Source organism: Laceyella sacchari (assembly GCF_024927925.1).
In the GTDB taxonomy this organism is placed as follows: Bacteria; Bacillota; Bacilli; order Thermoactinomycetales; family Thermoactinomycetaceae; genus Laceyella; species Laceyella sacchari.
Genome location: NZ_CP103866.1, coordinates 292,637 through 350,000, shown reverse-complemented (window position 1 = coordinate 350,000; position 57,364 = coordinate 292,637). Strand labels below are relative to the sequence as shown.

Here is a 57,364-nt window from a genome sequence, read left to right as displayed (position 1 = left end):
GTCTCGCAGGTGTTAGCTCAGCGTTTCCATCTGGTCCCCATGAAGCCTTGTCATTATTTGTGACTTTTCCCCCTCCATTTTTTCGCCGCTAAGTTTTTAAAAGGAATCACTTTAGGATCATGCCATCCAAATGATTCTCTCCATCGATCAAACACTCAAACATACGCTTGGAAATGTCACTACGTCCCAACGAACAGTCGCTACACCGTGGATGAAGAGTGACCATGTAAAATCAGGTTGCAGCATCAGGCTCCATGGTACTGTCTATAAATACGATCAGCGGAGACGAGCGGCAACAGACAGACAAATGCGACTGTCTAGAAATACAAAATTCTCTAGGGTGTGTCCGGCAAATTAAGTTATGTGCCGAAGAAGCGGCGGAAAAACCTTTCCTCGTAGTTGCCGATGCTACAAGTAAAACGAATGAGAAAATAGTTTTGGAGCCACAGGCCTATTCATCAGGCCCCCCTATAGTCTGTCAGATCGACCAAGTTGTAGAAAAAACGACGGCAATCTGCTTCCTGATGAGTACCACGTCATGAGTGAAAAAAACGGAAAGGAGGTTTTGGAACCGCCGATCATTTATCAGACATGGTCTAACGACATGTCAGCCGTAATGGTGCTGTTAAACAAGCTCCTCTATTCATCATACAAGAAGTGGACATCAGAACATTTCTGGGCTCACCTCAATGTGGCTGAAATCTTTTCTGCTTCCTCGTCCCAAGCAAGAGTGAATTTGTTCCTGAACGACACTGCCCCTTGGCACTGGCAATGCCACATGATGAAGCCACTTACCAATACAAAGCAAAAACCCCACTTCACTCTGAAGTGGGGTTTGGTAGCCTGGCAACGACCTACTCTCCCAGGGCTTAAGCCCAAGTACCATCGGCGCTGGAGGGCTTAACTTCCGTGTTCGGTATGGGAACGGGTGGATCCCCTCCGCCATCATCACCAGACGTTATGTTGTTGTTCAAGATGTGAACCACACCCTGAAAATTAGATTGGAATAAAGCGCGTTGCAAGATGAAGAGATGAAGTAGGATAAGCCCTCGACCGATTCGTATCCGTCAGCTAAACGCATTGCTGCGCTTACACCCCGGACCGATCAACCTCGTCATCTACAAGGGGTCTTACTTCCACAGGGGAATGGGAAATCTCATCTTGAGGGGGGCTTCGCGCTTAGATGCTTTCAGCGCTTATCCCGTCCGCACTTGGCTACCCAGCGGTGCTCCTGGCGGAACAACTGGTACACCAGAGGTGCGTCCATCCCGGTCCTCTCGTACTAAGGACAGCTCCTCTCAAATTTCCTACGCCCACGACAGATAGGGACCGAACTGTCTCACGACGTTCTGAACCCAGCTCGCGTACCGCTTTAATGGGCGAACAGCCCAACCCTTGGGACCTACTACAGCCCCAGGATGCGATGAGCCGACATCGAGGTGCCAAACCTCCCCGTCGATGTGGACTCTTGGGGGAGATAAGCCTGTTATCCCCGGGGTAGCTTTTATCCGTTGAGCGATGGCCCTTCCACTCGGAACCACCGGATCACTAAGTCCGACTTTCGTCCCTGCTCGACTTGTAGGTCTCGCAGTCAAGCTCCCTTCTGCCTTTGCACTCTGGAGCGCGATTTCCGACCGCGCTGAGGGAACCTTAGAGCGCCTCCGTTACTTTTTAGGAGGCGACCGCCCCAGTCAAACTGCCCACCTGACACGGTCCTCCCGCCGGGTGACGGCGGCGAGTTAGAACCCCGATACGACCAGAGTGGTATCCCACCGGCGTCTCCACCGAAGCTGGCGCTCCGGCTTCTCAGACTCCCACCTATCCTGTACAAGTCGTACCTAGATTCAATATCAGGCTACAGTAAAGCTCCACGGGGTCTTTCCGTCTTGTCGCGGGTAGCCAGCATCTTCACTGGCAGTACAATTTCACCGGGTCTCTCGTTGAGACAGCGTCCAGATCGTTACGCCTTTCGTGCGGGTCGGAACTTACCCGACAAGGAATTTCGCTACCTTAGGACCGTTATAGTTACGGCCGCCGTTTACTGGGGCTTCGGTTCAGAGCTTCGCTTGCGCTAACCCTTCCCCTTAACCTTCCAGCACCGGGCAGGCGTCAGCCCCTATACATCGCCTTGCGGCTTAGCAGAGACCTGTGTTTTTGCTAAACAGTCGCCTGGACCTCTTCACTGCGGCCCCCTCGGGCTTTCACCCTACCGGGGCACCCCTTCTCCCGAAGTTACGGGGTCATTTTGCCGAGTTCCTTAACGAGAGTTTTCCCGAGCACCTTAGGATTCTCTCCTCGCCTACCTGTGTCGGTTTGCGGTACGGGCACCTATTTTCTCCTAGAGGCTTTTCTTGGCAGTGTGAGATCAGGAACTTCGGTACTGATAATTTCCCTCGCCGTCACAGCCCAGCCTGTAGAAAGGACGGATTTGCCTATCCTTTCGGCCTCACTGCTTGGACGCGCACTTCCAGTCGCGCGATTCCCTACCCTCCTGCGTCCCCCCATCGTACAAACGAAAATAGGTGGTACAGGAATATCAACCTGTTGTCCATCGCCTACGCCTTTCGGCCTCAGCTTAGGTCCCGACTAACCCTGAGCGGACGAACCTTCCTCAGGAAACCTTAGGCTTACGGTGGAGGGGATTCTCACCCCTCTTTTCGCTACTCATACCGGCATTCTCACTTCCAAGCGCTCCACCACTTCTCACGAAGCAGCTTCGCTGCTGCTTGGAACGCTCCCCTACCATGCCACCGCATTCACTCCAGCTTCCACACATCGTTTCGCTATGGCATTTAGCCGAAAAGATGTTTTCGGCAAATGTCCTTCGCCGACGATCATGAAAGACAGAGTGAATGTGGCGGCATCCACAGCTTCGGTGAATCGTTTAGCCCCGTTACATTTTCGGCGCAGAGTCACTTGACCAGTGAGCTATTACGCACTCTTTGAATGGTGGCTGCTTCTAAGCCAACATCCTGGTTGTCTGGGCAACTCCACATCCTTTGCCACTTAACGATTACTTGGGGACCTTAGCTGGTGGTCTGGGCTGTTTCCCTCTTGACTACGGATCTTAGCACTCGCAGTCTGACTCCCGGACATGAGTCGATGGCATTCGGAGTTTAACTGAGTTCGGTAACCCTGTGGGGGCCCCTAGCCCAATCAGTGCTCTACCTCCATGACTCTTGATCCGAGGCTAGCCCTAAAGCTATTTCGGGGAGAACCAGCTATCTCCGGGTTCGATTGGCATTTCACCCCTACCCACACCTCATCCTATGGTTTTTCAACACCAACAGGTTCGGACCTCCATTCCGTGTTACCGGAACTTCATCCTGGACATGGGTAGATCACCCGGTTTCGGGTCAACGACTACGTACTCAAGCGCCCTATTCAGACTCGCTTTCGCTACGGCTCCAGCTTTTCACCTTAACCTTGCACGCAACCGTTACTCGCCGGTTCATTCTACAAAAGGCACGCCGTCATCCCTCAAGGGGACTCCGACTGGTTGTAAGCACACGGTTTCAGGTTCTCTTTCACTCCCCTCCCGGGGTGCTTTTCACCTTTCCCTCACGGTACTGGTTCACTATCGGTCGCTAGGGAGTATTTAGCCTTGGGAGGTGGTCCTCCCAGCTTCCCACGGGGTTTCACGTGTCCCGCGGTACTCAGGATTCGTCTCGGAGGGGAACGAATTTCGGTTACAGGGCTGTTACCTTATATTGCCGGCCTTTCCAGGACCAGTTCACCTATTCGCTCCCTTTGTGACTCCGTGTGAGACGTCCTACAACCCCGATGGCACAAGGCCATCGGTTTGGGCTGTTCCCGTTTCGCTCGCCGCTACTCAGGGAATCGCGTTTGCTTTCTCTTCCTCAGGGTACTTAGATGTTTCAGTTCCCCTGGTCTGCCTCCGACCACCCTATGGATTCAGGTGGCGGTACCAGCTCTTCAAGCTGGTGGGTTGCCCCATTCGGAAATCTCCGGATCAAAGCTTACTTACAGCTCCCCGAAGCTTATCGGAGTTCGTCCCGTCCTTCATCGGCTCCTAGCGCCAAGGCATCCACCGTGTGCCCTTAGTAGCTTAACCTACCAGGTTTATTCGGCATATCTATGCCGCTCGGTATCTCCTCGGTGATTTGCAACATCGACGATCAAAGAAGGATCTCCTTCTTAACCTCGTTGCTTTATTCCATATCTAATTTTCAAGGTGCGTTTTCTCTTTGTTATCACCGCATCGCGGCGACAAGTAATAATGTACCACGGCTCAAAAATAAATGCAACCCTTTTTTATAAAAAAATCTCCCTCATCATGTGATAAGGGAGACCGGCCGTCTGCACGCTGCACCATCGCGGCCATTCGCATTACTTGGTACCTTAGTCGGAAACCACTTCCGTGACATAGCGAATTTCTTGCTCCAGCTCCTGCTCCCGACGCATACGAGTCTGCTCATCCCATGCGCAGTGATCAGCCATCAAGTCAACCACTCCCGCTTGCCAGCGCTTAACCCAGGCGATGTCGAACAGCATCGCACCCGTGCGGCGCAACAGATAGTCCACAGGCGTTTGAACCATTTCATGTTGCAACCCATACATGAGGGAAGCATACAATTCAAGCGGAATGCCATATCGCTTTGCTGCCGCTTTGCCGTCAGCCGTTGACCATTGGTAGACATGATCCACATTGGAGCCGTACAACCGGGTCAACCATCCTGCTTGCTGCTCAGAAAAGCCCAGCTCCACACCTTGTTTGGTTTTTTCTTTTACAAATGCTTCAAAGCCGGCAGATCCGCCCACGTCCCCTCCGGAAATCGGAATGCGATCCGTGTGGCACGCAGCAAATGTTTTCCCTGTTTCCTGTTGCAGTTCTTTCGCAACCAGGTTAACCACCTTCTCAGCCATTTTGCGGTATCCGGTGAGTTTACCTCCCGCAATGGTGATTAAACCGGATTTGGAATGGAAGATTTCATCTTTACGAGAGATCTCTGACGGGGATTTCCCTTCTTCATGAATCAGCGGACGAACGCCGGCCCAAAATGTCTCCACATCGGCTTGGGTTAATTTAACTTCTGGAAACATGCTGTTAACAGCAGAAATGAGATAATCCCGGTCTGTTTCTGTCACGCGGGGATGGACGAGATCATCCCGATAGTCTGTGTCTGTCGTCCCGATATAGGTTTTGCCGTCGCGTGGAATGGCAAACACCATCCGCCCATCCTCCGTATCGAAGTAAATCGCTTGCCGCAATGGGAAACGGCCACCATCCACCACAATGTGAACCCCTTTGGTCCAGTGTAGCGTTTTTCCGTGTTTGGACCCATCCATCTCCCTCAACTCATCTACCCAAGGGCCGGTGGCATTGACGATCTTTTTGGCACGGAGGGTATATTCTTCCCCTGAGATCTGATCCCGCACTTTGACTCCGTTCACTTTGCCGTTTTCATACAGGAGCTCGGTCACTTTCACATAGTTGAACACTTCGGCGCCGTATTCGACAGCCTTTTTCATCACTTCCAGCGTCAATCGGGCGTCATCCGTACGATACTCTACATAATAACCCGAACCTTTCAATCCTTCTTTCCGCAACAACGGCTCTTTGCGCAAGGTCTCCTCTTTGTTCAACATCTGGCGCCGCTCACTTTTCTTTACGCCAGCCAACCGGTCATACACAGCCAAGCCGACGGAGCTGGCCAATTTGCCGTATGTGCCACCCTTGATGATCGGCAGCATCATCCATTCGGGAGTGGTGACATGCGGTCCGTTCTCATACACAATAGCCCGTTCTTTTCCCACTTCGGCCACCAATTGCACTTCCAGTTGCTTCAGGTAGCGCAGACCCCCGTGCACCAGCTTGGTTGACCGGCTGGATGTACCAGCGCCGAAATCCTGCATCTCTACCAATACCGTGTTGATACCGCGCGATTGCGCGTCAAGGGCGATGCCCGCACCGGTAATTCCCCCACCAATCACCAGCAATTCCACTTCATCTTTGATCGCGCTCAACCGCTCTTGTCTGCCGTTCATGATAGATCCTCCTTTGTGATAAATAAAAAACCACATAATCCCTTATGCTGTTTAGCGCATAAGGGTATGTGGTTTGTCTCCATATCTCCATAACCTATTAACTTGTGCTCATTCACGTGGTTACGGCTTGAAAGCCCGTGTGGCTTCAACCGCTTGTACCCATCCATTGTATAACTTTTTCCGCTCTTTGTCATCCATTTGGCTAACAAAGATTTCATCCCGGTGCCAGTGACGGGCGATTTCGTTTTTGTCTGCCCAATATCCGACAGCCAATCCTGCCAAATAGGCAGCACCCAGCGCAGTTGTTTCCAACACGGTGGGCCGCTCAACCGGCACGCCTAAAATATCACTTTGAAACTGCATTAAGAAACGGTTGGCGGTAGCTCCCCCATCCACACGCAGCTTTTTCAGTTGGATTTCGGAATCTTGTTCCATTACCGACAGCACATCTTTGGTTTGGTACGCCAACGACTCCAGCGTCGCCCGAGTGAAGTGGGCATCAGTCGTACCGCGGGTCAATCCGAACACAGCCCCACGGGCATCCTGATCCCAATAAGGCGTTCCCAATCCGACGAACGCAGGAACAACATATACTCCGTCAGTGGAATCCACTTGAGTAGCCAGTGTTTCAGATTCGGCAGCAGTCTTAATCATTTTCAATCCGTCGCGCAACCACTGCACCGCGGAACCGGCGATGAAAATGCTTCCTTCAAGCGCATACTCCACTTTTCCATCCAAGCCCCAAGCAATGGTTGTAAGCAAACCATGTTTGGACGGTACTGCTTTCTCCCCTGTGTTCATCAACATAAAGCAACCCGTGCCATAAGTGTTTTTGGCCATGCCCTGTTCAAAGCACGCCTGGCCAAACAACGCCGCTTGCTGGTCACCCGCAATTCCCGCGATCGGAATCTCAGCATTATCCAACACACCCTTGGCCGTCTTGGCAACCACCCCAGAAGACGGACAAACCTCTGGTAACATGGATGCTGGAACGGTCAAAATGTCGAGCAATTCTTCATCCCATTTCAGCTCATAGATGTTGTACATCAACGTCCGCGAAGCATTGGTGTAATCTGTGACATGCACTTGACCACCCGTCAACTTCCAGATCAGCCAGGTATCGATGGTGCCAAACAACAAGTCGCCACGTTCCGCTTTTTCTCTCGCACCTTCCACATGATCCAAAATCCATTTCACTTTGGTCCCGGAAAAATACGCATCGATCAGCAAACCCGTCTTACTACGAAATAGGTCATTCCATCCTTGAGCAACCAATTCATCGCAAATGGCCGAAGTTTGTCTGGATTGCCATACAATCGCGGAGTGAACGGGCTTACCTGTATGCCGATCCCATACCACCGTTGTTTCGCGTTGGTTGGTAATGCCGAGCGCAGCGATTTGACTGGCTGTAATGCCTGCTTCTCTGATCGCTTGATTCATAACACGATGCACAGATTCCCAAATTTCTTCCGCATCATGTTCCACCCAGCCTGGCTGCGGAAAGTATTGTGTGAATTCCTGTTGGGCAATGGTTACGATGTGACCCTTATGGTCAAATAGAATCGCCCGGGAGCTTGTCGTCCCTTGGTCAATCGCCAGTATATATTGGTTAGACATATCCTCTCACCCTTTCGCTGGTATCAATACACATATCCGTAAAGCAACGCGGCCAATACCGCTCCGACAACCGGACCGACAACCGGAATCCAAGCATAACCCCATTGGGACGATCCCTTGCCCGGAATCGGCAAAATGGCGTGAGCCAACCGTGGCCCTAAGTCTCTGGCAGGATTGATGGCATAACCGGTCGTTCCCCCGAGCGACATGCCGATCGCCACAATCAAAAAGCCCACAATCAAGGTTTTCAACCCGTCTGCAAATACCACACCTTCTCCGCCCATGGCGAGCAACGCAAATACTAACACAAATGTACCGATGATTTCACTCAACAAATTTGAAGGCGTGTGCTTAATAGCAGGTGCTGTTGCGAAGACGGCCAACTTATCATCTTGACTCTCCGTTTTGGACCAGTGGGGATAATAGTGCAACCACACCAACACCGCTCCCAAAAAGGCCCCTAACATTTGGGCGACAATCATACTACCCACTTCTGCCCATGCCAGCTTCCCGGCTACGGCAAAAGCGATGGTCAAGGCTGGATTCAAATACGCCCCGCTGATATGACCAACCATGTACGCAGCTATCATAACGGCCAAACCCCAGCCCAGCGTAATGACAACCCAGCCAGCTTGGTAGGCTTTAGACCGCTGCAACACGACGCCGGCCACAACTCCGTTCCCCAACAAAATTAACATCATCGTTCCCAGCAACTCAGCGGTAAAGTGAGACATCCTATTCCTCCTTTGATCCAATGAGTACCAAAAAAGAGTCACCAAGCTTCCCCCTCGTTCCATCGAACCAGGGGCCTCAGTGACTCTCATCGACTCATGTCAGCTATGAACTTAATCTCAAGTATATTTGGAAGCGCTATCAACATCATTGTAAATAATTATCACATAAATTTCAATACTTTCATTTGATATGCCACAATTTTTTATTTGACGACGTGATGGCAACCGCTCCTGCTTCTAACGCCGACTCAAGCTCCTGTTTGGTGCGGATCAAGCCTCCAGCCAAAATCGGGATCTTGGTGATCGCCGCCACTTCTTTAATTACATGGGGAATGATTCCAGGGAGCACTTCGATGTAATCCGGTTGAGACAATTGCAACAATCGGTAACTGGTTTCCAAGGCATGGGTATCCAGCAGAAATACGCGTTGAATGGCAATAATTTTTCGTTTTTTGGCAACTTGCACCACCGGCGTACGGGTAGAAATCAGCCCCGCTGGCTTAACCATTTGACAAAGAAACTCAGCCGCATATTCGTCATTTTTGAGCCCTTGGATCAAATCGACGTGCAAAATGACTTTCTTCTGATGTTGATGGGCTAATCTCATCAAGGGAGGCAATTGGGCAAGGTGACAATCCAACATCACAATATACTCGTACGAACTTTCCAACAGCTTTTCAAAGTCCTTCACACTTTTGGCAGCTGGCAAAAGCCTTTGCTTTTGAAAATGCGTCTTCATCCCATTCTTCCTTTCCATCATTAAAGCGTTATCCGATTCACCCATGATACCACAAACAGATGGAAAAATTAAAAGCCCCTTCACACTTTGGTGAAGGGGCCCCCGTTGTTCCCTGAAAACTAAAGAGTGAGTGTCACGTGACCTGAGAAAATGATCGATGTTGCTCTAGAAAGAGCTCCTTAGAAAGGAGGTGATCCATCCCCACCTTCCGGTAGGGATACCTTGTTACGACTTCACCCCAATCATCTGCCCCACCTTCGGCGGCTGGTTCCATAAAGGTTACCTCACCGACTTCGGGTGTTGCAAACTCTCGTGGTGTGACGGGCGGTGTGTACAAGGCCCGGGAACGTATTCACCGCGGCATGCTGATCCGCGATTACTAGCGATTCCGGCTTCACGCAGGCGAGTTGCAGCCTGCGATCCGAACTGAGACCGGTTTTGTGGGATTAGCTCCCCCTCGCGGGTTGGCGACCCATTGTACCGGCCATTGTAGCACGTGTGTAGCCCAGGACATAAGGGGCATGATGATTTGACGTCATCCCCACCTTCCTCCGGCTTTCACCGGCTGTCTCGCTAGAGTGCCCAACTGAATGCTGGCAACTAGCGATAAGGGTTGCGCTCGTTGCGGGACTGAACCCAACATCTCACGACACGAGCTGACGACAACCATGCACCACCTGTCACCGCTGCCCCGAAGGGAAGCTCCATCTCTGGAGCGGTCAGCGGGATGTCAAGCCCTGGTAAGGTTCTTCGCGTTGCTTCGAATTAAACCACATGCTCCACCGCTTGTGCGGGCCCCCGTCAATTCCTTTGAGTTTCAGCCTTGCGGCCGTACTCCCCAGGCGGAGTGCTTAATGGGTTACCTTCGGCACCGAGGGTAGGACCCCCCGACACCTAGCACTCATCGTTTACGGCGTGGACTACCAGGGTATCTAATCCTGTTTGCTCCCCACGCTTTCGCGCCTCAGCGTCAGAAACAGGCCAGAGAGCCGCCTTCGCCACTGGTGTTCCTCCCGATCTCTACGCATTCCACCGCTACACCGGGAATTCCGCTCTCCTCTCCTGCACTCAAGTCATCCAGTTTCAGGTGCCGCTCTGCGGTTGAGCCGCAGCCTTTCACACCTGACTTAAATGACCGCCTGCGCGCGCTTTACGCCCAATAATTCCGGATAACGCTCGCCCCCTACGTATTACCGCGGCTGCTGGCACGTAGTTAGCCGGGGCTTTCTCCTGAAGTACCGTCAGAACTTCTTCCTTCAGAACAGAGTTTTACAACCCGAAGGCCGTCATCACTCACGCGGCATTGCTCCGTCAGGCTTTCGCCCATTGCGGAAAATTCCCTACTGCTGCCTCCCGTAGGAGTCTGGGCCGTGTCTCAGTCCCAGTGTGGCCGATCACCCTCTCAGGTCGGCTACGCATCGTCGCCTTGGTGGGCCGTTACCCCACCAACTAGCTAATGCGCCGCGGGCCCATCCGTAAGTGGCCGAAGCCTTTTACTCTTTCTCCATGCGGAGAAAGAGATTATCTGGTATTAGCACCGGTTTCCCGGAGTTATCCCAGTCTTACGGGCAGGTTGCCCACGTGTTACTCACCCGTTCGCCGCTAGGGTCCGGAGACCCTCGCACGACTTGCATGTATTAGGCATGCCGCCAGCGTTCATCCTGAGCCAGGATCAAACTCTCCGTTAAAGGTTTCACACCAACGTGTGAAACTGAGGTTTGAGTCTATGCTCAATGAATTGACAGGTCACGTTGTCACTCTTTAGTTTTCAAGGAACACTCATTTTTAGCGCCGCTCTTGTAGCGACGTTTTATATCCTATCATGCTTCCTTCCACCTGTCAACAACTTTTTTAGTCAATTTAGGTAAAAAGAACATGGAATGATGTTGCGACAAGCAACGAAACTAAATATAACAAGATTTCTATTCCTTGTCAACGCCTTTTTCTTCTGTTGGCTTTTTCTCTGCCGATGCCTTCATCTTTACTCTCCTCATTCTTAAGCAGACATTCCCACCATCCCTTCGATGCTGCGGCCGAACACGCGCATCCATGCGTTTCTCGTCCGTTGGTTTAGCGTCGGCTGCTTTTCACTGCTGTCGAGATCGAGGTACGGGTATTTCCCCAACTCCCGTAACACCGCGCCAAGGGCTCGATCTCCCCATCGTTCTGCCAATGATTTGTAAGCGAGATATGCACTGAGATAATACTGTTCTGCTTGATCCGATGGCAATTTTTCCAGCTTTGCCCGTTCTAGCTCGGCCAAACTCATGCGCCGCTTTAAACGATTCGTTTCATGGCCAACCATCAACCGAGGCAACAAATGGGCTTCATAATACATCGCGGCTCCTTCTTGCAACCAATACGCCGCATTGTCATTAGACAATTCGCTCACCATCTGATGCGTCAGCTCATGTACCAATCCAGCAGCCAATAACCGGAGTTCCCCCCAGCCGCCGATAAATTTGATCGCTTGATTGGCTTCATGCCAACCACCAGCCCATTCCGGCAACGACGGTTTGACAAATTGGCGGAACACCTCCGGGCGGTGATACAATTTCACCTCAATTCCTTTGGTCGTCCAGCCCATACGCCGATGCAACCCTTCATAGGCTTGTTGTAACGTGTTCATTGCTAATGTCGCTTCCCGCTCGAGAGCAGGGTCGCTATAATACACGCTGATTCGCTCATGTTTCAACACAGAAAAAGCCAGATCAGCATCCTTCCAACCATCCGTCCTTTTTTTCAATGACAGCGGGTAGTTAAAAGATACAGCCTTCTTGCCCATCCGATAGGATTGCTTTACTTGGACAACGGCGGTTCCCCGGCCGACGGCTTTCACTTGGAGAAGCTGCAACCGAAATGATCCCGGTTCGATCACACGCACCGCATCTTGAAACCACCGCTTCTGTTCATGAAGATATGTTTGATTTTCCTCATCCAATGTGGCTCGGTACATAAGCCAATTTTTTTCTTTAAGTGCCTGCTCCTTTTGTGCGAACAATTGCCGAAACTCTCCGATCTCCTTTGCCATCCCCAAGACAGATCGTTCAGCTGCTTCTGCCCCCTGCGCGCACCAACCAACAAGCAGCGCGATTCCTACGCAGAATCCTGTCCATAACACCTTGCTTCTCATTCCAGCCCACCTCCATCTTTATCTATAAGATGGCAATTCTACGCTGGTTTTAACCCCGCTTTCGCACACTGGCCGAATTAACATGGCAGCTCCTTCTATGTAAAGTGGACAATCCACAAAGATGACGGATAGATGACGTCCACACCCAACTCATTCGCAGAAAAAGCCCTGCGTTTCGTCACATTGACGTACACAGGGCTTGATGCGTCTTTCGCACCTTCCGGTCGGAGCTCATTCAGACACTCCCCAAAAACATGAATCGCAAGATGAAAATAACCCCCAACACATACACGACGGGGTGGACATGCTTACCTTCTCCTGCCACGACCTTGCACAATGGATACAGGATAAAGCCAGCGGCAATGCCAGTCGCGATGCTGAAACTGAGTGGCATCATAATCAAAGTGATAAAGGCTGGAATCGCTTCAGACAAAGAGTCCCACTCGATCTTGCTCAAGTTGCCGGCCATCAGCACACCCACGATAATCAACGCAGGCGACGTGATTGCAGCCACCGAAGCGAGTGTCTGTACGATCGGGAAGAAAAACAGCGCCGCCGCAAAACAAAGCGCGGTGGTGACTGAGGTCATGCCCGTCCGTCCTCCCGAAGCCACTCCCGCTGATGACTCAATGTACGAAGTAACGGTTGACGTACCAAACAACGCCCCCAACACCGTCGCAATCGAGTCGGTGATCAAGGCCCGTCCGGCTCGCGGCAGTTTGTTGTCTTTCATCAGCCCGGCCTGGCTGGCTACTCCCACCAGCGTGCCGGCATTGTCAAAGAGATCCACAAACAAAAAAGCAAACACGATCGTGACAAAGCCCAATTCCAACGCACCCATGACATCTAATTTCAAGAAAGTAGGTGCCATGCTGGGCGGCATTGCAAACAGCTTGTCCGGTACCTTGATCAATCCCGTCATCATGCCGACTATAGCCGTCGCCACCATCCCGATGAATATGGCTCCCTTTACCCGGCGCACCATCATCACAGACGTGATCAGCAAACCGAACAGAGTTAACAAAATCTCCGGTTTTTTAGTCAAGTCGGGGTTGATCATCACATAAGTCGCTTCCGCGGGCAGAATGATTTGAGCATTTTTGAGACCGATAAAAGCAATAAAAAGTCCAATACCTGACGACACGGCATATTTTAACCCGGTCGGAATGGCATTAATAATCAGTTCCCTGATTTTGGTGACGGTCAACACAAAAAACACAGTACCGGACAAAAACACGGCGCCCAGCGCTTGGGTCCATGGCACATTCATCCCCAGTACGACAGCGAACGCAAAATATGAAATCAACCCGATCCCGGGGGCCAGGGCAATGGGATAATTGGCCACGACGCCCATCAGGAAGGTACCGATACACGCGGACAAACCTGTGGCCACAAACACCGCACCCAGATCCATCCCGGTCTTGCCAAGAATCGATGGCGCCACCAACAAGATGTACGCCATCGTGAAAAATGTGGTAACCCCGGCAAGGATCTCTGTCCGCAAGTTCGTTTGGTGTCCAGCAAAGTCAAAGTAACGAGCCAACCCTGTTGCAAACTTGGACATGTGAGATCACCTGATTCTCTGTTATTCCCATTCAATGGTTGAAGGTGGCTTAGAAGTCACGTCATAAACGACACGGTTTACGCCATCCACTTCATTGACAATGCGGGTGGAAATTTTCTCAAGCACATCATAAGGGATACGAGCCCAATCCGCAGTCATCCCGTCGATCGAGGTAACGGCACGAATCCCTACCGTATAAGCGTAGGTGCGCACGTCTCCCATCACGCCCACGCTTTTGAAGTCGGGTAGCGCCGTGAAGTATTGCCAAATCTCGCGGTCGAGTCCCGCTTTTTTAATCTCTTCGCGCAGGATCGCATCCGACTCGCGCACGATCTCCAACTTAGCTTCCGTCACTTCACCGATGACGCGAATCGCCAGTCCTGGACCTGGGAAGGGCTGACGCCACACGATATCCGCAGGCAAGCCCAACTCTTCGCCCACTTTGCGGACTTCATCTTTGAACAAGGTGTTGAGCGGTTCAACCAACTGCATTTTCATATCCTCTGGCAACCCACCTACATTGTGGTGAGACTTAATCGTGTGCGCGGTCGCCGTACCCGATTCAATGATATCGGTGTACAACGTACCTTGTCCCAAGAACTCATGGTCGCCAAATTTAGCCGACTCTTCTTCAAATACCCGGATAAATTCAACACCAATGATTTTCCGTTTTTGTTCCGGGTCGGAAACACCCGCCAGTTTGGACAAGAAACGCTCACGGGCGTCTATTTTAACCAAGTTCATTTTGAAGTTTTTGCCGAAGGTTTCAACCACGCTCTCCGCTTCGCCTTTACGCAAGAGGCCATGATCGACAAACATGCAAGTGAGCTGATCTCCTACCGCTTTGTGAATCAGCGCCGCAACGACAGACGAGTCAACGCCTCCACTCAACGCGCACAACACTTTTTTGTCGCCAACTTGCTCGCGAATCGCTCTCACGCTGTCTTCGATAAATGTTCCCATGCTCCAATCGCCTGAGCATCCGCACACATCGTACAAGAAGTGCTTGATCATTTCATTCCCGTTCACTGAGTGTTGCACTTCTGGGTGGAATTGCACCGCGTAGATTTTATCAGCTGGATTGCTCATCGCGGCGACCGGCGCAGAATGCGTTTTTCCATCCACTTGGAAGTTGGCCGGCGGCTCCACAACCACATCGCTGTGGCTCATCCACACCATTTGTTTTGTATCCAAGCCTTTATACAGGACGCTATCGGACACAATCTCCATCTCCGCTTTGCCGTACTCACGCTTGCTGGCGCGGGATACATTTGCACCAAAATGATGGGCGATCATTTGCATACCGTAGCAAATACCGAATACAGGAATCCCCAAATTAAAAATCTCCGGATCGCACTTTGGTGAATTCTCGTCATACACACTGTTTGGCCCACCTGAGAAAACAATGCCTTTTGGATTGATTTGCTTCAACTCGGCCGCAGTGGTCGTGGGTGGCAACAATTCACTGAACACACCCAAATCACGGATACGGCGGGCGATCAATTGGTTATACTGCCCTCCGAAATCGAGCACAACAACGCGTTCTAATGGCTTCTCCATCATATAACCCCTCTTTTGTCATGAAACTTTAGGTAGGTACAAAAAAACCCGGGTAACCCACACCGCCGCTCCCGGCGATATGGACCCCGGTCCCCCGATTCCTTCGTCATGAAGAAAATATAAGGCTTCCCGGCGCCCCATCAACCGTAGTCCAGCTATTTTCGGTAGCCGGGTAGAGACGTTCAGGCCTTATTCCTAAACATATACGGGTGGGCGAACAACTAAATTTCATCATATCAAGCCGTCCATAGGCGGTCAAGATCGCTTCCGTCCACCCATGATTTTCCACAATGTTCGCCAACGCAACACCATCGCCTTTCCTTCTTCGTTTGCCCCATATCTCCGTTGTTCATACCAACGAATGAACGAGGCAATCTCTTGATCTGTCTGCACATCTCTTCCCATAAACGCTTCCCAGCGCTGACGCATCGTGAGGCCGGTTTGATTGCTCCACCTCTGCTCTCACTTTTTCTATATTTTCAATCAATTGATACACCTGTGAATGTCCTTCATCCCAAACAAAGCCGCTCGTCTCTTCTGTCGTCATCGATTCCCTCCATTTTTGTTATTTGAACCCACCTTGCAGCTGGTACAAGCACGCGCATGGCATTCCACATGTTCATCCGTATCAAAAATACTCTTAAACAAAATCATAATATTATTATATACAAACCTGATCCGCTCTCGATACCGTTTCCTCCACTAGGGCACGCCTGGTCTGATGCGCAGGCCAGCGGCTCCAAAACCGTTTTCTCATTGGCTTCACTCGGGTATTTCCCACCCCCTTGCTCGCCAGCCACACTCGTCGCCATGCCCTGTGAAAAGAGAGTAAATTTTATGTTTCATGAAATGGAATAAAGGTAATATAATGTAGAAAGATAAGTTAGTACATATTTAAAAGGCGGGGATGATGGAATGTCATTTTTATTTCAACCTTTTACCCAAAAGGAAGTCACTTTGCCCAACCGCGTTGTTTGTTCCCCCATGTGCATGTACTCCGCTGGAGACGACGGAAAGGTAACTGATTGGCACATTGTCCATTATGGTACAAGAGCGGCCGGAAAAGTGGGCTTGCTGATGGTAGAGGCAACAGCGGTGGAACCTCGGGGCCGCATCAGCACGAATGATTTGGGATTGTGGTCTGATGAGCAGATGGACGGGTTAAAGCAAATTGTTTCGTTTGCCCATTCTCAAGGTAGCAAAACGGCTATCCAATTGGCCCATGCCGGCCGGAAAGCGATCGTGGATGAACCGATCATCGCCCCCAGTGCGATTCCGTTTAGTGAAGGAGACAAAACACCGCTGGAGATGGGAAAAGAGGAAATCGCCCAAGTGATTGAGGCATTCGCCCAAGCGGCGCGACGCGCTTCAGAGATCGGCTTTGACATCATTGAAATCCATGCCGCCCATGGCTATTTGCTCAACCAATTTTTGTCGCCACTATCCAACAAAAGAACTGATGAGTACGGTGGAGACCTGAATGGCAGAGCACGACTGCTCAAGGAAGTCATCCAAGCCGTCAAAGCGGAATGGGGAACTTCTCGTCCCCTTTATGTACGCATTTCTGCTGTGGACTATCACCCTGATGGCATCCAATTGGCGGACAGTGTCGCTCTGGCACGCATGATGAAAGAGTGGGGCGTTGATCTGGTGGATGTCTCCTCCGGCGGCATTACCCCTCAACCACCGGATCGCATCTTCCCTGGATATCAAGTCTCTTACGCTGAAACAATCAAGCGCGAAGCCGGGATTGCTACCGGGGCTGTCGGCCTGATTACCACCCCGGAACAAGCAGAAGAGATTATCGCCAATGGACGGGCTGATCTTGTCTTTTTGGCTCGGGTACTGTTGCGTGATCCCTATTGGACCATTCATGCCGCTAAAAAACTTGGTGTAGAATATATTGGCCCCAAACAATACAAATATGGATTTTAACCGCAAACCGCCCAAGAACCAATCGCTTGGTTCCTGGGCGGTTTGCAGTAGGAAGGGGCATTCTGCATTCTTCCCATCCGACTGAAGCTACCGGTATCGCAACAAACACGAACCAGCCCCATCACATAGAAGTCAACTTTTGCGGTGGATCAGCCGGCTCCACATGCACATGTACATGGGCAATTCGCTCAAAACCGATCAACGCCTCTTCCACCTCTTCCGTCAAACGGTGGCTTTCCTCAACTGATAAATGGGCATCCACGCCTACCGTCAACTCCACAAACACATGCATGCCTTGATGGCGCGCACGTAACGCTTTAACCTCTCGAATGCCCGCAATCTGAACAACCCGTGCATGAATTCGCCCTGTTTTTTCCTCATCAAACCCATCCATCAACATATCGATCGCCGGCTTTCCCACTTGGTACCCCGTGCGCAAGATCAACAGGCCCACTACAAACGCAGCCAATGGGTCCATCCACATCCATCCTAAGTTGGCACCGACGATCCCCACCGCCGCCCCCAAACTGACCAATGCATCTGAACGGTTGTCGTGGGCAGCCGCTTGCAGTGCTTCGCTGTTCGTTTTCTTGCTTAATGCGAAGTTGACGCTGGATACAAGCAACATGACCACGGCCGAGATCAGCGATACGGCCAGTGCGGCATTGCCAATCTGCCCCGAGCGCGGGTGCAACACTGCTTCAACCGCACCAATCCACACTTCCAAAGCCACCAACACCATACATGATGCCGCCACCAATGTTGCTACCGTCTCAGCTTTGCTGTGACCAAATGGATGATTGCTATCCGCTGGCTGGATGGCCACCCGCACCCCAATCAGGATCGCCACCGACAACAATATGTCCGACACATTGTTTAATCCATCAGCGAACACCGCTTGGGAATGCTCCGTCACGCCGATCCAACACTTGACCGCACTTAAGATGAGGTAGGAAAAAATGCTGAGCCAGGCTCCTTTTTGCGCTTCTGCCGCTTGCTTGGACTCAGGTAACTTTACCATTTTTGTCCCCCTTCCTTCTTCAACCCACTATATGATAAGGAAGGGCTCCCTTCTTAGTCCAGAGAAACGTTTTTTACCCCATTTAGAAAAGATGACAACTCCCATTAATGTTGGCTCCGGGCAACAATTCACCCAGCTGTCCCACCCTTTTTTTTGCGAACTCCCTATAATAGAAAGAATAAGATAACAATGTTATCATGAAGAAAGACAGATGATGATTGAACCGAGATAGGTGGGTTAAATCCATGTGGAAAAAAGAACTGGTAGAAGAAGCATGTCGTAGGTTTAAGGGAACACCCGAAACAATCAAGCCGCTCGGGGGCTTTTATAACAACGTGTTTGAGTATGAGCGGGATGGGGAAGCGTGCGTGCTCAAGCTGATGCCCATCGCCACCAAAGATAAAAGTCAACTTCACTCAGAGTTAAAATGGGTGAATTTTTTGCGTTCGCATGGCATCGCGATCCCTAAGCAAATCTTATCGACGCGCGGTCAATCGATTGAAACCATTATCGAGCTTCCCATCCCATGTTGCGCGATCTCCTTCCGCAAAGGGGAAGGGAAACTGTTGGAAGCCTCGCGCCTCAATGATTGGAGCCCCAATCTGTTGCGTCGGATGGGCCAAGTGATGGGCAAGATGCACTCCCTTTCTCAACGCTTCTTGCAAAAAGAACAGGCCACTACCTTTGAGGAATGGGACGAAGGCGAGATATATCATAGAGATTGGTCCTTCATTGACCGTCCGGTCGCCGACCGCTGGTCATCGATGTTGCAAAGGGTACACCAATTCCCCAAAACAAGCAGATCCTATGGGTTAATCAATAATGATTTCCATCATGACAGCATCTTGATCAGCAACACAGGCAATCCTATCGTGGTTGATTTCAACCGTGTCAAATATCACTGGTTTACATACGATATTGCCATTGTACTATTCCACGCCTTGGAATCGATCCCGGAATCAGAACATGCCGCTTTTAAGCAACTGTTCACCCATGAGTTTATGTCAGGCTACTTCCTTGAAAACATCCTGGAAGACGATTGGCGCCAGCAATTGGACTTCTTCGTGGAATTCCGGTTGTACTTTATCTATTTGCACCGGCTGATTCACTTGCACCGTGATGTAGACGCACAAGAACAAGAAACAAGAATCAAAGAATACAAAGAGCGAATGGATCGCCTCGCGTATCCCACCATGTGATTTCCCCAGCAATGAGAGAAAAAACGCTGTCAGGTGTTTACCTGACAGCGTTTTTACATACCCTCCGGCATAAAAAAAGCCGGCTTTGGCCGGCCGTATTAGCGAATTTATGAGATATATGGTTTGGGGTTGACAGCCTGTCCGTTTTTATGCACTTCAAAGTGCAAGTGAGGCCCTGTGGAACGGCCGGCATTCCCCACCGCCCCGATTACTTGGCCCCGGGCAACCCGTTGTCCCGTGCTCACTTTTACTTGATAGCTGTACATGTGGGCGTACAACGTCTCCAATCCGTTATTATGGCGCACAATAATATACCAACCATATCCGCCCGCATCATATCGCACCGACTTCACCACGCCGCCTTCTGCCGCATAAATCGGCGTGCCGATCGGCCGCGGAATATCTACACCGGCATGAATGTGGCTACCGCGGTTTTGCCCGTAGTTCCAGAAGGTCATGCCCCGTGAGGATGGATATCCCAAGACACCGCCCCCGACAAAGCCGAATTCTCCCATCAACTTTTGCTCTTGCTTTTCGAGTTCCTTCAACTCGGCTTTGTACTTGGACATCTCTTTCATCATTTTCTCGACGCGTTGCTTTGATTCTTTAAGAAGCTTTTCTTGCTCTTCCTTGGCTTTGACGACTTTGGCTTTATCTTCTTCATATTTTTTCTTCAAATCATTATAATGATGAAAGTCATTCATATCTTGATTGACAATGATGCGGATCAATTGGAATCGATTCAAAAAGTCGGCAAATGACTCTGCTGCCAACATGTGGGCTAAGTATTCGTTTTCGCCTTGCAGATAGAGGCGTTGCAATTTCTTGCGTAACTTCTGTTCAACCGCCTTCTTCTCTTTTTCATTGGCGGCCAGGTTTTTGTTCAATGCATCTATTTGTTGCAGATAAGCTGAAAGCTTTTCATCTACTTTCGACACATCTTTTTTATGCTGTTCCAGTTTAGCTTCTACTTCCTTCAAACTCGCCTTCGTTTCTTTCGCTTCGTTTTTCACATCTTCCAGTTTCTTTTTCGTATCTGACTGCGAGGGGTTCGCCAAGGCTGGACTGCTGTGTATCCCCCAAGACGACACCACAAGCGCCAGAGTGATGAAACCGATAGGCAGGATTCTTCTCATCATCTTCTCCTTCCGTCATGTGATTCTATTAGCATTTTAACAAAATGCGTAAGAGCCGTCTCATTCTTTCATTCGATAAGAATTTCTTTTTTATGACTTTATGTAATAGCAGGGCACCGATGACACCTGCTCAAATCCCTCTTATCACAACGGTTGCCCGCTTCATTTGTCCATTTATTGAAATCACGAAAAAACGAGCAAAAAAACCCCCACCAGTCAACCGACTGCTAGAGGCTACGGAGAATCGCATCATCGTCTCGCTTATTGCCGAACCAAAGCGTTAAGGCAACTCTTTTCTTTCTTACCGTGCAGCCAAAAGTAAAGGCCGGAAGCAACCAAAACAACAATACCTAGGAAGATATATAGCGAGCGATAGCTGATCATAGGTATGAAGAGTCCCAATAGATAAGGGCCGAATCCTAGCCCGGCATCAAGAAAGATAAAGAAGGTCGACGTTGCCAGCCCCATACGTTCAGGGGGCGTCAACTTTACAGCGATCGCCTGCGTGCATGACTGCATATTCCCAAACCCGAGCCCTACCAGTGCACCCCCCATCAACAAAGTGAAACTGCTATGGGCTAAACCTAAAAGCAACATGCCGGCTGCAAAGAGAATAAAAGCCGGGTACATGACATAGTTGGCTCCTTTCACGTCCATTAACCGACCCGTAAATGGACGTGAAACCAATACTGCGATCGAGTAGACAAGAAAGAAAAAACTAGCTGCGCTAACTAGATTCATCTCAATGGCATAGAAGTTTATAAACGAAAGAACACTGGAGTAACAAAAGGCGATGACCAGCGTTACCCATGCTATAGGAACCGCCTTCGGTTCAATCAATTGGAAGGGCTTCAACTCTGTCATCTCAACCTTTTTTGCGCTACTTTCTAATGCCGGGGCATGCACAAAGAATGCCGTGAGCAAACTGATGACACCTAAAGCCAAGCAGAGACTGAAGATCATTTGCGCGCTTGCATGCTGATTCATATACAGTCCAATAAACGGCCCAATCGCTGTGGCCAATGTCGTGCTCATGCTGTAATAACCGACACCTTCTCCTTTTCGTGTAGCGGGGATGATTTGAGCCACAATCGTTCCGGTTGCCGTGCTTGCAATGCCTAGTGCAATCCCATGCACGAAACGAGTGAAAATAAGAAAGGTGATACCCAGATGGATGAAATATAACGATGTCGTTAACAGATAGAGACCCAATCCAATAAACAACGTTCTTTTGCAGCCAATTGAATCGATTTTACGGCCAATAAAAAGACGCCCAATTAGCGTCCCTACGATAAAAATCCCTGTAACCAGACCAGCCTGGCTTGCAGTGGCATGATATTCATCTACTGCATAAACACCTATAATTACGACTAGCAAATAAAAAACCAGCGTCAGCAAAAAGTTGATGCTAGACACAATGATAAAATTATTTGTCCACAATTTTGCTTTGCTCAATGTTGCTCCCCTCTCGTTTCATGATGTTCGCCTGCACTTTGGGCAGTGTTTGAAACATAATCATTTGATCTTCCTTATCGATCCCTTCCATCACACGATGTTCCAATTCCGTTATTTTTTTTCTGCATTCTTTGTAGATCTCTTCTCCTAATTCCGTTAACTGAATGATCTTTTCCCGTCTGTCTTTGCCTGGAATTTGCTTCACGATGTTCAGCTCTTCCAAACGTTGAACTCTCCTCGTAATGGTTGGCTTCTCAACTTGGTATTGATTTGAAATATCTACAAGCGTCGACGGCCCATCGTTTTTTATATAAAAAATTACTTGCCATAAAGAATAAGAAAGCTGATAAGTGCTCATTAATTCATTCAGCCTCGTGATAAGCGGCCGATACAGCCTTAAATATCGTTGAAAAAAACCCTCCACTGTCGGTACTCCCTTCTACGGAGAAATAATTAATATGGGCAACTATTGCCCAAGGTAACTATATGCCGTTCTAAAAAAAATGTCAAGCACTGCCCTTTCACCATTCATATAAAAGAAAAGGCCTTTCACCAGTTTTACACTGATGAAAGACCTTCTTTGGCTTTATGATGTTATTACATCATGCCGCCCATTCCGCCCATGCCATTCATGTCTGGAGCTTGAGCTTTGTTTTCTTCCGGTTTGTCAGCTACAACCGCTTCGGTGGTCAGGAACATAGCTGCTACGGAAGCTGCGTTTTGCAGTGCGGAGCGGGTTACTTTGGCCGGGTCTACAACACCCACTTGGATCATGTTTACCCATTCGCCAGTGAGTGCGTTGAAACCAATGCCCACTTCTTCTTTTTTGAGGCGCTCTACAATGACGGAACCTTCCAGTCCGGAGTTGTGAGCGATTTGACGTACTGGCTCTTCCAGAGCGCGTTTGATGATGCTTACACCCGTTTTTTCGTCGCCAACCGGCAAGGTTGCTTCGAGGTCTTCTACCGCACGGATAACGTTCACCAACGCGGTACCGCCACCAGATACGATCCCTTCTTCTACTGCCGCACGGGTAGCGTTCAATGCGTCTTCGATGCGCAGTTTTTTCTCTTTCAATTCGGTTTCGGTAGCCGCACCAACTTTGATCACTGCTACGCCGCCAGCCAATTTAGCCAGACGCTCTTGCAGTTTTTCTTTGTCGAACTCGGAAGTGGTTTCTTCCAGTTGTTGGCGGATTTGTTTGATGCGTGCTTGGATGTCGGATTGCTCGCCGAAACCATCCACCACGATGGTGTTTTCTTTGTTTACACGAACTTGACGTGCGCGACCGAGGGATTCGATACCCGTGGATTTGAGATCCAATCCCAAGTCTTCGGTAATCACTTGACCGCCGGTCAGGATCGCAATATCTTCGAGCATCGCTTTGCGACGATCGCCGAAGCCTGGTGCTTTCACAGCAACTGCGGTGAAGGTACCACGCAGTCTGTTCACTACGAGGGTCGCCAATGCTTCGCCTTCTACATCTTCAGCGATGATCAACAGCGGACGACCTTGTTGTACGACTTTCTCCAATACTGGCAGCACGTCTTGGATGTTGCCGATTTTCTTGTCGGTGATCAAGATGTACGGCTCATCCAACACAGCTTCCATTTTGTCGGTGTCAGTAATCATGTATGGAGAGATGTAACCACGGTCAAATTGCATCCCTTCCACAACTTCCAGCTCGGTGTTGAATCCTTTGGACTCTTCCACGGTGATTACGCCGTCGTTGCCCACTCTTTCCATCGCTTCGGCAATCAATGCACCCGTCTCTTCGTCGTTAGCAGAGATCGCAGCTACTTGTGCGATGGAATCTTTGCCTTCGATCGGTTTTGCAATCTTTTTGATTTCGGATACAGCAGTACTTACTGCTTTTTCAATCCCTTTGCGCAGAACCATTGGGTTAGCGCCAGCAGCTACGTTTTTGAGGCCTTCGCGAATGATCGCTTGTGCCAACACAGTTGCGGTGGTGGTACCGTCCCCAGCCACGTCGTTGGTTTTGGTTGCTACTTCTTTAACCAGTTGAGCACCCATGTTTTCGAACGGGTCTTCCAATTCGATTTCTTTCGCGATGGTCACACCGTCATTGGTGATGAGCGGAGAACCGAATTTTCTCTCCAATACCACATTGCGACCTTTTGGGCCGATGGTTACTTTCACTGCGTTAGCCAGGGCATCTACCCCGCGCAGCATCGCACGACGCGCGTCTTCACTAAATTTGATATCTTTCGCCATAATCTTCCGTCCCCTTTCGTATGTAGGGTATTTAATTTATGTTAAAGCAACGCTCAGATGTCCTTCATTACTCCACAACAGCGAGAATGTCGCTTTCACGAAGGATGAGATATTCTTTCTCACCATACTTTACTTCGGTGCCAGCATATTTGGAGAAGATGACGAGGTCGCCTTCTTTAACCTCCAATGCGATGCGGTTCCCTTTCTCATCCACGCGGCCTGCGCCTACTGCCACGATCCGTCCTTCTTGTGGCTTTTCTTTGGCGGTTTCTGGCAATACAATTCCGCTAGCGGTTTTTTCTTCTTTCTCAACTGCTTCTAAAACGACACGATCACCCAATGGTTTGATCATCGTAATAACCCTCCTTCGTATGAGGTGGTATGAAATAGTTTCATGTTGTTAGCACTCGACCTCGATGAGTGCTAACATCAATTATAATGATATTCATCTCGTTTTCATTTTTCAAGTATCCACCACAAAAAAAATCTAATAAATATTGTTCCTTCCTCACACATATCAAGCGCTGGCCGGGTCGGGATATCCCGCCTAACATAAAACACCGGTCGCCCATCCTCTTCTTTACAGGCAACCGGTGTTTGCCGCTTCCCTTATTCTTGTCCGCGCTCAGGCAGCTCAAAATGATCGCCGAACGCGTTTGGATCTGTCAAATCGCCCATGTCCGCCATCTCCGGTGCCATATGATTCGGCTCCCTTGTTGCGGACGTCTGAGTCTCTGATTTTGACTTCCGCTTCATGAACTTCGTTAAGTCAATGTACTGTCCCATCTGCGTTTTGGTTTGCGACGCCAAATTAGACATGGTGACGGCCATCCCCTGTCCCTGCGCTCTGTTCCACAGCCTGCGGAGAGAAGGCGCCAACAACCACGCCAGCGCGCCAATCACCACCAACCACAGCAACGCACAACTAGAGCTACGATTTCTTCTCCAATAGTCCATGCTTTTACCTCCACCATGAGAAATTTTTCTCATGGTGAAGTGTGCCCCAACCGATGAAGGTTATGTAAAAAAACGCCGTTTGAACGGGCCACTTTAGGTAGCCCGCCAACAATGGCGTTTTACACAGCGTTATCGTCCGCCTCTTCCCGCTCCATCTTTCTCACCAAGCCAGCTGATAGCCAAATCCCCACCTCATACAAAACGATCAAGGGGATGGCCACAAGGATGTTGCTTAAAAAATCGGGCGGCGTGATCACCGCTGCGATCACCACCATGATGAAATAAGCGTATCTTCTCATCTTAGCCAACAACTGCGGCGTGATGATCCGGATGCGGGTCAAAAACAGAATGATGATCGGCAGTTCGAAAAAGATACCCAGCGGCAAAATCACCCCAAATAGAAAATTGAAGGTTTCTTTGGCCGCCAAGAGTGTGCCGAGTCCCATCAGCTGGTTAATGTTCTTCAGAAAATCAATCAAATAAGGGATGATGACAAAATAACCAAATGCGATGCCAAGCAGGAACAACCCGACCGACACGGGGATGTACAACAAAGCTGCCCGCTGTTCGCGGGGGTTCAGGCCCGGTTGGACGAATCTCCATGCATGGTACATGAGAAAAGGCAACGTCACGATGAACGCCATGATGAAGGAAATATTCATATAGATTCTCATGCCGTCTTGTAGTCCCATCGTGTTAATGGCCTGTTTTGGGAACAAGTCGCTCACTATGTAGCGGAAAATCGGCATGGAATAAAACAGGCTGATCACCAGCGCTATCACAAAAAACACCAAACACCATATGATCCTGCGCCGCAACTCCCCCAAATGATCAGACAGCGGCTGCAACTCATCATTCTTCATTTCAAGACGACTCCCTTGACATTAAATTACGGGTTACTCCTTTTCATCAGATACCTCAACGTTCTCCTCATCCGGAAAGTTTTTCAGGAAATAAATCAAGGTTTGCAGCTCAATCGTCAAATCGATATTGTGAATCCGGACAGTGGGCGGGGCAGTCAACCGAGCCGGCGTGAAGTTGAGAATGCCGCGAATGCCCGCTTCAAACAAGAAGTCTGCCGTCGCTTGGGCCACATTGACAGGTACCGTCAAAATCGCCACTTCCACATGATGCAAGGCGATCACTTCTTTGAGCCGATCCATCGAGTAGACGGGGATGCCATCGATGTCTGTACCCACTTTGCGCGGGTCCTGATCAAACCCAGCCACAAGTTTGGTATTGTGACTACGGTAAAAATTATACCGCAACAAGGCCGTCCCCAGGTTACCCACACCGATCAAAACAACGTTGGTCACCTCGTCCTGCTTCAGAAAATCGCGCAAAAACTGGAGCAAATAAGTTACATTATAGCCATATCCTTTTTTTCCCAGTTCACCGAGATACGAAAAGTCGCGGCGAATCGTCGCCGGGTCGATCTGTAGCGCATCACTCAAATCGGAAGAAGAGACGCGCTGCTTGCCGATCGCGTGTAATTTCTCCAAGTAACGGTAATACAAAGGCAAACGTTTGGCTGTCACCTGAGGGATCTTTTGTTCAGCCATGTTGTTTCCCCACACCTCCAGATATGTGAATTTCCGAACAAGAAATGTGCATGTCCAATATAACACAATCACTCATGGCATACATGGCCCCGTTTTTTCATTTCGCCATTTTGGCGGAGCTTCTCTTCCGTACCAACGGATCAGGCCCGCGCAAATGACATCTCCCTCTCGGAACTGATCAGCAGGTGCAATGGTTGATCATGAGGTTCAGGATAAACGGTTGGCACAATCTGCTCTTCATAAGCGACACCGATGCGCCAAGCCTTGGCTTGCCGCTCGAACAACCGATCATAATACCCCCCTCCATAACCCAGTCGATACCCGGCGAGATCAAAGGCGACTCCAGGCACAATGACCGCTTCCAGCCTTGTGTCTGCTACCTGCCGTTCCGAAATTGCCGGCGGTTCCAAAATGCCATAAGCCCCTACTACACACTCCTGCAAACTGCTGACTTCATACCAACTCATCCCACGAGTTTCCCTGATCACTTTCGGCAAGGCCACTCGTTTGCCTTGCTGAAGCGCGGTTTCCATCGACATCCGCACATCCACTTCATTTCGAAATGGCATGTAAAAACCAATCATGGTAGACTGTTGAAACACGGGATGCTCGATCAAACGCTGGCAGATGCGTTCTGAACTTTCTTTCATATATTCGGGAGCAAGCTGGTTCCTGAGCTCCAGTTGTCGCTTGCGCAACGTTTCTTTGTTGGACATGAGAGCTTCATCCTTCAATTTTATGTTAATCCTCATTATTTTACCAGAAAACATTTTTTCTTGTTATCTGACACTCACGCTTCCGCCAGCGAGCACGTTTGCTCTCGTTCCGCGTCTTTATTACACTGGGTAGTGAATGAATGAACGAGGTGACATCATGCTATTGCAAGCAAAACATATCCATAAATCTTACGGCGGAACCACAGTGCTCGAAGATGTCCACATACAGGTAAACGAGCATGAACGGATTGGGCTGATCGGACCCAACGGTGCGGGCAAATCCACGTTGCTCAAAATCATCATCGGTGAAACCGCCCCTGATCACGGGGAAATCCATGTGTCCAAAAAAACGCGCTTGGGCTATCTTGCGCAAAACACTGCCTTCTCCTCAGAGGAAACGATCTGGAACGAGCTTTTATCCGTCTTTGCCGATCTGTTAGATCTGGAGAAGGAAATGCGCTCCCTTGAACACGAAATGGGCCTAGAACAGGTTTATTCCGACGCTGACCTTTATCAAAAAATCACCGAGCGTTACGCCAAATTGCAAGAAACCTTTGAAGAGAAAGGCGGCTATGCGTTTGAAGCCCGCATTCGTGGGGCCTTGCACGGATTGGGATTGGGTGATTTCGATTGGAAGCGAACTCGGGTCAATGAACTGAGCGGAGGACAAAAAACCCGCATGGCTCTGGCTAAAATGTTGTTGGAAGAACCCGATCTGTTGATTTTGGACGAGCCGACCAACTACCTGGATATGCAGGCAGTCGCTTGGTTGGAACAAACATTGAGCAACTATAGCGGTTCGCTCCTCATCGTTTCGCACGATCGGTATTTCCTCGACCGGTTGGTCACTGTGATCTATGAGCTGGAACATCACCACCTCACCCGCTATGTCGGCAATTACACCAAGTACGTACAATTAAAAGAGGAAAAACGGCTACATGATCTCAAACGGTATGAAAGCCAACAAGCTGAGATTAAAAAGATGGAGGAGTTTATTCAAAAGAATATCGCCCGCGCCTCCACCACCAAGCGGGCACAAAGCCGACGCAAAGCGTTGGAAAAGATCGAACGACTTGAACGACCCGCAGACCAGCGACGAGAAGCAGCCATCCGCTTTGAAACCGCCGTGACAAGCGGCAAAGAAGTCCTAGCGGCCACCGATTTGACTATCGGCTACGACCAACCGCTTATGAGCGGGCTTTCTTTCCAGATCGAGCGCGGTGAGCACATCGCCTTGCTCGGCCCCAACGGAATGGGCAAATCCACCCTCTTAAAAACCATCGCAGGCAAGCTTCAACCCCTTGCAGGCAACCTGAAATGGGGCGTGCAAGTGGAGTTGGATTATTATGATCAGGAACAGAAAGAATTGCACCCCGACAAGCAAGTCATTGACGAGCTGTGGGATGATTACCCCAACTTGGATCAGACCACCATCCGCTCTTATCTAGGGCAATTTTTGTTCAGCGGCGATGATGTGTTCAAACAAGTAGGCGCGTTAAGCGGCGGCGAAAAAGCCCGTCTTTCCCTGTGCAAACGCCTGTTAAACCAAGCCAATTTCCTGTTGATGGACGAGCCTACCAACCACTTGGACATGGTAAGCAAAGAACGGTTGGAAGAAGCGCTGGAAGATTATCCGGGCACTCTGTTGTTCGTCTCCCACGACCGGTACTTCATCAATCGCCTGGCGACGAGGATCTGGGAATTGACCCCGGACGGAATAAAAGATTATGTGGGAGATTATGAACGCTATCTTGAAAAAAAGGCGTTAGAAGCATTGGAGAAAAAAGAACAGCCTGCCACCAAAGCGGATGACGACGCAAAGGCCAAACAAGCAGAAGCTTACCGCCAACGTGAGAAAGAAGAAAAACGCCAGCGCAAGAAACGACAACAAATGATCGACCAGTTGGAGAAAGAGATCGCAGAACTGGAAAGCAAAATCGCCGCCATTCACAACGAGCTGTGCAAGCCGGAAGTGTTCAGCGATCCGGAGCAGAGCGCCTCTTTACAAAATGAATTGCGTTCGCTGGAAGCAGACTTGGAACAAAAGACCGATGAATGGGCGGAATGGGCGGAGTAATCGCCAATTCCCTGATAGGAGCGGGTGTCTAAGCGGCATCCGCTCCATGGTTTATAACCCCGCATGCACCCGGAGTAATCGCAGAAATTGACGTTGTCTCCGCAGGCATCGTTGCGCTTCGTCCAAGGTGACGGGTTGAAAGCGCAAACGGTCACCCGGCAACGCTTGGGCAATCTGAGGGAGATCGACTGTACTCACAGTAGCGATCTGTGCATATCCCCCTGTGGTTTGCCGTTCGGCCAGCAAAAGGATGGGCTGACCGTCGGCGGGGACTTGAATGGAACCGCAGGTCACCGCGCCAGACAAGATGTCTGCGCCTTTCTCATGGGTCAATGGAACACCGTCCAGCTTAACCCCCATCCGATTCATTTGTGGGGTCACCGTGTAGGGAGTATTGAAAAAAGCCTCCAAGGCCTCCGTTGTGAATGCATCTTGATGTGGGCCCAGAATCACCCGGATCGGAGCGCCTTGCCGGTAAACAGGTCGGCATGAAGGGGGCAACAGTCGTCCTTCTTTGGCCACCTGGCCACGAAAAGAACCGATTGGCAATCGATCACCCCGGCGCAGAGGCCGTCCCCGCCATCCCCCCATTCCGGCAGTGAGATAAGTGGATCGGCTCCCCAACAGGCTGGGCACATCCACTCCCCCGGCCACTGATAAGTATGCGCGCGCACCAAGGGGTTTCCCCCGCACTGTTAACTGCTCTCCCTTGCGCCACCACAAACTCTTCCACAACGGCACTGGCTTACCCGCGAGTCGCGCCCCCAAGTCGGAACCAGTGATAGCGATCAAAAGATCGGTTTCCGCCTCAAGTACCGGACCTTGTAGCGTCATTTCCAATCCCGCCGCTTCCGGTGTATTCCCGACCAGAATATTCCCTAGCTGAAGAGCCACCGCATCCAGCGCCCCGCCGACACTCACGCCAAACCGCTGAAATCCTGGGCGGCCGAGATCTTGCACCGTTGTCAGCAACCCGGGGGACAGCACGCGAATCATCGGCCTTTCCCCACCGGCCTGACAGTGATGCCCTCCGCTTGCAATCGTCGGCGCAACGCCTGAGCCAATGCAGGTGCATGCGGATGATCCCCATGCAGGCAAACCGTGTCCGCTTGGATGGGGTGTTTGCCGCCATCTAGCGTTTCCACCACCCCTTCCTTTATCATGGTGAGAACCTGTGCCACCGCTTCCGCCGGGCCAGTAATCACCGCCTGCGGATTAGTGCGGGGTGTCAACTTCCCATCAGCTTGGTAAGTGCGATCAGCAAACACTTCTTCAGCAACAACCAGCCCTTGTTCCCGTCCGGCTTTCGCCAACAACCCCCCTGCCAAAGCATACAAGACCAGAGTAGGATCAACGTCAACGACCGCCTGCGCCAATGCCTCCGCCAATGCAGGTTCCCGCTCTGCCATGTTGTACAGCGCTCCGTGCGGCTTGACATGATGCAAACGAACCTGATGCGCGCGAGTAAACGCCAGCAACGCGCCCACTTGGTACACCGTCATATGATAGACATCGGAAGCACTCACACGCATCTCCCGCCGCCCAAAACCAAGCAAGTCAGGCAACCCTGGATGTGCCCCCACCGCCACTTTGTGCCTTTTGGCCAGTGCGACTGCCCGCCCCATGACTTGCGGATCACCCGCATGGTAACCACAGGCAATATTGGCAGACGTGACCCATGGCAACAACGCCTCATCCTCTCCCAGCCGATACCGACCAAACCCCTCTCCCAAGTCTACATTTATATCAATGCTTCCCTTCACCAGACATCCCCCCTCCATGCTCCCAACTCACTTTTACCGGCGGGATCCCAGCTTGGCTAGCCTCTTGAAGCGCACAGAATTCCTCCGGCCCACAAGGCCGAAAGCGGAGGTAGTCCCCCATCTTCAGCAGACTGGGAGCGGCACTGTTCGGTTGAAAAAGCGTTAAGGGGGTCCGGCCGATGATTCGCCATCCCCCGGGAGTCGCCAGCGGATAAATTCCGGTCTGCCTTCCTGCGATTCCGACCGCTCCTGCCTCGATGCGGGGTCTGGGCGTAGCCAGCCGCGGTGTAGCGATGCGGGCAGACATGCCTCCCAAGTATGCAAATCCCGGAACAAACCCGATCATCTGCACCCAATAGGTCGGCGCCGTGTGGATCCGGATCACCTCGTCCTCACTCAGGTGATTCAACCTGGCCACATCAGCCAGATCTGGACCCCATTCTCCTCCATAAGCGACAGGAATCTCCACCACCCGCCGGGCTACCTGCTCCTTGTCAGGCCGCCACTTAGCAGCCTGACGCCGCATCCATCTCTCCACTGCCTTGGCTGAAGTGCGCAAAGGATCATACACCACCGCCACCCCGGCAAAGCCGGGAATCCATTCCACAATCCCCGGAGGTCTCTGCCGCTCCAACATCTCGCACAGATAAACCAGTTGCTCATGGTGTTGACGGGTGCCTTCCCCATCCAGCTCAAAGAGCAATCCTTGATCCCCCAGCAAGCGCACATGCATCATGGATGTCCCCTATTCCAAATAATTGTTATATTCTTTCTATTTATAATACACTAACTTACTTGACAAATGAATTGTTCAGCTCAAAGATCTTCCAACAGGTTATGCGAGCGAAATTTCCCACAATCATTCACAAGTTATTCACAACTTAATCACAAGAAGTATACAAGCAACTGGTTATCCACAAATTCATCCACAATTTATACACAAAAAGAGTTACCGCCCTCCCTGGCAGTAACTCTCCTCATCCCTTACCTTGCGTTTATTTTATTAATGGTAAGTTGGCATCCGCATTAAGCTCCAAATCAGCCAACACGCCGTCCAAAAACTGATATGTTCCTGCCGCGGCAATCATCGCCGCGTTGTCCGTGCACAACTCCAACGGCGGGATCGCCAGCCGGATGCCCTCTTCTTTGCATCGTTCTAATAAGCGAATGCGCAAGGCGCTGTTCGCCGATACTCCACCAGCCAACACCAATTGCTCTACACCGGTTTCCTTTGCGGCGCGAATCGATTTCTCCACCAACACGTCTAGCGCCGCCTCCTGAAAACTGGCCGCCAAATCAACATACCGAATCTCTTCTCCGCGTTGGCTAGCATTGTGCATCAAATTCATCACCGCAGATTTCAACCCGCTGAAGCTAAAATCAAACGACCCGGGCTCCAGCCAAGCCCGCGGCAAATCGTAGGTGGGTTCTCCTTGTGCCGCTAATCGGTCAATCTGCGGACCTCCCGGATACGGCAACTTCATGAGGCGAGCCACTTTGTCAAAAGCTTCCCCAGCGGCGTCATCCCGGGTTTTGCCCAGACGGCGGAAATGGTTGTGACGATCCATGTGGATCAGCTCCGTATGCCCGCCCGATACAACAAGGGCAACCAGCGGAAAGGTGAGGGGTTCCACCAAATGATTGGCGTAAATGTGCCCCGCGATGTGGTGAACCGGCACGAGTGGCTTCCCAGTAGCATACGCCAGGGCTTTGGCGGCAGTCACACCGATGAGCAAAGCACCCACCAATCCGGGGCCCTGCGTCACCGCAATTGCATCAATTTCCTCCATCTTCACCTTCGCCTCTTCCAAGGCCTTCTGAATAATCAAGGTGATGCGCTCAACATGCCGACGCGAAGCCACCTCCGGCACGACCCCGCCAAATTTCTTGTGTACATCCATCTGCGACGAAATCACATTGGACAGGCATTCGGTTCCTCCGCGAACCACTGCAGCCGATGTTTCGTCACAGCTTGTTTCAATTCCCAATATGAGAGGTTGATTGTTCATCTTGTTCATGCAATGTCACCCACATGATTATGGCATCTTCTTTATTATCGGTGTAATACGCTTTTCTCACTCCTGAGCGGACAAAACCCAACTGTTCATACAGCGCCTGGGCCACATGGTTGGAAACCCGTACTTCCAATGTCATGGAAGTGGCCCCCAGCTCCCGCGCCAACTGCATCACGTGAAGCAACAGCCGTTTTCCCAATCCCCGCCCACGGTAATCTGGATGGATGGCTACATTGGTGATGTGCGCTTCATCCAAAATCAGCCAAAACCCGCAATAACCCACAATCTCCCCGTCGACACATACCACCGTATAGTGGGCAAACTGGTTGAGCACCAGCTCATTATAAAATGCTTTTCTGGGCCAAGGGGTGGGAAAGGAGAGGTTTTCCACTTCAGCGATGCGCGTCAAATCCAACAACTCCATCGGCCGGAAAGTGACGGCCCCCTCACGTTTCTCACTCATTCGCCTCTGCCTTTCCCCTCTTTTTCAACCAATTGGCTTCCGCTTCGGTGATTTGCAAATAATTCGGCGTAAAATCGGCGTGCTCTGGCGGTTGATGCGCCTTCCATTTCTGTCCGCACAACCACGCCAATTGCGCAGCACGCGGAATGTGATCCGCAGCATTGCCCCACACGGCTCGCTCACCCAGTGCCTCTCGGATGCTTTCACGAAACTTGGCCACATCATCTCCCAAGAACAGAACCGGTTCTTCCCGCTCCCGCAACCAGTCCAATAACGCGCTCACTTCCATCACTTGCTGGGGCAAGACTTCGGTCGGCACTCCCCGTTGCCCACGGTATACGCCCGTGTATGCCCGTTGCCTCCGCGCATCAAACATCGGCACCACCAGACCGGGATAGTTCAACCCATTCATCGCCAGCACCGTCAAGCTCGATTCGCTGTACAGCGGCAACTGGCGCGCCCAAGCCATCGTCTTCGCCGTCGTCACGCCGATGCGAATTCCCGTATAGGAGCCTGGTCCGGCGGTGACCGCCAACGCACCAATCTCCTCAATCGACAGCTCCAGATCAGCAAGCAACCGATCCACCGCAGGCATCAAGCGCACCGAATGGTTTTTATGCAGATTGGTCATCACTTCGCCCAATACCCGATCCGATTCCGCATCGTAAACGGCCACACCCAACACCAACGTAGATGTGTCCATCGCCAATAACTTCATTCAACACCCAACTCCTTACAGACCGATTCCCACCGCGCATGGCTGGAGTAGCAAGCAATCTCCCTCGATCCATCGCCACGGACGGAGAAGTTGAGCCACAGCGTCTCTTCCGGCAACCAAGGCTCCACGCGTGAAGCCCATTCGACCACACACACGCCGTCGCCGTAAAAATAATCGTCCAGCCCTATTTCTTCCACGCCATCCAAACGGTACACATCCATATGATAAAGCGGAAGCTTGCCTTCATACTCTTTAATGATCGTGAAGGTGGGGCTGTCTACCTCTTCCTGGACAGCGAGTCCTTCGGCGATCCCTTTGGCAAACGCCGTTTTTCCAGCGCCCAAGTCCCCTTCCAAAGCCAAAACATCACCGGCGCGAAGCAATCCGGCCAGCCGAACCGCCAGCGCCCGGGTCATTTGTTCCGATTTCGTGGTCAGTACGCATACCTTTTCCATACGATCACCCAACTTCAGAAATTGGCTCTCCCAACCTTTCTATTAGAAGAAAGCCGCCTATCAACGGCTACACACTCACACACAGTTTACCAAACATCTCACTTTGCCCGCATCCTTCGATCTGTTCACAGCTTTTCCCACCATGATGGTCAACTATGCAATAAACAAAGGACCGCAGCTTATGCCACGGTCCCCTCGTTCATTCTCCAGAGCGGGTGAAGGGAATCGAACCCTCGCATTCGGCTTGGAAGGCCGATGTTCTACCACTGAACTACACCCGCGTACACTATCGTGCTGTTTCAATTGACATGGTCGGGGTGACAGGATTTGAACCTGCGACCTCCTCGTCCCGAACGAGGCGCTCTACCAAGCTGAGCCACACCCCGAAGTTATGATGAAAATGGTGCGGTCGGCGAGACTCGAACTCGCACGGTCAGGGACCACTACCCCCTCAAGATAGCGTGTCTGCCAGTTCCACCACGACCGCATGTGTAAGTCCATGGTGCGGGTGGAGGGACTTGAACCCCCACGCCAGAGGCGCTAGAACCTAAATCTAGTGCGTCTGCCAATTCCGCCACACCCGCTCACAAAATCGGTTTATTTCAACTCATATACCATGTCGCTCTCAATCGACAAGAATAAATTTAACATGGATAGTGCACAAAGTCAACAGGTTTTTTAAGATCGAATATTATGTCTTCATCCTAATCAGGAAGAACGTTGTTTTTCGTGAAAGACCAACGGCTCTTGCTTCACATGGTCTGTGTACAAGTTCAGTTATCATTCTTACTTTTACATGCAAAAATGAGAAGCGCACATTATTATTGATTAAATAATATGAAGATTATATAATAATAATCGAATCACGTATAGTTGTCTATACAATCAGTCGTCTATATCCTTTGCAATGGTCATCATAATTCATCCTGCCCATCTCACAACCAAAGGAGTGACATCATGAGAAGAAGATCAGCAGGTAAATTCCTTTGTATCGCCATGGTTTTGTTGCTGCTCGTTGCCCTTGTGCCGCCAGGCGCCTTAGCGGCCAGTGAATGGCAACCGAATACCGCTTATAATGTAGGCGATGTTGTGACTTATCAAGGAAGCGTTTACCAATGCTTACAATCCCATACTTCCCTTACTGGTTGGGAGCCGCCCAACGCTCCTGCGCTGTGGAAGTTGACTGATGGCGCTGGAGACGACACGGAGCCGCCCACTGCACCGACCAACCTCGTCTCAACCGCTCAAACGGCATCCTCCATCTCCCTCTCTTGGAACGCTTCCAGTGACAATGTCGGTGTTACCCAATATGAGATTTATCGCGGCAACACCAAAGCGGGTACTGCCACCGCCACCACTTACACCGATACCGGTTTAACCGCGGACACCGCTTACACCTATACAGTCAAAGCCAAAGACAAAGCCGGCAACGTATCCGATCCGAGCAACGCGGTGACAGTGAAAACCAAGGCAAACGGCACCAATCCAAATCCCAACCCCAGCTCACACAAGATCGTAGCCTACTATACCAGTTGGTCCACCTATGCACGAAACTATCAAGTAGCGGATATCGACGCTTCTAAAATCACACACCTCAATTACGCCTTTGCTAACATCGCCAACGGTGAAATCGTCGTTGGAGACACTTACGCAGACACGGATAAAGCGTTCCCCGGCGATTGCTGGGATCCTGGCTGTCAGCGTGGCAATTTCAATCAATTGACTAAGTTGAAGCAGAAATATCCCCACTTGAAAACATTGATTTCCGTTGGCGGTTGGACTTGGTCCGGCGGATTCTCCGATGCAGCCCTCACTGACGCATCGCGCACCCGCTTCGCCGACAGCGCGGTTCGTTTCATCAGACAATACGGTTTTGACGGCGTCGATCTTGACTGGGAGTATCCCGTGGGCGGCGGTTTAAATCCCGGACGTCCCGAGGATAAGCAAAACTTTACCTTGCTCCTTGCAAAAGTGCGGGAAAAACTGGACGCAGCCGGACAAGCTGACGGCAAACATTATCTTTTGACCATCGCTGCAGGCGCCAGCCCCAGCTACTACAACGACAATACTGAAATAGACAAAGTGAAAAACTATGTGGATTGGATCAACATCATGACCTATGATTTCCGTGGCGCATGGGAAAACGCCAACGGACATAATGCTCCGCTCTATGCGGACCCCAGTGATCCCCATCCTAAGCGCGACACTTACAACATTGATGCTGCTGTAAACGGCTTCCTGAATAAAGGCGTTCCCGCCTCCAAATTGGTACTGGGCATGCCATTCTATGGGCGCGGTTGGAAAGATTGCCCTGCTACCAACAACGGCCAATTCCAAACCTGTAATGGCCCTTCCCAAGGAACATGGGAAAATGGCGTGTTCGACTTCTCTGACCTGGAAAACAACTATATCAATAAAAATGGTTACACCCGCTACTGGAATTCGGTCTCCAAAGTACCCTATCTGTACAATCCAACCAACAAAGTGTTCATTTCCTATGATGATGCGGAATCCTTTGGCCACAAAACCGCTTATCTCAAATCCAAAGGCTTGGCTGGTGCCATGGTCTGGGAGTTGTCAAGCGACCGCAACCAAACATTGCTCAACAAATTGTACAACGACTTAAAATAAACAAATAACAACTAAGCGGCTGGACGTAGAGCAGCCGCTTTTTTTGTGCCCTACACTCGATTGTCGCCCCCCTTAGGCCCCTATCGCACAAAAACGGGGACATAGACCGTCTGAAAAGCCCTTTTTCTTTCACCCTCCGTCAGTAAAATGAGAAGTGAAAACATTCATTCCATACCGCAATCATATTGCTCCATTTAATAGACAACCGCGAAATGGAGGGCTACCAAAGATGAAGCGACTACTTAAGAAAAAGCGATTCTGGGTGGTGCTGGGCTTGATCGTGTTCGTATATTTCAACAACAGCTCGCTCTTCACCAACCCATCCGCTCAAAAGCCCATGTTGCTGGCGCACCGGGGACTTGGGCAAACATTCGACATGAAGGGGCTGACCAATGACACTTGTACAGCGGAGCGAATTTATCCACCTGAACACCCCTACCTCGAAAATACGCTCCCATCCATGCGAGCGGCGTTTGCCGCCGGGGCCGATATGGTGGAATTGGATGTTCATCCCACCAAAGATGGCCAGTTTGCTGTTTTTCATGACTGGACACTCGATTGCCGGACAAATGCTACCGGTGTGACGCATGAGTATACGCTGTCTGAACTGAAGAAGTTGGATATCGGTTACGGATACACTGCTGACGGCGGCAAAACGTTTCCATTCCGCGGCAAAGGAGTGGGGCTAATGCCTTCGCTTGACGAAGTGCTGGCCGCGTTTCCCAAGCAGGAGTTGCTGATCCATGTGAAAAGCAACGACCCTGCGGAAGGAACTCAACTAGCCCGTCGGTTGGCCACCTTGCCTGCCGACCGCTTATCCCGGATCACCGTATATGGTGGAGATGAACCCATTGCCGCTCTGGAACAGCAACTTCCCCATCTGCGCACCATGTCCAAAGCCTCACTGAAAAAGTGTCTGCTTCCTTACATAGCCATCGGTTGGACCGGTATCGTACCAGACGCATGCAAACACACGCAACTCCATGTTCCCGATTACGCCGCGCCATGGTTGTGGGGTTGGCCCCACCGTTTCTTAGCCCGGATGAACGAGGCAGGCACACGAACCATTCTCGTCCGGGATGGTGATGGGTTTTCCGCCGGTTTTGACACCGCCGAAGACCTCAACCATTTGCCAGAAAACTACACAGGTGGCATCTGGACCAACCGCATCGACCGCATCGCCCCTCTTATCCAGCGGCGGACGCAGTAATCTTTCCAACATCACGTTGTCCAGGGGAGATAGGTATAAAAAAGCCCGGCAGACCAGTGCCGGGCTTTCTCTACTCTTTTATTTTCTATTATCGCCGTCTTGACCATCCACAAACAGCCACCTTCCTGTATTCGTGGAAACCATCGCCGGCACAATGCCAGATGGCCATGTTCGGTTTAGTCCTTCTATCTCCCTAACATGAATGCGCGGAAAGCTCAGCGCCGCTAACACTTCACGATAACAACGTTCCCGTACCCGGGCGGGAATGCCTTCCCGTTTAAGCCAACGAATCGCTTCTTTGAATGCTCCCCGATGCAACAAAGCATCAATATGGGTGGTTAACGCTTCTTCCAACGAGCACCTGAACAGCAGTTTGGACCGGTGCCCACGACCGCCTCCCGGTTTCCAATAGATCAGGCCGTCTTCTTGCATATTGCTCAGGATGCGTTTCACATTTCGTGTAGAACAATAAAGGATGGACGCCAACTCATCCAAACTGACATAGATGGAGCAATGATTGGCCACATTCCGTAGCCGATACCTTAACTCCAAATAATGCTCCGCCGTTTTCACAAAATCACCCCGCAATCCCTGCCACTCGATAGTGGATGATGCATCACTGATTGCTATAAGTTACGCATAAAGACTCCGCACACCATAGGATCTATTCAAAAAAAACGCCCCACTGTCGGTTCAATCCGACAATAAGGCGTTGATGGGCATAAAAAAAGGCGTTCTCATTTTGAACCCTGTCTGCATGCAGTCATGCCCAACTGCTTAATGTGTTGTGGTGAGCCATGAAGGACTCGAACCTTCGACACCCTGATTAAAAGTCAGGTGCTCTACCAACTGAGCTAATGGCTCGCAAAAAAAAATGGCTGGGGGAGTAGGGATCGAACCTACGCATGACGGAGTCAAAGTCCGTTGCCTTACCGCTTGGCTATCCCCCAAAGTGGGGCGACCGGAGGGAATCGAACCCTCGAATGCCGGAGCCACAATCCGGTGCGTTAACCACTTCGCCACGGCCGCCAAGAAAAATGGCGGAGCTGACGGGATTCGAACCCGCGATCTCCTGCGTGACAGGCAGGCATGTTAGGCCTCTACACCACAGCTCCACAAAATATGGTGGACGCTGACGGGATCGAACCGCCGACCCTCTGCTTGTAAGGCAGATGCTCTCCCAGCTGAGCTAAGCGTCCATATTGGTGACCCGTAGGGGATTCGAACCCCTGCATGCTAGCGTGAAAGGCTAGTGTGTTAAACCGCTTCACCAACGGGCCAAGGCATATAAATGGCGGAGAGAGAGGGATTCGAACCCTCGCGGGGCTTAGTAGCCCCCTAACGGTTTAGCAAACCGTCCTCTTCGGCCTCTTGAGTATCTCTCCGCGTTGGCTCCTCAGGTAGGACTCGAACCTACAACCTACCGGTTAACAGCCGGTTGCTCTGCCATTGAGCTACTGAGGAATATTTTAAAATTATCAGCGACGTGATTCATTATATCGCATTTGATTTCAATTTGCAAGAACTTTTTATGGTTCTTTGTTTTTCTCTGTTTCCACTGCATCAGGGAGCAGTGACAATTAATAATTTAACATGGAGAACACCAGGAGTCAAGAGCTTTTACACCAAAATACTTTAAAAAATTTTATGCTTCAATTGGCCTAGTGCACATGCGCGTGGAACCCTTTTCTCCATATAAAAACTCCCCCTGCAAACACTTGCAGGGGGCCACATATTAATCGTCGTTCAAAATGGCAAGCAAGTTTCTGAAGATCATGATGAAGTCGATGTACAACATCAAAGCGCCATAAATCGCATACTTGTTCACGTTCTCTTCGTCCATATTCATCTCGCTCATATGCTTGATGGTCTGCATATCATATGCAGTGACAATCGTGAACAGAATCACCATGGCGTAAGAGATGATCAATTCGATCATGCCGCTCTTCAGGAAGAAGATATTGACCAGCGATGCCAAAATCAGACCCAACACCAACATCAGCGCCAAAAAGCCAATCTTGGACAGGTCCATCTTCGTGGTGTAACCAACCAATGCGCTGATGCCAAACATGCCCGCGGCGATGAAAAACGCCCCGGCGATGCTATCTAAGCTGAAAAACACCATCAGAACCGAAAAGCTGACTCCAGTTACCGCTGCATACACGAAAAAGGCGATGTTGGCCACAAAGGCGGGAATGCGGTTGATCAAGGCCGACAATCCGAAAACCAACACCAATTGCACGATCCAGATCCCCCAGAAGATCCCCGAGTTTTGCAGGAGTGCTTGAACCACATTTTGATTTGTTCCCAATACATACGCGATAATAGCGGTCATGGTCAAACCCATGAACATCAACAAAAACACGCGAGGTAGCATTGTGTTTGTCCGCGAGGCGACGGCGCTACCTGCACCGTTGTTAAACTGCGTTTGATTCATCGGTACGTTCCCTCCGAACATACTTTTTTTGTGCCCAACTTCCAAAACCAGAAGCATGCACAGCCTAAGTATATCAAAAAGTATGTTTGCTTGCGAAGGGAGTCCGTTTAGACAAAGCGTTTGTAACCGCTTTCAATGCTAATTTTCGATCTTTTGTTTATAAGTAGTTTCAAAAGTTGCTGATATCCGCTTACAACCGACCACCTAGATGTCAACGCACTAACCCGGCGCTCCGCATCCGTTCTTTGGTTTCCGGCGTCCCCAATTCATAAATGGTACGGTAGATCTTCTCAATTTGTTTGTCTTCGGTCACATTTTCTTTCCGTTCATTATCCAAAAATGGGATATGCGCCAACACAAATGTAGAAAAATCGGTGTCTTCCACTTGGTTGAACATCTGCTCCAAACGATTAATCTCTTCCGGTGTCGCTTCAATTTCAAAATCGTAATTGGGGTCGTTCACATCGAGGGTTTCTCTAATCTCGCCTGCTCGCGGCCCGATGTCAACCGTCACGTAGTACGTCTTTTTTTCCATTTGCCCTACCTCCTCATCCTTTAACCCTTCCCCACAAGCCAGAAATTCATTCCACATCCGCCAGCTTTCAAAATTCGCTATAATTTGGATTGAAGGAGGCGTACTCACTGATGAACATAGACATGAACCGTTATTCACGCCAAATGCTGTTCGCCCCCATCGGTCCAAGCGGCCAGGAAAAGTTGGGCCAGGCCCGGGTAGCGATTGTTGGCTTGGGGGCACTGGGCACAGCCTTGGCCAACCATATGGCTCGCGCCGGAGTGGGCATGTTGCGCCTGATTGACCGCGACTTCGTTGAAGAGAGCAATCTGCAACGGCAAATGCTGTTTGACGAAGCAGATGCCCAAAACTTCATGCCCAAAGCCGTCGCCGCCGAACGCAAATTACGGGCGATTAACTCCACGCTGACTCTGGAAGCCCACGTTACGGATCTGACATGGAAAAACGCAGAGTCATTGTTATCCGGAGTTGATCTGATCTTGGACGGCTCGGATAACTTCCAGGTACGCTATCTGGTGAACGATTTTAGTGTCAAACATGGCGTCCCTTGGATTTATGGCGGTGCCGTAAGTGCGCGCGGCATGAGTTATACGATTCGTCCTGGGGTAACCCCCTGTTTGCGCTGTTTGTTTCCAGATGCCCCTGCGCCAGGCACTACAGAAACATGCGACACAGCCGGAGTGATCGGCCCTATCATCCATGTCATCGCCGCTTACCAAGCGACAGAAGCCTTGAAGCTACTATGCGGAGCAGAGGAAGCCTTGGAAACGCGGATGCGTCACATCGATTTATGGCACAATCAAGCCCAAGCACTTCAGGTGTCTGCGCAAAAAAACGACCAATGCCCCTGTTGTGCCAAGCGGCAATGGGATTATCTCGATCCAGCGGAAAAGGAGGCGCAAGAAATCTCCATGTGCGGACGCCAATCCGTTCAAATCTCTTTGGGTCAAGTGAAGCTGGATTTGGACAGCTTGGCTGAGCGTCTGCGCCATGTCGGGGAAACGGAACGCAACCCCTTTATGCTACGGGTGCAAATCGATGAACAACACCGCCTGGCCGTGTTCCCGGATGGACGCATCCTCGTACAAGGTACCACCGATACCGCTTTGGCTAAAAACTTGGTTGCCAAATATATCGGTTTTTAAATAACAACAAGGCTCTGGGTATTCCGGAGCCTTGTTGCTTACCATCAGCTAAAAAGCGCACTATTGCTTTGGCGTAATTTCCACATTCCCCAATTGTTCCATGACCCGAACCAACGCTTGCGTGCCATCCTCGTTACCGCCGTGTGCTTGCACAGCACGCAACAATTGTTGCACGGTAGCGGTCCCCAACAACGGGAGTTCCATCCGCTCCGCTTCAGCAAGCACAATTCGCAAATCTTTTTGTTGGAAGCGCACAGAAAAGCCTGGATCCAGATCTCCTTTGACTACACGTGGCCCATAGTTTGCGAGAGCCCATGAACCGCCCGCCCCTTGCGAAGTGACTTGAATCATTTTCTCCAGGTCCACACCGCTTTTTTTGGCAAAGGCCAACGCCTCTACCATGCCAAGCAAGTTTAACCCACACAAAATCTGATTGCAGGCCTTCACTGTCTGACCAGCACCAATCGGACCGCAGTGAACAATCGTCTTGCCCATCGCTTCTAAGACCGGGCGCACCTTCTCCAGCACTTTTTCTTCTCCTCCGACCATGATCGAAAGCGTACCATTGCGCGCTCCTACATCCCCGCCACTGACAGGCGCATCTAGCATGGCCACACCTTGTTCGGCCGCTAATTCTGCCAACTCACGCGTCGCCTCGGGCGAAATGGTGCTCATATCAATCAAAACCGTCCCTGGCCGTGCGCCAGCCAAAACTCCTTCTTCACCAGCCACCACTTCCCGCACATCTGGGGTATCGCCAACCATGGTGATCACTACATTGCTTTGCGCCGCCACATCCTTGGGCGAATCCGCGAGGTGGGCGCCCCATTCAGCCTTAGCCTCGGCCATTTTGGCGGCTGTCCGGTTCCAAACAGTCACTTTGAAACCTGCTCGGTGCAAATTGCGGGCCATCGATTTCCCCATGATCCCCAAGCCGATAAATCCGATTCTCAGTCCTTCCATTCTCCTGCCCCTTCCTCTTCAAACGCTACAGATGCGTCTGGCAAGCCCCGCTCACGCTTCGCTTAACCGGCCGAGCACACTGTTAACCACCGATTGCCACAAACTGCGGTCATTGAGCAAGCGTTCGCGAAACCCTTTGTACATTGCGCGTTGCTCCGCTTCAAAGCGCGGGTCATCCTTGGGTGGCAATCCGCTACGCATGTGGTCAACCATCGCCTGCACTTCAGGGGAGCGCGGCCCCCAGACTGCCCGCTCTTTCCCTGTTTCGTCAATGAAGATGAAAATGGGAATCGACCGCGATGTACCATTGGTCAAATACTGATCCATCAATTCCAGATTTTCGTCGCGAATCAAGAAACGCATCTCCATTCCCGCACTTTCGGCGATCCGTTTCACAATGGGCACGCATAAGAGGGCATCCCCGCACCAGTCGGCAGTCAGCACGATCACCCGCCAGGGTTCAGTTCGTCTTTTGGCCAAAGTTGCTACTTCCTCGTCAGTAAGGGTGACTTGCTCATACAAGGACAGCAACTCGTCACGATTCACCTGCATATTGTTTACATATGTGTCAAAGGTCATGCCTTTCGCAAACCAGTCATTCAATGTCATCAAGGCATCCATCTCCTTTGTTTAACTGTTTGCTACCACGTGTTCCAGCTTCAACCTGCCACCGCATCGGGCGCAACGATACCGATCCACTTGCATCTGGCGTTGTCGGAAGGTTCGACGGCCGCACGCCAGACAATGCACCACATACTTCGGCTTCTGTCCTGGTAGCCTTGGCGCATATCGCAGGCCGCCAACCGCAGTGAGCAACTGCTTAAAGTCACGATCGCGATGCCGGTATCCTTTTCCCTCCAAATGCAAGTGGTAATGGCACAATTCATGCAAAACAATTTTACCAAAAACCTCTCGCCCATGAACCAAATGCTTGGGATTCATTTCAATCCGGTGATCCCCCAGATGATAACGCCCGCCGGTGGTTTTCAAACGCGGATTAAACCGGGCTTCATGCAAAAAAGGTTTGCCGAAGCAGGCCAATGAGAGCGATTCCACCCAGGCCTGCAATTCCGAATCTGTCAATGCCATCTCTCCTGACACAAACCACTCGTTTTTAACATACATTACCCTATCCGTGATTTTCGTCAAGGGAGGAAGAAGGAATGCCCAGCTGGTTGATCAAACAACTGATGCATGCCTTTTCCAAGAAAGACCGCCGGCTCATCCAATGGTTGAACCACTGTTGGTTCCACTACCGGTGCAATCAAGGAAAACGGATTAGTTGATAACCAATGAGGCGGGACCAAAAGGCGAATCCCTCCTCCAGCTTACCTGAAAAGGCTGGGGGTAGTCATGTGGGACACAGCTTTCTCATTGACTAAAGACGCCTATTGCGCGCGAAGCCAACTGTGAATCGTTATCCAGTTTAAACATATACTTTCCGGCTGGGTGTGCCACGTCTATCTGCACTCGTTCTCCCGCTTTCACCTGGCCATTCACCAGCGTGGGACATTGCAAATGGTCACAGTGCATAAAGACATAAAAAGTCACCATACCCGGCCCCTCATTGTGGATCGAGACGCGAAGGTCCCCCGCAGAAAGGGATTCCCACCCACTCCAAACGGAAGGGGTACCCACATCCAACCGCAACGAGTGCACCACTCGCACTTCAGCACCAGCCTCGAAAGGAACCAAGCTGAGGATCATCACCAACGCGGCCGCAAAGGCGCGAACAGGAACAAAACTTAAACGCATCACCAACCCACCTTTTGTCAAGATATGCATTCCCCATCTGGGACAATGGTGCCCTTAGTCTACCCCATGACAAAAAAGCTACCGGTGCGTCAGGCGCATCGGTAGCTTTTTCCGGAATCATGTTTCTTCGCTGTCGTTTTCAGGTTTGACCGGGACCATGCTGAGCCCGACCCGTTCTCGCTCCACATCCACATTGTATACCCACACATCCACAATATCACCGACTGTCACCACATCCATCGGATTCTTGACAAACCGTTCGCTTAAACGGGAAATGTGAACCAACCCATCATTCTTCAAGCCAATGTCCACAAAGGCGCCGAAATCGACCACATTGCGAACGGTTCCCTGTAGTTGCATCCCCACATGCAAGTCTTCCAGCTTCAACACATCAGAACGCAGAAGCGGTTTGGGCAGTTCATCCCGTGGGTCGCGGCCTGGACGCAAGAGCGCTTCGATAATATCCTTCAATGTTGGCACGCCACATGCCAACCGCTCGGCCATGCTCTCTACATCCACTTGTTTAAGACGCTCCTTGCAAGCATCGCTGCCGATCTGATCCAACTCCAAACCTAATTCGGCGAACAAGCTTCCCACCACTGCATAAGACTCCGGATGAATCGGCGTTTGGTCCAAAGGATTCTCACCATCATGAATCCGCATAAAGCCGATACTCTGTTCATACGTCTTGGCTCCAAGGCGTGGTACCTCTTTCAGATCTGTCCGCTTAGTAAAACGTCCCACTTCTTCCCGCCGCTTCACAATGTTTTTGGCCACGGTAGCACTGATTCCAGACACATAAGACAGCAAAGACGGAGAAGCTGTGTTTACATCCACTCCGACGTAGTTCACAGCAGATTCCACCACGTGCGTCAAGCTTTCACTCAAGCGTTTCTGTGACACATCATGCTGATATTGGCCGACACCCACCGATTTCGGATCGATCTTAACCAACTCAGCCAATGGATCTTGCAAGCGCCGGGCAATCGATACCGCGCTTCGGCGAGCTGCGTCCAGATCAGGGAATTCCTCTTTCGCGATTTTAGAAGCGGAGTAAACACTGGCACCCGCTTCATTGACGATAATATAATACACCGGCCGTTTTGCCTCTTTGATCACATCGGCGATGAAAGCTTCGGTTTCACGGGAAGCGGTACCGTTACCAATCGCGATGATATTGATCGGATATTTATCCAAGAGAGCAAGCACATCCGCTTTGGCCTCAGCAACTTTGTTCTGGGGCGGCGTCGGATAGATTACACCCACTTCCAACATCTTTCCTGTATCATCCACCACTGCCCATTTACAACCCGTGCGGTATGCCGGATCGACGCCCAGCACCATCTTGCCCCGAACCGGCGGTTGCAACAGCAATGGACGCAAATTCTCGGAGAAAATACGGATTGCCTGTTCCTCTGCCTGCTCTGTCATCTGCGCCCGCACTTCCCGTTCGATGGAAGGTGCAATCAGGCGTTTATAGCTATCTTGCACCACTTGGGTCAAGTATGCGTGGACCGGAACGGCAAACCACTTGGCCAATCGCAGGAAAATCTTCTCCTCATCCACCTCAATCTTCACTTTGAGGACTTCTTCCCGTTCCCCGCGGTTAACCGCCAAAATCCGATGCGGTGGCATTTTATGTACAGGCTCACTGTAATCGTAATACATTTCATAAACGGTGCGGACTTCCGGGTCTTTAGCCTTGGACACCAACATGCCGTGTTTCCACGTATATTCACGCACCCATTTGCGGATATCCGCGTCTTCAGAAAGCTCTTCTGCCAAGATATCCATGGCACCTTGCAATGCGGCATCGACTGAGTCCACACCCTTCTCCGCATCCACGTACGAAGCTGCTGCCGCTTGAACGGTCTCTGCCTCAGAGGACTCTGCCATCACGCGTGCCAACGGCTCCAACCCTTTTTCACGGGCAATCGACGCCCGGGTCTTCCGTTTGGGGCGGAAAGGAAGATATAAGTCCTCCACCTCTTGCAATTTGGTTGACTGCATGATTTTTTGTGTCAGCTCATCCGTCAGTTTCCCTTGTTCGTCAATGAGCCGAATCACTTCTTCTTTGCGTTGGTTCAATTGGGTGAGATAATGGTAGCGTTCTTCAATCGCCCGCAATTGCTCTTCATCCAGTTCCCCTGTGCGCTCTTTGCGATAGCGCGCGATAAAGGGGATGGTGTTGCCTTCTTCAATCAATTCAACTGCCGCTTTCACCTGCGTCGGCTTGACAGCCGTTTCGGTAGCGATCAGTTGAAACATCTGTTGCTGATCCATATTCAACCCTTCTTTCCTCAACCATCACAACAACCTCACGAGGAAAATGATTCCCCAATATATAAAGATAACGAAATTCTGGCACTGTGACGGAGAATTTTATGTGAAAGGTTTGACATTTACTCTGTTCGTTTGGCTAGAGCGTGGTGGCTTCAAACCCCTTTTCTCATTCGCTTCCCGCGTTGCCTGACTCTCCACGAGAAAGGGCTCTCCATCGCTTCTTCCCTACGAACTTGGTTCACCAGACACACCCTGGCAAATAAAACAAAAGGTGTGCCGAATCGCCTGAAGCTCACGATCCGACACACCTATCCCTTATTATCCAATCACTTCCGACGGCTCCATGCGAATCGCTTGCCGCAACTTCGCCAACGCCCTTCGTTGCAGGCGCGAAACATGCATTTGGGAAATTCCCAGTTGATCCCCCACCTGTTTTTGGCTGAGATTCTCAAAAAAGGTGAGACGCAGGATCTCTTGTTCCCTTTCAGTCAGCACAGCAAAGATTTTGTCCAACAACATCTTGCGGTCAATTTGTTCATATCCGCCATCTTCTGTACCCACCAGATCAAGCAGGGTGATTTGGCTGCCATCATTGGCGGCTTCAATCGGGCTATCGACGGAAACGGCGTTATAACTCCGCCCCATCTCCATCGTCTCCAACACCTCTTCTTCTGAGACGCCGAGATATTCCGCAATCTCCTGCACCCGGGGGGAACGTTGCAATTGTGTCGTTAATTCTTCGACCGCCGCCTTGATGCGCGGCCCCAACTCCTTGATGCGCCGTGGAACATGCACACTCCATGTCTTGTCCCGGATATGGCGCTTGATTTCACCCACGATCGTCGGCACGGCAAAGCTTTCAAAACTCCGGCCATAATCGGAATCAAAACGCTTCAATGAAGCGATCAGCCCGATCATCCCAACCTGAACGAGATCTTCATACGGCTCTGATCCATGGGCGAACTTAAAGGCCAATGTTTCCACTAGATCACGGTAATGCGCGACTAAAATCGCTTGAGCTTCTGCATCCCCATCCTCTTGGAATCTTGCTATCAGGTTGTACACCTGTTCATCGGTTAGTGAAGGATGTGGACGACTCGACATGTGACTCCACCACGCCCTTTCGGATATACTTGGTCATCGTCACAATTACGCCATTGTCCCCTTTGATATCCACATGATCCATCAAAGATCGCATCAGAAAGACGCCCAACCCTCTTTCGCGAAGCGCGTTCATGGTCGGCCCGACTTCGATCGGCCCAGTACGCTTTTCAATCTCTTCGATATTAAAGCTGTTTCCACGGTCAACCACTTCGATTTCCAACCGGTTGGAGAAAATATTGCAACTGACCTCGATCTCTCCATCGCCGCCGCAATAAGCATGATCCACGGCATTGGTACACGCTTCGGAAACTGCCAATTTCAGATCTTCGATATCGTCATATGAGAAACCCATGCGATTGGCAATTCCAGAGACAGCCAACCGGGCTATACCCACATAGTCCGGCTTCGCAGGAATTGTCAAATTCACCAAATCTAAGGGTTTACCACTCATTGTCGGCCATCCTCCTGCACTTTTTCTTCATTGAGCATAATTACGTTCAGGTTGGTGATGCGGAAAATGCGTTGCAGCCGCGCGTTCATGCCTTTCAAAATCAGTTTGCCACCCGTTTGACCCTGCGCCTTATATGCACCGATCAACACACTTAGACCCGTGCTATCGATATATTCCACATCAGTAAAGTCGATCGTAATCGTGGTTCCGCCTTGACAGCGCGGTAACAGTTTTTCCCGTAGTTTGGGCGCGGTATACACATCAATTTCCCCTGAAACCACATAGGTGATCTCTTTTTCGTTCTCTATTTTCTCTTGAACGCTTAAATTCATTGTTCTTCCCCTCCTGCCTCGATCAGCCGACGCGCTTGATCATCAAAATGGTTTGATCGTCTCTCATTATATAGTTAGTCATTTCGTATAATTTCTGATGAATAGCTTCCACCGCTTGTTGGGCGGGCAGGTGTATATGATCACGAATCATGCTTTTGATCGTTTCCCTTTCGATGAACTTGCCGTCGACCCTTGCCTCCGTCACTCCGTCGGTGAACAGGATAATCGCATCGTTCGGCTCCAAGTCGGCCACGTACTCGGGATATTCATTGTCCCGCAACACACCCAAAACCATTCCTTTGGTCTCCAAACTGGTGAAGCAATCTTCCCCGGCGGAATAAATCAGCCCGGGCTCATGACCAGCCGTTGCATAACGAAACTGGTGGTTCAACGAATCATATACCCCGTAGATCATCGTGATAAACATGCTTGGCAAAACATTGCGTTCCACAATTGTGTTTAAGTCGCGCAAAATCTCCCCCGGGGAAAGAGATTTGGCATCCAACCGGTCCATTGTGTACTTAATCATCGACATACACAAAGCCGCGGGAATCCCTTTTCCGACAATATCGGCAATGCCCACTCCCAACTGCTGCATCCCATGGTCGACAAAATTGTAATAATCTCCGCTCATCTGCTTGGACGCCACACTAATCACCCCAATGTCCACACCAGGAAGCGAAGGGGTGGACTCAGGCAGCAGCGTTTGTTGCAGACCCGCTGCAACTTCGATCTCATCTTCCAACTCGCGTTGCCGGCTCATCAGCTGTTCCCGTTCCTGATAAGCGACACCGTACCCCACCATGACTTCCAACAGCATCTCCAACGTAGCTTTCACTTCTTTAGGCAGCTCCGGTACCATTCGCTTGACCGATCCGATATGGACATTGATTACTTCTTCCGGCGAAACGCGTTTTTCTATGAACCATTTGCTTAGCTGTTGCGCGCTGTAAAGATGGTCCTCCTTAGGCTCGGTCATATAGGAAGCGAGCAGCTTCTCATATAGTTTTTTCAGATGAATATCCATGTGTTAGTTCTCCTTGCTGGAGCCTGCGCTTAAATTGCTCCAATATTCGAAAGCAATACGGCAACATATCGCCTTTCTATGAGGAAGGCATAGAAAGGCCATCCTCATTTTACATTTTAAATTTAAAATATCACAGAAGGGAACAGAATTAAACAAGTTCAACAAAAAAAGAGAATGGCCCATTCACCATTCTCAATCTCCATTAAAAATCAATCATTCCCAAGCTAATCATCAACGCTTCATTGACTCGGCTCATCATCTCATCATCAAGATGGGTGATTTTATCTGTCAATCTCTGTTTATCGATGGTCCGAATTTGTTCGAGCAAAATGACCGAGTCACGATCAAATCCGTACGCTTTGGCATCGATTTCTACATGCGTAGGTAACTTGGCTTTTTGGATTTGGGCTGTAATCGCGGCGACGATAACGGTGGGGCTAAATCGGTTCCCAATATCATTTTGTATCACTAAGACAGGTCGAACCCCACCCTGTTCGGATCCGACCACAGGGGAAAGATCTGCGAAATAGACATCGCCACGCTTGACAATCAAATCAATTACACCCCGCTAACTAATCGATCCAAAGTATCTTCAGCCTCTTCTTCCGCTACAAATGCTTCAGAAGCGATGTTGAGATTGATGCGAGCCATTTCCATATAGCCTCTTTGCATCATTTCGCGGATGAGACGTTTTTTCCGCTCTTGGAGATACATTTTCATCGCCTGACGAATAAATTCGCTGCGATTGGAATTATCCCTCGCCACCATACCATCTACTTCTTGAAGCAAATTTGTTGGCAGGCTGATCATAATTCTCTTTGTTCCGGACAAAATGAAGCACCCCCAACCAATCATCACCGTAAGCATTTCCCATCAATACTACCATTATGTCGTGGATGTTGCAAAAATATACTTATTTATAAGCTATATAAGCGCGATAGAGAAGGATTCAACAGGCATAGTTAAATGTATTCGTGCCGTCCGTTTAAATTCCTTCCCTTTCAATTGTAATACTAAAATTGTTCATCCTTGTCCAGTTGATTGTCCCACTGTCTTGGTGGATTGTATTGCAAACGGTTTATAAAGTCAACAATCTCTCCGTTTTTTATATAAAAACGGGGCAATCGATGACTCAAGGCACAAACCACTTCATATGAGATCGTCTTCAAAAAACTCGCCACTTCATCCACGGTAATTCGCTCCCCGCCTTGTTGGCCGTAGATGACCACTTCATCTCCCACTTGTACAGGCATCACGTCTGTCACCTGGATCATCAACTGGTCCATGCAAATTCTACCGACGATTGGCACACGCTTTCCCTTTACCAGCACGTGACCCGCATTGGAAAGATGGCGGTTGATGCCATCCGCATAACCAACGGGCAAAACAGCGATCCATTCTTGACCCGAAACGGTGTACGTTTTTCCATAGCTCACGCCCGTGCCCCGCGGTGGTTTTTTCACATGGGCGACACGGCATTTGAGCGACAGCGCCTGCCGCAAATTTACCGTATCCCGCTTCACCTCCGCGGACGGATAAAAGCCATACATGCTGATGCCGATCCGTACCATATCAAATGCGCCCTCAGGCAATTGGATCGCGCCTGCGCTGTTGGCGATGTGCACCAGCGGAATGTTGTACCGCTTCCGCACTTGGTTGACGACATCGGTGAAGCGCTGCAATTGAAAACGTGCATAATCATCCTCTTCTTCATCTGCCGTGGCATAGTGGGTGAAGATGCCTTCCACTTCCACATGGTCAAGGCCCTCCACTTGCGCCAGAAGGGGGGAAACTTCCTCAGGCAACACTCCCAATCGGCCCATTCCGGTATCCACTTTGACATGCACCCGCGCCGTCACTCCCAAGCGAACCGCTTCCTGTTCCACCGCTTCTAATATTTCGGAGCGGTAAACAGTTAGCGTCAACCCATTTCGCAAGGCGTAGCCGACGGCATGTGGGGGCGTGTATCCCAACACCAAAATCGGGGCGTCAATGCCTGCCTGACGAAGTTCCACTCCTTCATCGACAAACGCAACCGCCAAATGGCTCGCACCCGCTTCCAGCGCCGCACGAGCAACCGGGACAGCACCATGGCCATAACCATCGGCTTTAACAACGGCCATCACTCGGGTGCGCTGTGGCAGGTAGCGCCGAAACTCTTTAATATTGTGCATGATGGCATCAAGATCCACTTCAATCCATGTATCCCGACCATGAATCATCCTATCACCTTTTCCAACCACGTCGCACCACTTCCAACTGGACATTGAGTTCTTTTAAAAAGGCATCACTGACCAACAAAGGAAATCGTTTCCCTTTGACTCTGATTATATACGGCAAATCATACTCTTTTTCTATCTCATGGAGCCAAATAGTTTCCTCTTTGGTTCCCACTTTGGCCAGCAAACGGTCTTGGTACAGTTCATAGCTTGGTTTCGCCCATATCAAGTACAAAATGGGCACGATGAGCATCGCAAACACCGCCGAAAGAACCATCCCCACAACAAACCCCGGACTCCGAAACGGAAAAACGCTTAACACGAGCAACAAGCCGATTGCAAAAAATCCCGACTCCAGCAATTTGAGCACGCCGTTTTTCCTGTACAGCAACGTTGGGTACTTGGATTTCTCCACGATCAGTGCCTGTTTCGCCATCCTTTAACCTCATCCTTTTAGCAAGTCATTTCCACAACTAATCTGTATTATACCAGAGATTCGGCAGATATACGGACAAAAAAATGGACGACCTCCAGGCGGCAGTCCATTTGTTTCATTATTTGGATGACTGATTGTACGTAGAGTTTGCGATTTGCACGAGCTCATCCACAGACAGATTGCCAATTAATTCATAATCGACGCCGCCTTCCGTCCATGTGAGCCGCTTCCGTTCTCCCATCTCCAATAACACGCCCACGGTCTCCGCCAATTCGACCGGTTTGCCCATCAGAGGTAATCCTGCTTCCAATGCTTGTGGATGCCGCTCAGTCAGCGTGAATGATTTGTCGCCTTTGAAACGCATCACCACTACCGGCCCTTGCGGTGTTTGAATGGTTCGCTCGCTTTGCAGGCGAGTTCCCTGGGGAATGTATTCAGGTAGTACGGCTTCGATCTCTTTTTGTTTGGCAGAGGGTTTAGCCATCGCCTCCAGCGAAGTTTTGGAATCCTGAGGTAATTCCTCCAAGTTGCGTTTCATGTCAAACGCGTCTTTGTCAAAGGATGCGCCTTCTTTAAACCGGTCAAACTCCACCTTGATCAACTCTTCGTTCGATTCGCTCAACACCGCCACTTTGTGGGGGTTCAACTTGTGATCCAACCAGATCCGCTGCTTGTTTGCATGTTGGTTAAAAGGATATTTGGCAACCACTTCAAATTGGTATTGTTTTTTTCCGGCGCGAAAAGTGCGCTCATTGTCATCGATAATGCTTTGAATGACTGTTTGATAAAGATAAACTTGCCCACCTGAATAAGGCCAGTCACTTTGGAACCGGAAACTCTTTTTGAGGTGCGGTGTCAGCACATACACCCCTTCTTCATTGCGCAACAAGATCTGGGTAATCCCTTTTTTCATGTTTTTGATCGCCACGCGGAAAAAATGCGGTTTTTTGTACCACACCTCTATATCGTACACTTGCGGTTCTTTGCCAGAGCGGATCGTCATTTTCCCGTGGCTAATATAAGACTCCATCTCTTCCGAACGCTTGGATAAGTCGCTCACGACTTCCTTAGCGTCTTTGACGCCGCATCCGGCCATACTCAATGCCAATGCAATGACTATCAGACTGAGCCAGACTTTCCGACACATAAGATCCTCCCTTTCGTCAATTTCCCGGGAAATGTGTCGGTTAGCAGGGGATCGTTTTTCTGGAAGAAGCTACACATTGCAACTTATATCTGGATCGACAAAGTGAAGACAGCATTCCCGCCCTCTCGGTAACATTCTCCCGCGGCTGTTTGTCCCTCCTAACCGCGTTATATATGTATGTCCCCCTAAGGGCAGTTATGCTTTATCCACCCGCTCGACCACAGCCATTGCTAACGCGTAATGTGCACTGTGCGAAATAGATAAATGCACAGTGGCTGCCCCTTCCGGGAATAAACGCTGAACCACCGCCTCCGCTAAAATAACACATGGCTTCCCTTGTCCATCATTCAACACGTCAATATCCTGAAACGAACAAGCACGGCCGATCCCTGTTCCCAATGCTTTGGAAATCGCTTCTTTGGCGGCAAACCGCCCCGCAACGTATTCCAAACAGCGACGAGGCTGTTCAGGCATTCTCACCCATTCCTCCGCAGTCAAGATCCGACTGGCCAGTCGTTCACAACCCAGTCGCTTAATGCGTTCCAACTCGACGATATCGGTTCCAATCCCCCAAATCACTTGCTTCACCTCTCAAATAGAGCAAGCCCACAAAAAATAGCCCGCTGATTATCAAAAAGAGCATAACACAACGAAAAAGGGATCACCAACCGCTCTGTGAAGTTGAAATCCGTTTTTTTACTATCTTCCAATCGGTAAATTAATGGTATAGTAGATAAAGAATATAGTTTGATGAGGAGGCTTCTCTATGTATCAGGTGAATAACCGCATCAACATCACATCCCCCGATCATCTGGCGATGTTGCGGGAACGTTTCAGCAACGCAACCGAATCGATGAGCAGAGTTCCCGGTTTTGTCTCATTTCGTTTGTTGGAGGCGGAAGATGGTTCCCATATCCTTGTGGAAACCGTTTTCAAATCAAAAGAAGATTTTCGTGCATGGGTGGAAAGCGATCACTTTAAGCGCGCTCACGGCGGGCGTACCGGTGATGCCGACGGGCCTGATTTGAGTAGCTATTATGTAAGGATGACATAACCTTACTCGCACTCATTCAATACCCAATGATTTACAAGGAGTGACTTTCTTCATGACTACAGGATTAGTTGTTAAATTTTTGCATGTGCTGTTCGTCGCCACTTGGTTTGGCGGCATCAGCATGATGGCCATGGTGCTGCGCGACGCGACACGCTCCAACAATCTCGACACCATGTCGCGCGCATTAAATCGCGCCCAACGCTGGAATATGGGCATGTTTATGCCCCTTGCGGTGTTGGCCCTGATCACGGGTATATACATGATGATGCAAGTGGACGGTGAGATGCCGCTGTGGCTGATCGTCAAAGAGCGTCTCGGCAGCGTGGTTGTCCTTTTGTTCATCTTGTTTGTCGTCATTTACGGCCGCAAGGCGCTGAATCAAGTGCAAACCAGCGGCATCGAGAGCGCAAAAGCGGAGTCTATCATCAAGCGATACATCATGTTGCTTTATATATCACTATTGCTGATGGCGGTACTGATCTTCTTCGCCACCGTCAAATTGGCATAAACAAGCAAAAGCTTCATGGCTATTTGGTCATGAAGCTTTTTATTTGCCGCTACAAACAGGGCAGACGTCCTTCTTGCGTCGCTCTCCATTGCCATCTAGTCCGCTTACAAAAAAACCCCAGCGGAACACTTCGTTCGCACCGGGGTTGTTATTATTATCTTGTCGTGTGCAGCTTGTCTAATCAATCATCCAACTCGCATTTATCCAATGGGATGAGCTTGGTTTTCTTCGTCCATTTATAACCGAGATAAAAGGCCAAGAACACAGGAATACCGATATATGAAACCAACAGCCCATACCAGTCAATCGTTTGTCCCAACAATGCTTGGTAGTTTTGTCCCACAATCACGATCAAGCAGAGGGTAAAAGCAAACAGCGGCCCAAACGGGAACCACTTGGCTTTGTATGGCAGGTCGGCCAAGTCTCTTCCTTGACGCACATAGGCACGGCGGAAACGGTAGTGGCTAATCGCAATTCCCAGCCATGCGATAAAACCGGTCATGCCGGACGCGTTCAGCAACCAAATGTAGATCGTCCCTTCCCCAACCAACGAAGCGAGGAAAGCCAATCCCCCGATCAACGCCGTAGCCAACAACGCATAAATCGGCACGCCATTTTTCGTCAGTTTGGCAAAAATCTTTGGCGCCTTCCCTTCTTTAGCCAGCATCCACAACATTCTTGTGGAAGCGTACATCCCCGAGTTGCCAGCGGACAAGACAGACGTCAATATCACCGCATTCATCACGGAAGCGGCAAAGGCGAAACCAGCGCGTTCAAACACCAGTGTGAACGGACTTTTGGCGATAGCATCTACATCTCCACCGGCTAAGTTCGGATGCGTATACGGAAGAATTGTGCCAATCACCAAAATCGCCAAACCATAGAACAACAAGATCCGCCAAAACACTTGCCGAATCGCCCGCGGCACGTTTTTGCTTGGGTTCTCACTCTCTCCCGCGGCCACGCCGACCAGTTCCGTCCCTTGGAATGAAAAACCAGCAATCATAAATACGCTGATGATCCCCATCAACCCGCCGCTAAATGGTGCCTCTCCCACCGTCCAG

The 57,364-nt window shown here is 50.4% G+C and carries 53 protein-coding genes, 12 tRNA genes, 3 rRNA genes and 1 riboswitch (1 of these 69 only partly in view); of the genes, 9 read left to right on the top strand and 59 right to left on the bottom strand.

What is annotated here, in order from left to right; all coding sequences use genetic code 11:
* Nucleotides 1-841: 841 nt before the first annotated feature.
* From rrf to NYR52_RS01875, 11 genes are all read right to left on the bottom strand, one after another.
* A 5S ribosomal RNA gene (gene rrf / locus NYR52_RS01925) occupies nt 842-956 on the bottom strand.
* 81 nt (nt 957-1,037) lie between these two features.
* Nucleotides 1,038-4,075 (bottom strand): 23S ribosomal RNA (locus NYR52_RS01920).
* A 287-nt stretch (nt 4,076-4,362) separates the two neighbouring features.
* Nucleotides 4,363-6,009 (bottom strand): glycerol-3-phosphate dehydrogenase/oxidase, encoded by a 1,647-nt coding sequence (locus tag NYR52_RS01915; RefSeq protein ID WP_259436174.1) that lies wholly within the window; start codon nt 6,007-6,009, stop codon nt 4,363-4,365.
* Nucleotides 6,010-6,129: 120 nt separating this feature from the next.
* On the bottom strand, nt 6,130-7,626 hold the full coding sequence (gene glpK, locus NYR52_RS01910) for a glycerol kinase GlpK (RefSeq protein WP_259436173.1): 1,497 nt from the start codon (nt 7,624-7,626) through the stop codon (nt 6,130-6,132).
* 23 nt (nt 7,627-7,649) lie between these two features.
* The gene (locus NYR52_RS01905; RefSeq protein ID WP_022739201.1) at nt 7,650-8,360 is read right to left on the bottom strand and encodes an MIP/aquaporin family protein; all 711 of its coding nucleotides are present in this window, start codon (nt 8,358-8,360) and stop codon (nt 7,650-7,652) included.
* Between the two features lie 181 nt (nt 8,361-8,541).
* Complete coding sequence (locus NYR52_RS01900) at nt 8,542-9,099, bottom strand: glycerol-3-phosphate responsive antiterminator (protein ID WP_259436172.1); 558 nt, start codon at nt 9,097-9,099, stop codon at nt 8,542-8,544.
* 183 nt (nt 9,100-9,282) lie between these two features.
* Nucleotides 9,283-10,787 (bottom strand): 16S ribosomal RNA (locus NYR52_RS01895).
* A 308-nt stretch (nt 10,788-11,095) separates the two neighbouring features.
* Nucleotides 11,096-12,232, bottom strand: a complete 1,137-nt coding sequence (locus NYR52_RS01890) for a gluzincin family metallopeptidase (protein ID WP_259436171.1) — start codon at nt 12,230-12,232, stop codon at nt 11,096-11,098.
* A gap of 235 nt (nt 12,233-12,467) precedes the next feature.
* The gene (locus NYR52_RS01885) at nt 12,468-13,796 is read right to left on the bottom strand and encodes an NCS2 family permease (RefSeq protein WP_132223585.1); all 1,329 of its coding nucleotides are present in this window, start codon (nt 13,794-13,796) and stop codon (nt 12,468-12,470) included.
* A gap of 21 nt (nt 13,797-13,817) precedes the next feature.
* Nucleotides 13,818-15,356: a glutamine-hydrolyzing GMP synthase gene (gene guaA / locus NYR52_RS01880; RefSeq protein WP_259436711.1), complete on the bottom strand. Its 1,539-nt coding sequence runs from the start codon at nt 15,354-15,356 to the stop codon at nt 13,818-13,820.
* A 127-nt stretch (nt 15,357-15,483) separates the two neighbouring features.
* Nucleotides 15,484-15,585, bottom strand: a riboswitch (purine riboswitch).
* Nucleotides 15,586-15,611: 26 nt separating this feature from the next.
* The gene (locus NYR52_RS01875) at nt 15,612-15,761 is read right to left on the bottom strand and encodes a hypothetical protein (RefSeq protein WP_158283410.1); all 150 of its coding nucleotides are present in this window, start codon (nt 15,759-15,761) and stop codon (nt 15,612-15,614) included.
* A 510-nt stretch (nt 15,762-16,271) separates the two neighbouring features.
* Between NYR52_RS01875 and namA the strand changes: the two genes are divergently transcribed.
* The gene (gene namA, locus NYR52_RS01870; protein WP_022738626.1) at nt 16,272-17,291 is read left to right on the top strand and encodes an NADPH dehydrogenase NamA; all 1,020 of its coding nucleotides are present in this window, start codon (nt 16,272-16,274) and stop codon (nt 17,289-17,291) included.
* 121 nt (nt 17,292-17,412) lie between these two features.
* Here namA and NYR52_RS01865 read toward each other — a convergent pair whose 3' ends face one another.
* Nucleotides 17,413-18,312: a cation diffusion facilitator family transporter gene (locus tag NYR52_RS01865; protein WP_132223577.1), complete on the bottom strand. Its 900-nt coding sequence runs from the start codon at nt 18,310-18,312 to the stop codon at nt 17,413-17,415.
* 245 nt (nt 18,313-18,557) lie between these two features.
* On the opposite strand from NYR52_RS01865, the gene NYR52_RS01860 reads away from it, so the two are divergent.
* Nucleotides 18,558-19,511, top strand: coding sequence for a phosphotransferase enzyme family protein (locus NYR52_RS01860; protein ID WP_132223574.1), 954 nt, complete (start codon nt 18,558-18,560; stop codon nt 19,509-19,511).
* Between the two features lie 107 nt (nt 19,512-19,618).
* Here NYR52_RS01860 and NYR52_RS01855 read toward each other — a convergent pair whose 3' ends face one another.
* The 9 genes from NYR52_RS01855 to NYR52_RS01815 form a co-directional block, all read right to left on the bottom strand.
* Nucleotides 19,619-20,650 carry a murein hydrolase activator EnvC family protein gene (locus NYR52_RS01855; protein WP_259436170.1) on the bottom strand — a complete coding sequence of 344 codons (1,032 nt, stop codon included), beginning with the start codon at nt 20,648-20,650 and terminating at the stop codon, nt 19,619-19,621.
* A 258-nt stretch (nt 20,651-20,908) separates the two neighbouring features.
* Nucleotides 20,909-22,102, bottom strand: a complete 1,194-nt coding sequence (locus NYR52_RS01850; protein WP_259436169.1) for an MFS transporter — start codon at nt 22,100-22,102, stop codon at nt 20,909-20,911.
* Complete coding sequence (locus tag NYR52_RS01845; protein ID WP_259436168.1) at nt 22,074-22,460, bottom strand: MarR family winged helix-turn-helix transcriptional regulator; 387 nt, start codon at nt 22,458-22,460, stop codon at nt 22,074-22,076. Before NYR52_RS01845 ends, NYR52_RS01850 begins: the two co-directional genes overlap by 29 nt.
* Before the next feature lie 239 nt (nt 22,461-22,699).
* Entirely contained in the window at nt 22,700-24,337 is a 1,638-nt protein-coding gene (gene groL, locus NYR52_RS01840; RefSeq protein ID WP_022738632.1) for a chaperonin GroEL, read from the bottom strand.
* 67 nt (nt 24,338-24,404) lie between these two features.
* Nucleotides 24,405-24,689 carry a co-chaperone GroES gene (gene groES, locus NYR52_RS01835; RefSeq protein ID WP_022738634.1) on the bottom strand — a complete coding sequence of 95 codons (285 nt, stop codon included), beginning with the start codon at nt 24,687-24,689 and terminating at the stop codon, nt 24,405-24,407.
* Between the two features lie 257 nt (nt 24,690-24,946).
* Entirely contained in the window at nt 24,947-25,294 is a 348-nt protein-coding gene (locus NYR52_RS01830; RefSeq protein ID WP_132223565.1) for a hypothetical protein, read from the bottom strand.
* Between the two features lie 119 nt (nt 25,295-25,413).
* A complete protein-coding gene (gene tatC, locus NYR52_RS01825; protein WP_106343291.1) occupies nt 25,414-26,157 on the bottom strand; it encodes a twin-arginine translocase subunit TatC in 744 nt (247 codons plus the stop codon).
* Between the two features lie 33 nt (nt 26,158-26,190).
* Nucleotides 26,191-26,856, bottom strand: coding sequence for a redox-sensing transcriptional repressor Rex (locus NYR52_RS01820; RefSeq protein WP_132223559.1), 666 nt, complete (start codon nt 26,854-26,856; stop codon nt 26,191-26,193).
* A 140-nt stretch (nt 26,857-26,996) separates the two neighbouring features.
* Complete coding sequence (locus NYR52_RS01815) at nt 26,997-27,572, bottom strand: 5-formyltetrahydrofolate cyclo-ligase (RefSeq protein WP_158283408.1); 576 nt, start codon at nt 27,570-27,572, stop codon at nt 26,997-26,999.
* Nucleotides 27,573-27,729: 157 nt separating this feature from the next.
* Here NYR52_RS01815 and abc-f point away from each other — a divergent pair, with 157 nt between their 5' ends.
* Complete coding sequence (abc-f, locus tag NYR52_RS01810) at nt 27,730-29,649, top strand: ribosomal protection-like ABC-F family protein (protein WP_259436167.1); 1,920 nt, start codon at nt 27,730-27,732, stop codon at nt 29,647-29,649.
* Nucleotides 29,650-29,700: 51 nt separating this feature from the next.
* On the opposite strand, the gene NYR52_RS01805 is transcribed toward abc-f, so the two are convergent.
* From NYR52_RS01805 to NYR52_RS01755, 11 genes are all read right to left on the bottom strand, one after another.
* Nucleotides 29,701-30,645, bottom strand: a complete 945-nt coding sequence (locus NYR52_RS01805) for a 5-oxoprolinase subunit C family protein (protein WP_132223553.1) — start codon at nt 30,643-30,645, stop codon at nt 29,701-29,703.
* Nucleotides 30,642-31,430, bottom strand: a complete 789-nt coding sequence (locus NYR52_RS01800) for a LamB/YcsF family protein (protein ID WP_259436166.1) — start codon at nt 31,428-31,430, stop codon at nt 30,642-30,644. Before NYR52_RS01800 ends, NYR52_RS01805 begins: the two co-directional genes overlap by 4 nt.
* Complete coding sequence (gene pxpB, locus NYR52_RS01795; protein ID WP_259436165.1) at nt 31,396-32,148, bottom strand: 5-oxoprolinase subunit PxpB; 753 nt, start codon at nt 32,146-32,148, stop codon at nt 31,396-31,398. The genes NYR52_RS01800 and pxpB overlap by 35 nt, the downstream gene beginning before the upstream one ends.
* 259 nt (nt 32,149-32,407) lie before the next feature.
* Nucleotides 32,408-33,421, bottom strand: coding sequence for a tRNA (adenosine(37)-N6)-threonylcarbamoyltransferase complex transferase subunit TsaD (gene tsaD / locus NYR52_RS01790; RefSeq protein ID WP_029072123.1), 1,014 nt, complete (start codon nt 33,419-33,421; stop codon nt 32,408-32,410).
* A complete protein-coding gene (gene rimI, locus NYR52_RS01785; protein WP_132223544.1) occupies nt 33,390-33,890 on the bottom strand; it encodes a ribosomal protein S18-alanine N-acetyltransferase in 501 nt (166 codons plus the stop codon). Before rimI ends, tsaD begins: the two co-directional genes overlap by 32 nt.
* The gene (gene tsaB, locus NYR52_RS01780) at nt 33,883-34,608 is read right to left on the bottom strand and encodes a tRNA (adenosine(37)-N6)-threonylcarbamoyltransferase complex dimerization subunit type 1 TsaB (RefSeq protein WP_102991374.1); all 726 of its coding nucleotides are present in this window, start codon (nt 34,606-34,608) and stop codon (nt 33,883-33,885) included. The genes rimI and tsaB overlap by 8 nt, the downstream gene beginning before the upstream one ends.
* Complete coding sequence (gene tsaE, locus NYR52_RS01775) at nt 34,605-35,063, bottom strand: tRNA (adenosine(37)-N6)-threonylcarbamoyltransferase complex ATPase subunit type 1 TsaE (RefSeq protein WP_132223541.1); 459 nt, start codon at nt 35,061-35,063, stop codon at nt 34,605-34,607. Before tsaE ends, tsaB begins: the two co-directional genes overlap by 4 nt.
* A gap of 210 nt (nt 35,064-35,273) precedes the next feature.
* A tRNA-Gly gene (locus NYR52_RS01770) sits at nt 35,274-35,344 on the bottom strand.
* A 28-nt stretch (nt 35,345-35,372) separates the two neighbouring features.
* Nucleotides 35,373-35,449, bottom strand: a tRNA-Pro gene (locus NYR52_RS01765).
* A 15-nt stretch (nt 35,450-35,464) separates the two neighbouring features.
* Nucleotides 35,465-35,550: transfer RNA gene (locus NYR52_RS01760), tRNA-Leu, on the bottom strand.
* A 13-nt stretch (nt 35,551-35,563) separates the two neighbouring features.
* Nucleotides 35,564-35,647: transfer RNA gene (locus tag NYR52_RS01755), tRNA-Leu, on the bottom strand.
* A gap of 373 nt (nt 35,648-36,020) precedes the next feature.
* Here NYR52_RS01755 and NYR52_RS01750 point away from each other — a divergent pair.
* A complete protein-coding gene (locus NYR52_RS01750; RefSeq protein ID WP_259436164.1) occupies nt 36,021-37,694 on the top strand; it encodes a glycosyl hydrolase family 18 protein in 1,674 nt (557 codons plus the stop codon).
* Nucleotides 37,695-37,923: 229 nt separating this feature from the next.
* Entirely contained in the window at nt 37,924-38,904 is a 981-nt protein-coding gene (locus tag NYR52_RS01745) for a glycerophosphodiester phosphodiesterase family protein (protein WP_259436163.1), read from the top strand.
* A gap of 78 nt (nt 38,905-38,982) precedes the next feature.
* Here NYR52_RS01745 and NYR52_RS01740 read toward each other — a convergent pair whose 3' ends face one another.
* From NYR52_RS01740 to NYR52_RS01690, 11 genes are all read right to left on the bottom strand, one after another.
* Nucleotides 38,983-39,477 carry an SgrR family transcriptional regulator gene (locus NYR52_RS01740; protein ID WP_259436162.1) on the bottom strand — a complete coding sequence of 165 codons (495 nt, stop codon included), beginning with the start codon at nt 39,475-39,477 and terminating at the stop codon, nt 38,983-38,985.
* Between the two features lie 215 nt (nt 39,478-39,692).
* Nucleotides 39,693-39,768, bottom strand: a tRNA-Lys gene (locus NYR52_RS01735).
* Between the two features lie 11 nt (nt 39,769-39,779).
* Nucleotides 39,780-39,854 (bottom strand) — tRNA-Gln (locus NYR52_RS01730).
* Nucleotides 39,855-39,857: 3 nt separating this feature from the next.
* A tRNA-His gene (locus tag NYR52_RS01725) sits at nt 39,858-39,933 on the bottom strand.
* A gap of 9 nt (nt 39,934-39,942) precedes the next feature.
* A tRNA-Asp gene (locus NYR52_RS01720) sits at nt 39,943-40,019 on the bottom strand.
* A gap of 8 nt (nt 40,020-40,027) precedes the next feature.
* A tRNA-Val gene (locus NYR52_RS01715) sits at nt 40,028-40,103 on the bottom strand.
* 4 nt (nt 40,104-40,107) lie between these two features.
* A tRNA-Glu gene (locus NYR52_RS01710) sits at nt 40,108-40,184 on the bottom strand.
* A 12-nt stretch (nt 40,185-40,196) separates the two neighbouring features.
* Nucleotides 40,197-40,289: transfer RNA gene (locus NYR52_RS01705), tRNA-Ser, on the bottom strand.
* Between the two features lie 4 nt (nt 40,290-40,293).
* Nucleotides 40,294-40,368, bottom strand: a tRNA-Asn gene (locus NYR52_RS01700).
* Between the two features lie 271 nt (nt 40,369-40,639).
* Complete coding sequence (locus NYR52_RS01695) at nt 40,640-41,341, bottom strand: Bax inhibitor-1/YccA family protein (protein ID WP_158283406.1); 702 nt, start codon at nt 41,339-41,341, stop codon at nt 40,640-40,642.
* A 211-nt stretch (nt 41,342-41,552) separates the two neighbouring features.
* The gene (locus NYR52_RS01690) at nt 41,553-41,876 is read right to left on the bottom strand and encodes a hypothetical protein (RefSeq protein ID WP_102991369.1); all 324 of its coding nucleotides are present in this window, start codon (nt 41,874-41,876) and stop codon (nt 41,553-41,555) included.
* Nucleotides 41,877-41,986: 110 nt separating this feature from the next.
* On the opposite strand from NYR52_RS01690, the gene NYR52_RS01685 reads away from it, so the two are divergent.
* Complete coding sequence (locus tag NYR52_RS01685; RefSeq protein WP_375163167.1) at nt 41,987-43,021, top strand: ThiF family adenylyltransferase; 1,035 nt, start codon at nt 41,987-41,989, stop codon at nt 43,019-43,021.
* Between the two features lie 60 nt (nt 43,022-43,081).
* Here NYR52_RS01685 and NYR52_RS01680 read toward each other — a convergent pair whose 3' ends face one another.
* Genes NYR52_RS01680 through NYR52_RS01670 form a run of 3 tightly spaced genes read right to left on the bottom strand, consistent with a single transcriptional unit; the run spans nt 43,082 to nt 45,073 of the window.
* Nucleotides 43,082-43,984 (bottom strand): NAD(P)-dependent oxidoreductase, encoded by a 903-nt coding sequence (locus NYR52_RS01680; protein ID WP_022738658.1) that lies wholly within the window; start codon nt 43,982-43,984, stop codon nt 43,082-43,084.
* 51 nt (nt 43,985-44,035) lie between these two features.
* The gene (locus NYR52_RS01675; protein ID WP_132223591.1) at nt 44,036-44,593 is read right to left on the bottom strand and encodes a thioredoxin family protein; all 558 of its coding nucleotides are present in this window, start codon (nt 44,591-44,593) and stop codon (nt 44,036-44,038) included.
* A gap of 21 nt (nt 44,594-44,614) precedes the next feature.
* Complete coding sequence (locus NYR52_RS01670; RefSeq protein ID WP_259436709.1) at nt 44,615-45,073, bottom strand: SprT family protein; 459 nt, start codon at nt 45,071-45,073, stop codon at nt 44,615-44,617.
* Nucleotides 45,074-45,147: 74 nt separating this feature from the next.
* Between NYR52_RS01670 and cmpA the strand changes: the two genes are divergently transcribed.
* Nucleotides 45,148-45,270 carry a cortex morphogenetic protein CmpA gene (gene cmpA / locus NYR52_RS01665; protein WP_132223523.1) on the top strand — a complete coding sequence of 41 codons (123 nt, stop codon included), beginning with the start codon at nt 45,148-45,150 and terminating at the stop codon, nt 45,268-45,270.
* An 85-nt stretch (nt 45,271-45,355) separates the two neighbouring features.
* Here the strand turns inward: cmpA and NYR52_RS01660 are convergent, their stop codons facing one another.
* From NYR52_RS01660 to acpS, 12 genes are all read right to left on the bottom strand, one after another.
* Nucleotides 45,356-45,739 carry a hypothetical protein gene (locus tag NYR52_RS01660; protein WP_259436161.1) on the bottom strand — a complete coding sequence of 128 codons (384 nt, stop codon included), beginning with the start codon at nt 45,737-45,739 and terminating at the stop codon, nt 45,356-45,358.
* 117 nt (nt 45,740-45,856) lie between these two features.
* Entirely contained in the window at nt 45,857-48,022 is a 2,166-nt protein-coding gene (locus NYR52_RS01655; RefSeq protein WP_259436160.1) for a Tex family protein, read from the bottom strand.
* A 318-nt stretch (nt 48,023-48,340) separates the two neighbouring features.
* Complete coding sequence (gene sigB / locus NYR52_RS01650; RefSeq protein ID WP_022738666.1) at nt 48,341-49,126, bottom strand: RNA polymerase sigma factor SigB; 786 nt, start codon at nt 49,124-49,126, stop codon at nt 48,341-48,343.
* A complete protein-coding gene (gene rsbW / locus NYR52_RS01645) occupies nt 49,092-49,577 on the bottom strand; it encodes an anti-sigma B factor RsbW (RefSeq protein WP_022738667.1) in 486 nt (161 codons plus the stop codon). Before rsbW ends, sigB begins: the two co-directional genes overlap by 35 nt.
* Nucleotides 49,574-49,909, bottom strand: a complete 336-nt coding sequence (locus tag NYR52_RS01640; RefSeq protein ID WP_022738669.1) for an STAS domain-containing protein — start codon at nt 49,907-49,909, stop codon at nt 49,574-49,576. The genes rsbW and NYR52_RS01640 overlap by 4 nt, the downstream gene beginning before the upstream one ends.
* A 22-nt stretch (nt 49,910-49,931) precedes the next feature.
* On the bottom strand, nt 49,932-50,936 hold the full coding sequence (locus tag NYR52_RS01635; protein ID WP_132223514.1) for a PP2C family protein-serine/threonine phosphatase: 1,005 nt from the start codon (nt 50,934-50,936) through the stop codon (nt 49,932-49,934).
* Between the two features lie 202 nt (nt 50,937-51,138).
* Nucleotides 51,139-51,489 carry a type II toxin-antitoxin system PemK/MazF family toxin gene (locus NYR52_RS01630; protein ID WP_022738671.1) on the bottom strand — a complete coding sequence of 117 codons (351 nt, stop codon included), beginning with the start codon at nt 51,487-51,489 and terminating at the stop codon, nt 51,139-51,141.
* A gap of 5 nt (nt 51,490-51,494) precedes the next feature.
* Nucleotides 51,495-51,791: a CopG family ribbon-helix-helix protein gene (locus NYR52_RS01625; RefSeq protein ID WP_035952874.1), complete on the bottom strand. Its 297-nt coding sequence runs from the start codon at nt 51,789-51,791 to the stop codon at nt 51,495-51,497.
* 158 nt (nt 51,792-51,949) lie between these two features.
* Nucleotides 51,950-53,158: an alanine racemase gene (gene alr, locus NYR52_RS01620; RefSeq protein ID WP_259436159.1), complete on the bottom strand. Its 1,209-nt coding sequence runs from the start codon at nt 53,156-53,158 to the stop codon at nt 51,950-51,952.
* Nucleotides 53,159-53,162: 4 nt separating this feature from the next.
* Nucleotides 53,163-53,591 (bottom strand): hypothetical protein, encoded by a 429-nt coding sequence (locus tag NYR52_RS01615; protein ID WP_132223508.1) that lies wholly within the window; start codon nt 53,589-53,591, stop codon nt 53,163-53,165.
* Between the two features lie 118 nt (nt 53,592-53,709).
* The gene (locus NYR52_RS01610; RefSeq protein ID WP_259436158.1) at nt 53,710-54,738 is read right to left on the bottom strand and encodes a LolA family protein; all 1,029 of its coding nucleotides are present in this window, start codon (nt 54,736-54,738) and stop codon (nt 53,710-53,712) included.
* Between the two features lie 195 nt (nt 54,739-54,933).
* The gene (acpS, locus tag NYR52_RS01605; protein ID WP_132223502.1) at nt 54,934-55,317 is read right to left on the bottom strand and encodes a holo-ACP synthase; all 384 of its coding nucleotides are present in this window, start codon (nt 55,315-55,317) and stop codon (nt 54,934-54,936) included.
* 187 nt (nt 55,318-55,504) lie between these two features.
* Between acpS and NYR52_RS01600 the strand changes: the two genes are divergently transcribed.
* Nucleotides 55,505-55,792, top strand: coding sequence for an antibiotic biosynthesis monooxygenase family protein (locus NYR52_RS01600; protein WP_132223499.1), 288 nt, complete (start codon nt 55,505-55,507; stop codon nt 55,790-55,792).
* Between the two features lie 52 nt (nt 55,793-55,844).
* On the top strand, nt 55,845-56,300 hold the full coding sequence (locus tag NYR52_RS01595) for a DUF2269 family protein (RefSeq protein WP_259436157.1): 456 nt from the start codon (nt 55,845-55,847) through the stop codon (nt 56,298-56,300).
* A 181-nt stretch (nt 56,301-56,481) separates the two neighbouring features.
* Here NYR52_RS01595 and NYR52_RS01590 read toward each other — a convergent pair whose 3' ends face one another.
* On the bottom strand, nt 56,482-57,364 hold the 3' portion of the coding sequence (locus tag NYR52_RS01590) for an amino acid permease (RefSeq protein ID WP_259436156.1). The gene runs 563 nt beyond the window's last position; only the last 883 of its 1,446 coding nucleotides appear in the window; its start codon lies off the right edge, out of view; it ends in the stop codon at nt 56,482-56,484.

Excerpts from the sequence above, each read along its gene's own strand:
- NYR52_RS01915 (WP_259436174.1), bottom strand. The coding sequence starts at position 6,009 with ATGAACGGCAGACAAGAGCGGTTGAGCGCGATCAAAGATGAAGTGGAA.
- NYR52_RS01690 (WP_102991369.1), bottom strand. The coding sequence starts at position 41,876 with ATGGAAAAAAAGACGTACTACGTGACGGTTGACATCGGGCCGCGAGCA.
- NYR52_RS01595 (WP_259436157.1), top strand. The coding sequence starts at position 55,845 with ATGACTACAGGATTAGTTGTTAAATTTTTGCATGTGCTGTTCGTCGCC.
- NYR52_RS01680 (WP_022738658.1), bottom strand. The coding sequence starts at position 43,984 with ATGGAAGGACTGAGAATCGGATTTATCGGCTTGGGGATCATGGGGAAA.
- rsbW (WP_022738667.1), bottom strand. The coding sequence starts at position 49,577 with ATGAGTGGTAAACCCTTAGATTTGGTGAATTTGACAATTCCTGCGAAG.
- NYR52_RS01830 (WP_132223565.1), bottom strand. The coding sequence starts at position 25,294 with ATGGACTATTGGAGAAGAAATCGTAGCTCTAGTTGTGCGTTGCTGTGG.
- NYR52_RS01610 (WP_259436158.1), bottom strand. The coding sequence starts at position 54,738 with ATGTGTCGGAAAGTCTGGCTCAGTCTGATAGTCATTGCATTGGCATTG.
- NYR52_RS01750 (WP_259436164.1), top strand. The coding sequence starts at position 36,021 with ATGAGAAGAAGATCAGCAGGTAAATTCCTTTGTATCGCCATGGTTTTG.
- abc-f (WP_259436167.1), top strand. The coding sequence starts at position 27,730 with ATGCTATTGCAAGCAAAACATATCCATAAATCTTACGGCGGAACCACA.
- tsaB (WP_102991374.1), bottom strand. The coding sequence starts at position 34,608 with ATGAAGTTATTGGCGATGGACACATCTACGTTGGTGTTGGGTGTGGCC.
- NYR52_RS01805 (WP_132223553.1), bottom strand. The coding sequence starts at position 30,645 with ATGATTCGCGTGCTGTCCCCCGGGTTGCTGACAACGGTGCAAGATCTC.
- pxpB (WP_259436165.1), bottom strand. The coding sequence starts at position 32,148 with ATGATGCATGTGCGCTTGCTGGGGGATCAAGGATTGCTCTTTGAGCTG.
- NYR52_RS01695 (WP_158283406.1), bottom strand. The coding sequence starts at position 41,341 with ATGAATCAAACGCAGTTTAACAACGGTGCAGGTAGCGCCGTCGCCTCG.
- NYR52_RS01625 (WP_035952874.1), bottom strand. The coding sequence starts at position 51,791 with ATGATTGGTTGGGGGTGCTTCATTTTGTCCGGAACAAAGAGAATTATG.
- groL (WP_022738632.1), bottom strand. The coding sequence starts at position 24,337 with ATGGCGAAAGATATCAAATTTAGTGAAGACGCGCGTCGTGCGATGCTG.
- NYR52_RS01855 (WP_259436170.1), bottom strand. The coding sequence starts at position 20,650 with ATGATGAGAAGAATCCTGCCTATCGGTTTCATCACTCTGGCGCTTGTG.
- NYR52_RS01890 (WP_259436171.1), bottom strand. The coding sequence starts at position 12,232 with ATGAGAAGCAAGGTGTTATGGACAGGATTCTGCGTAGGAATCGCGCTG.
- NYR52_RS01675 (WP_132223591.1), bottom strand. The coding sequence starts at position 44,593 with ATGACATTGAATGACTGGTTTGCGAAAGGCATGACCTTTGACACATAT.
- NYR52_RS01745 (WP_259436163.1), top strand. The coding sequence starts at position 37,924 with ATGAAGCGACTACTTAAGAAAAAGCGATTCTGGGTGGTGCTGGGCTTG.
- NYR52_RS01820 (WP_132223559.1), bottom strand. The coding sequence starts at position 26,856 with ATGGCTGAACAAAAGATCCCTCAGGTGACAGCCAAACGTTTGCCTTTG.
- NYR52_RS01655 (WP_259436160.1), bottom strand. The coding sequence starts at position 48,022 with ATGGATCAGCAACAGATGTTTCAACTGATCGCTACCGAAACGGCTGTC.
- tsaD (WP_029072123.1), bottom strand. The coding sequence starts at position 33,421 with ATGAACAATCAACCTCTCATATTGGGAATTGAAACAAGCTGTGACGAA.
- NYR52_RS01905 (WP_022739201.1), bottom strand. The coding sequence starts at position 8,360 with ATGTCTCACTTTACCGCTGAGTTGCTGGGAACGATGATGTTAATTTTG.
- NYR52_RS01670 (WP_259436709.1), bottom strand. The coding sequence starts at position 45,073 with ATGGCATTGACAGATTCGGAATTGCAGGCCTGGGTGGAATCGCTCTCA.
- NYR52_RS01640 (WP_022738669.1), bottom strand. The coding sequence starts at position 49,909 with ATGAATTTAAGCGTTCAAGAGAAAATAGAGAACGAAAAAGAGATCACC.
- NYR52_RS01845 (WP_259436168.1), bottom strand. The coding sequence starts at position 22,460 with ATGAGCACTTATCAGCTTTCTTATTCTTTATGGCAAGTAATTTTTTAT.
- sigB (WP_022738666.1), bottom strand. The coding sequence starts at position 49,126 with ATGTCGAGTCGTCCACATCCTTCACTAACCGATGAACAGGTGTACAAC.
- NYR52_RS01815 (WP_158283408.1), bottom strand. The coding sequence starts at position 27,572 with ATGTCCAACAAAGAAACGTTGCGCAAGCGACAACTGGAGCTCAGGAAC.
- NYR52_RS01860 (WP_132223574.1), top strand. The coding sequence starts at position 18,558 with ATGTGGAAAAAAGAACTGGTAGAAGAAGCATGTCGTAGGTTTAAGGGA.
- NYR52_RS01660 (WP_259436161.1), bottom strand. The coding sequence starts at position 45,739 with ATGCGTTTAAGTTTTGTTCCTGTTCGCGCCTTTGCGGCCGCGTTGGTG.
- tatC (WP_106343291.1), bottom strand. The coding sequence starts at position 26,157 with ATGAAGAATGATGAGTTGCAGCCGCTGTCTGATCATTTGGGGGAGTTG.
- NYR52_RS01600 (WP_132223499.1), top strand. The coding sequence starts at position 55,505 with ATGTATCAGGTGAATAACCGCATCAACATCACATCCCCCGATCATCTG.
- NYR52_RS01900 (WP_259436172.1), bottom strand. The coding sequence starts at position 9,099 with ATGAAGACGCATTTTCAAAAGCAAAGGCTTTTGCCAGCTGCCAAAAGT.
- NYR52_RS01800 (WP_259436166.1), bottom strand. The coding sequence starts at position 31,430 with ATGGAGGGGGGATGTCTGGTGAAGGGAAGCATTGATATAAATGTAGAC.
- guaA (WP_259436711.1), bottom strand. The coding sequence starts at position 15,356 with ATGGAGAAGCCATTAGAACGCGTTGTTGTGCTCGATTTCGGAGGGCAG.
- cmpA (WP_132223523.1), top strand. The coding sequence starts at position 45,148 with ATGCCCAGCTGGTTGATCAAACAACTGATGCATGCCTTTTCCAAGAAA.
- rimI (WP_132223544.1), bottom strand. The coding sequence starts at position 33,890 with ATGAGTGAGAAACGTGAGGGGGCCGTCACTTTCCGGCCGATGGAGTTG.
- NYR52_RS01635 (WP_132223514.1), bottom strand. The coding sequence starts at position 50,936 with ATGGATATTCATCTGAAAAAACTATATGAGAAGCTGCTCGCTTCCTAT.
- namA (WP_022738626.1), top strand. The coding sequence starts at position 16,272 with ATGTCATTTTTATTTCAACCTTTTACCCAAAAGGAAGTCACTTTGCCC.
- NYR52_RS01615 (WP_132223508.1), bottom strand. The coding sequence starts at position 53,591 with ATGGCGAAACAGGCACTGATCGTGGAGAAATCCAAGTACCCAACGTTG.
- NYR52_RS01885 (WP_132223585.1), bottom strand. The coding sequence starts at position 13,796 with ATGTCCAAGTTTGCAACAGGGTTGGCTCGTTACTTTGACTTTGCTGGA.
- tsaE (WP_132223541.1), bottom strand. The coding sequence starts at position 35,063 with ATGGAAAAGGTATGCGTACTGACCACGAAATCGGAACAAATGACCCGG.
- groES (WP_022738634.1), bottom strand. The coding sequence starts at position 24,689 with ATGATCAAACCATTGGGTGATCGTGTCGTTTTAGAAGCAGTTGAGAAA.
- NYR52_RS01875 (WP_158283410.1), bottom strand. The coding sequence starts at position 15,761 with ATGGGAAGAGATGTGCAGACAGATCAAGAGATTGCCTCGTTCATTCGT.
- alr (WP_259436159.1), bottom strand. The coding sequence starts at position 53,158 with ATGATTCATGGTCGGGATACATGGATTGAAGTGGATCTTGATGCCATC.
- NYR52_RS01865 (WP_132223577.1), bottom strand. The coding sequence starts at position 18,312 with ATGGTAAAGTTACCTGAGTCCAAGCAAGCGGCAGAAGCGCAAAAAGGA.
- NYR52_RS01685 (WP_375163167.1), top strand. The coding sequence starts at position 41,987 with ATGAACATAGACATGAACCGTTATTCACGCCAAATGCTGTTCGCCCCC.
- glpK (WP_259436173.1), bottom strand. The coding sequence starts at position 7,626 with ATGTCTAACCAATATATACTGGCGATTGACCAAGGGACGACAAGCTCC.